Genomic DNA, 55,287 nt, shown 5'->3' with positions numbered 1-55,287 from the left:
GCTTTGTTGGTAGGCAGTTGACCCACCCATAATATTGCTCAGCATAGCAGCACGTTCTCCAAAATTGGGTACAGTTGTGCCTTACAGGTATCTGCCCAAAAGGGCGGAAACCTGTTCAATTCACGGCGAATGCGGCGTCATTTTGCGGCGAGTTTGATTCTTCTTTTCGCATTTCGGGCAAGGTTCTGCCCCAAATCACCGGCTTAAGCGCAGCTCACCGCCGCTGATCTCGATCCGGCCCCAGCGTTGCAGGTATCCCATCCCCAAAAGCGATTGGGACATGACCCCGTCATTCACCACCGCGGGAACATTGCGGTCAACCGCCTCGCCCACCACGACCTCGTCCAGCCGCACGAAAGCGGTGCGCGTCTCGCCATTGGCGGTGCCCGCGCGGCCAAGGTAATCAAGCCCCTCGGGGTCAATGCCAATCCGCGCGGCGTCGGATTTGGTCAAGACGATATCAGACGCGCCGGTGTCGACGACGAAACGCACCGAAGCACCGTTGATCTGGGCCGTCAGGTAGTAATGCCCATCGCGCCCGCGCGGCAGGACGATCTCACCCTCTTGGTTGACGGAGAGCTGTTGGCGGGCGGTGTCGCGGGTGATGTCTTGCCACAGGCCGACCCCGGCCGCCGCGCCGGTAAAGATCAGCCCCCAGACCGCCGCCTGTTGCAGCGTCTTGTTCATATTGGGCCGGCTTTGCAAAAAGAACCAGCCCGCCAGCATCGCCAGCAGAACGATGAGGTAGATCAGATGTGCTGTATCGATTTCGGCCATGAATGCGCCCCCTTACACCTCATATAGGAAGGGGCCGGGCAAATGTCAGCCGGGCGTGGGGCCGGGGCCAAAACCAAAGGCCGCCAGTCCATCGAGCACGAATTGAACCGAGAGGGCCGCCAGCAACATGCCCAGCAGACGGGTGATGATGTTGATGCCGGTCTTGCCCATCGCCCGCTCTAGCGCGCCGCTGACCTGCATCGTCAACGCCATGACCACCAGCGTCAGCGCGGTGATCACGATGATGGTCAGCAGCCCTTCGCCGCCCGGTTTTTCACCCGTCAGCAGGATCACCGAGGCGATGGAGCCGGGGCCAGCGATCAGCGGAATGGCCATAGGGAAAACCGACGGATCGTCGTGGTCATCCTCATCCGCGCGGTCTTCGCGGCGTTTGGTGCGGCGGTCGAACAGCATGTCGAGCGCGGTGATGAACAAAAGAATGCCGCCCGCCACACGGAAGGCGGGCATTGAGATGCCGATAAAGCCCAGCACCGCCTCGCCAAAGGCGGCAAAGATCAACAGCACCAAGCCCGCCACACCCACCGCGCGCCATGCGATCAGGCGGCGTTGTGCATTGCTCATCCCACGGGTCAAGGCAAGGAAGACCGGCGCGATGGCGATGGGGTCGATCACCACGAACATCGTGACGAGGGCGGTGATCATATAGGCGGTGTCGAGGGTCATAGGTCTTCCTTGGCGCGGGGCTTCTTGCCAGAATGCACGAGGGCCGCCCCTTAGGCGACCCCCGCGATGTGATAAATTGGGCCTTGCTGGGTCAGGCTGTGGCTTTCTCCAGCTTTTCTTGCGCGCCGACCCAGAGGCTCTCCGCACGCTCCAGCGCTTCCATCACTTCAGCGTATTTCTTGTTCCAGACCTCAAGCTCGCCGGTCTTGGCATCTTCGTAGAGCGCCGGATCGGCCAGTTTCTTGGCCAGCTTGTCGCGCATCTCGTTGATTTTTTCCATGCGTGCTTCGGCCTTGCGGACTTCGCTGCGCAGGGCCAGCACCTCATCGCGGCTGGCGCGTTTGGGTTTGGGGGCTTCTTTGGGCTGTTTCGATGGGTTCTTGCTGACAGGCTTTTCGGGTGTCAGCAGCATCTTGCGATAGGCTTCGAGGTCTTCCTCATAGGGTTTGACCGTGCCGTTCGATACAAGCCAAAGCCGGTCGGCCACCAGCGACAATAGGTGCATGTCGTGGCTGACAAGGATCACCGCACCCGAGTAGCGCGTCAGCGCCTCGACCAGCGCCTCGCGGCTTTCGATGTCGAGGTGGTTGGTCGGCTCATCGAGGATCAGCAGATGCGGGGCGTGCAGCGTGGCCAGCAGCAGCGAAAGCCGCGCCTTCTGCCCGCCTGACAGTCGGCCCACCTCGGTCTCGGCCTGTTCCGGGCCAAGACCAAAGCCCGCCAATTGCGCGCGCAGTTTCGATTGCATCACACCAGGGCGGGCGGCGATCATATGTTGCAGCGGCGTCTCTTCGACGATCAGCTCGTCCACTTGGTGCTGGGCAAAGAAGCCCACCCGCAGCTTGGAGGAGTTGACCTGCCGCCCGGCCATCAGCGGCAAACGGTCCGACAAAAGCTTGGCCAGCGTTGATTTGCCCTGACCGTTCTTGCCCAAGAGCGCGATACGGTCGTCTTGGTCGATGCGCAGGTTCAGACGGGTCAGCACCGGGTTGTCGTCGCTATAGCCGACCGAGCCGTTCTCGATATTGATAATCGGCGGCGAGAGTTCCTCGGGCTCAGGGAAGGTGAAGACCTTGCGCGCCACATCCTCGGGCGCGGTGATCATATCCATCTTCTCGATCATCTTCAGACGCGATTGCGCCTGTTTCGCCTTGGAGGCTTTGGCCTTGAAACGATCCACGAAGCTTTGCATGTGATCGCGGCGGGCCTGTTGTTTCTTGGCCATCGCCGCCTGCAACGCGCGTTTCTCGGCGCGCTGGCGGGCGAATTGGTCATAGGGACCCTGATAATACGTCAGCTTGCGGTCTTCGAGGTGCAAGATACCGCCCACGGCGCGGTTCAACAGACCGCGGTCGTGGCTGATGATCAGCACCGTATGCGGGTACTTTGCCAGATAGCTTTCCAGCCACAGCGCACCTTCAAGGTCGAGGTAGTTGGTCGGCTCGTCGAGCAGCAGCAGGTCAGGCTGGGCAAAAAGTACGGCGGCCAGCGCCACGCGCATCCGCCAACCGCCGGAAAAGGCAGAGCAGGGCATCTGTTGTTCTTCGTCGTCAAAGCCCAGACCTTTGAGGATCGACGCGGCGCGGCCTTCGGCGGACCAAGCGTCGATATCGGCCAGACGGGTCTGGATGTCGGCGATGCGGGTCGGGTCTTCGGCGGTTTCGGCCTCTAGCATCAGCCGGGCACGCTCCACATCGGCAGCCAGCACCGTGTCGATCAACGAGGTCTCGGATGAGGGCACTTCCTGCGCCACGCCGCCGATCTTGGCGCGGGACGGCAGAGAGATGTCGCCACTGTCGAGCGACAGCTCGCCACGGATGATCTTGAACAGCGTGGTCTTGCCCGCGCCATTGCGCCCGACGATGCCCACCTTGTGGCCCTCGGGGATCACGGCGGAGGCTTCCTCAAACAGAGGGCGGCCTTCGACGGAGTAGTTGATTTCTGAAATGCGTAACATGCACGCCGTTTGGAGCAAGCCGGGCCGAAGGTCAATCACGGCTTTTCATGTGTTAGACCCCATGCTAGGGAGCGCGCAAATCAACACCCGCTATGGAGTACAGCCAATGGCCCTCGAACGCACTTTCTCGATCATCAAGCCCGACGCAACCCGCCGCAACCTGACCGGCGCCATCGTCAAGAAATTCGAAGACGCTGGCCTGCGCGTTGTCGCACAAAAGCGCATCCACCTGACAAAGGCGCAGGCGGGCGAGTTCTACAAGGTGCACGCTGAGCGTCCCTTCTACGACGAACTGTGCGAGTTCATGGCCTCCGCGCCGATCGTTGCTCAGGTTCTCGAAGGTGAAAACGCCATCGCGAAAAACCGCGAAGTCATGGGCGCCACCAACCCTGCGGACGCCGCCGAAGGCACCATCCGCGCAGAATTCGCTGAAAGCGTTGGCGAAAACTCCGTGCACGGTTCCGACGCACCGGAAACCGCAGCGGTTGAGATCGCCTACTTCTTCTCCGGTCTGGAACTGGTCGGCTAAGCCACCATTCTTCGGAAAACGATTGAAAGGGTCGCCTTTGGGCGGCCCTCTTGCGTTTAGGGATCAGTTATTGAGCGTCGGGTGATGCGATGACATACGCCCCTCGACGTCGCCCATCGGCGGCGCTTTGGCGGCTTGGTCTTTTAGATGACGTTCCAGCAGATCGACGTTGCGCAGCTTGGATTTCCAGCCGATGTCAAAGAGGTCACCCACCAACGGGACCGAACCGATAACGTAGTCGATCCCGGTGTTTACCAACATCTTTGCCAGCATTCCCTTTGGCGCGCCCATCCGGTGCGATTCTTTAAGGATATAGGCCGAAGGGAGCAGGGCGAGCGTATCGCCCACCACGGGCACGAAACCCAAAATCGAATCCCATCCCATGCGCACACCGACAATCGGCAATTTGAAGGCGCTGTCCATGCTGACCGCCAGACGGCGCAGACGGGCGAGGTCGGCTTCGTGAGAGGGGGCGTGGGGTTCCATATCTGTCCTTGCGTGTTGCTCTAGGCTGCAAACGCGCGGTCAGGCTGCAAAGTTCCCCCAAAGCACCGGCCCCATCCGGCGCGTCGCGGGGCCTGCTCAAAGGCTGGCGTAATCGGTAATCAACGGTGTGGGACGCTGCGGTGGCTGGGCCGAGGTGCCCTTGGGCGTCTGCTCGGGCTTCGGTTTTTGCGGTTGCGGCGTTCTGTCAAGTCGGGCCATCGGGTAGCTCCTTTGCTGCTCGCTGGGGTTTGATGTCTCTCACCCTCGCAACCAGCTTGGGCGCGGTTCAGGTCCATAAAGGGGCCGAATTGCGCCCAGATTGAGGCATTTGTTGCGATTTTGCGACGGAATCCGCGGTTTTTCCCTATGAGGTAAGGGCGAAATGCGCCTCTGCGTGCAAGACGCCCCGCGGGGCAACGCGGCCCCGGCCTGTCAAATCGACCAAATGCGCCAGCACGTTTCGCGTGGCAGCCCCCAAAAGCGCGGCGGGGGTCTCGGTATAGATCACGCGGGCGAGGTCCTCAGCCGTGGCAGGCCCGGCGTTCAGCGCCTCAAGGATCGACGCCTCCCGCGCGCGGCGGTGCGCCACCAACCAGTCGAGCCGCGTGTTGGGATCGAGGACCGGCGCGCCGTGGCCGGGGTAGAACACACGCCACTGTCGGGCAGCCAGCTTTTCGCAAGAGGTCATGAAATCGGTCAGATCCCCATCGGGCGGCGAGACCAGCGAGGTGGCCCAGCCCATGATGTGATCCGCCGTGAGACAGGCGTCCCCCCAAGCGAGGCAGAGGTGATTGCCGATATGGCCCGGCGTGTGCAGCACCTCCAGCGCCCAGCTTTCCCCCTCCAGTACGTCACCGTCGGCCAAGGTATGATCGGGGATAAACCCGTGATCCACACCTTCACCACCGCCCATCAGCCCCGCCTCGGCCAATCCCTGCATTGCTGGGGACCGGCCCGCCGTGGCGTTGCCAAAAGCCCAGACCTCGGCCCCGGTCCGCGCGGCCAAGGGACGCGCGAGGGGGGAATGGTCGAGATGCGTATGGGTCACAATGATATGGCTGATCCGCTGGCCCGGCTGGAGCGCGGCGAGGATCGCGTCAAGATGCGCGGGGCTGTCGGGGCCGGGGTCGATCACGGCAACCTCGGACTGGCCCAGAAGATAGGTATTTGTGCCGCGATAGGTCATCGGCGAGGGGTTGGGCGCCACGATACGGCGCAGCCCGGGCTCCAAGGTTTCGGCAAGGCCAATCTCGGGGTCGAAGTTGTCGGGCGGCAGCATGGTTTCACCTTTCGCTGGGGCAGGGGACTGGCTAAGGTCTAGCCATGAATTTTGCCTGGCTCAAACGATATGTGCCGCGCGGCATCTACGGACGCGCCGCGCTGATCTTGCTGTTACCGGTGGTGTTTTTGCAGTTGGTCGTTGTGGTGATCTTTGCCCAGCGACATTTCGAAGGCGTCACCGGGCAGATGACCGACACGGTCCTGCGCGAGTTGGAACTGGTCATGCTGGCGGTCGGCACGGCACCCGATGCCCAATCGGTGCCCATGGCGGTAGAGGCGCGGGCGGGCCCGCTTGATTTCGTGGTGACCCGCGCCAATCCTCCGCTGCCGGATGAAGACAGCATGCTGTGGTACGATTATTCGGGCCGGGTGCTGATCCCTCGTCTGCGCAGCAAGATGGACGGTATCGAAGCGGTGGACCTCAGCGATGACGATTTTGTCGTGCTTTATATCGAGAGTGTGCATGGCCCGTTGCGCATCCAGTTTGAACGGCGGCGGATCTCGGCCTCCAACCCCCACCAGCTTTTCGTTTACACGGTGTTTTTCGGCGTGCTTTTAAGCGTTATCGCGTCGATCTATCTGCGCAACCAGCTGCGCCCTATCAAACGCTTGGCCCGCGCGGCCGAGGCTTTTGGCCGGGGGCGGCATGAACCCTATACCCCCACCGGCGCGGTCGAAGTCCGCGCGGCGGGCAATGCCTTCGTTGACATGCGCGCCCGGATTGAGCGGCAGATTGAGCAGCGGACCATGATGCTCTCGGGGGTAAGCCACGATCTGCGCACACCGCTGACCCGTATGCGCCTTGGCCTGTCGATGATCGATGAAGAGGATGCCACCCCGTTGCTGGCCGATGTGGATGACATGCAGCGGATGCTGGATGAGTTTCTCAACTTTGCCAAAGGTGCCGCCGAGGGCGAGCCGGAGAAGGTGGCGCCGCATCGGTTCGTCAGCGCTATTGTTGAAGACGCGCAGCGCACCGGGCGCAAGGTCACGCTGTTGCCGCCTGAAGGTGCGGGCGAGGGTTTTGTGAAACTGCGCAAAGTGGCGATGCGCCGGGCGGTGGACAACCTGATCTCCAACGCCGTGCGCTATGGCACGCAGGCCGAAGTCTCGGTCATGCTGAGCGACCGCACCCTGCGTATCCGTGTCGAAGACGACGGCCCCGGCATCCCGGAAGAGCGGCGCGACGAGGCAACGCGGCCGTTCTCGCGGCTTGATCCTGCGCGCAATCAAGACAAGGGCGGCGGCGTTGGGCTGGGCCTTGCCATCGCCTCCGACATTGCGCGCGCCCATGGCGGGGTGCTGCGGCTGGGGGAATCGGCGCGGCTTGGTGGGCTGCGTGCAGATATTGTCATCGCGCGGTGACCCGGCGGCAGGATTGTGCCGCGCGCGCGGCTTTGCCACAGTGAGCCGACCTTAGAACGGAGCGCAGCCATGACCCCCTACGACATGATCAAAGCCCATCTCGACACCGCCGTGCCTTTTGCCGCCCATGTCGGGGTGAAACTGCTCAAGATCGGCGACGGCACCGCCAGCGCCGAACTGGTGCAGCGGCATGAGACCTCTAACCACATCGGCACGCAGCACGCAGGCGCGATGTTCACCTTGGGCGAAGCGGCCTCGGGTGCTGCCATGGCAGGGGCGATTGCGCCGGTGATTATGGACATGCGCCCCGTCGCGGCCATGGGGCAAATCACCTTTAAAAAGATCGCCGAGGGTACGCTGACCGCCCATGCCGAAACCTCGCGCCCCGGGGCCGAGCTGCTGACCGCGCTGCAAGAAGACGGAAAAGTCGCCTTTGACGTGGCGGTCGACATCCAGAATGAGGCGGGTGAGACGGTCGTTGAGATGCAGGTGAACTGGCATGTCAGCGCCAAACGCTGAGGTTTGGGCGAAAAGCGGGGGCGGAATGGTAGGCCCGGCAGGACTTGAACCCGCAACCAAAGCGTTATGAGCGCTCTGCTCTAACCAATTGAGCTACAGGCCCGCCATGGGCGTTTGGGTATGACGCCGCAGCCCGAGCGTCAAGACATTAGCTGCACCAAATGATTGCAGTGACCCGCACAATACTCTAACTCCGCGCGCAAGGGAAAATGCGCGCCGGGGGCCATGACCATGACGAAATCCGACAACGGAATCACCTATGCCGAAGCAGGCGTGGATATTGACGCAGGCAACGCGCTTGTAGAGCGGATCAAGCCAGCGGCGAAATCCACCGCACGGCCGGGCGTTATGTCTGGCCTTGGCGGCTTTGGCGCGCTGTTTGACCTGAAAGGCGCAGGTTTCACCGACCCGGTGCTGGTTGCGGCGACGGATGGCGTTGGCACCAAGCTGCGCATCGCGATTGATACCGGCAACGTCGACAGCATCGGCATTGATCTGGTGGCCATGTGCGTCAACGATCTGGTCTGCCAAGGCGCCGAGCCGCTTTTCTTCCTCGACTATTTCGCGACCGGCAAGCTGGAACTCGACAGTGCCGCACGGATCATCGAAGGCATCGCCAAAGGCTGCGCCGATTCCGGCTGTGCCCTGATCGGGGGCGAGACCGCTGAAATGCCGGGCATGTATCACGCGGGCGATTTCGACCTCGCCGGTTTTTCCGTCGGCGCGATGGAGCGCGGAACCGAGCTGCCGCGCGATGTGAAAGAGGGCGACGTGCTCTTGGGCCTGCCCAGCGACGGGGTGCATTCCAACGGCTATAGCCTCGTGCGCAAGATCGTTGAGCGCAGCGGTCTGGGCTGGAGCGACGATTGCCCATGGGGCGAAGGTGATCTGGGCAGTGCGCTGCTCACACCGACCAAGCTTTACGTCAAGGGCGCCGTTGCGGCCCTGCGCGCCGATGCCGTGTCGGCGCTGGCGCATATCACGGGCGGTGGCCTGACTGAAAACCTGCCGCGCGTGTTGCCCGTGGGGCTGGCGGCCGAGATTGACCTGAACGCATGGGACCTGCCGCCGGTCTTCAAATGGCTGGCCGCCGAGGGGGGCATGGCCGAGGCCGAGATGCTCAAGACTTTCAACGCTGGCATTGGCATGGTTGCCGTCGTCTCTGCCGATAAGGTCGACGCGGCCAAGGCCGCTTTTGCCGAGGATGGCCACGCTGCCATCGAAATCGGGCGTATCACCACCGGCAATGGCGTCACCTATTCCGGCGCGCTGCTTTGACCAAGCGGGTTGCGATTTTCGTCTCGGGCGGCGGCTCTAACATGCGGGCGCTGGTCGAGGATATGACCGGCGACCATGCAGGCCGCCCCTGTTTGGTGCTGTCCGACAACCCGGACGCGGGCGGAATCGCTTGGGCGCAGGCGCAGGGGATCGCGACCGAAGTGGTCGATCACCGCCCCTACGGCAAAGACCGCCCCGCGTTTGAGGCAGCCTTGAGCGCCGCACTTGAGGCCCATGCGCCGGACATTATTTGCCTTGCCGGCTTTATGCGCAAACTGACCGAAGGCTTCACCGATGCTTGGGCCGGGCGGATGATCAATATCCACCCGTCGCTGCTGCCGAAATACCGCGGGCTGCACACCCATGCCCGCGCGCTTGAGGCGGGCGATACCGAACATGGCTGCACCGTGCATGAAGTCACTGCCGCTTTGGATGATGGTCCGATCCTTGGCCAAGCGCGCATTCCGGTTCTGTCGGGCGACACGGCTGATACATTGGCCGAGCGGGTGCTGGTGCAAGAACACCGCCTTTACCCCGCCGTGCTGCGCCGTTTCGCCGCCGGGGAACGCCAGCCGGTCATGCTCACGGGCTGACGCTGGTCAAAGCTTCCCTTGTGATGTACCTCTTTGACAAAGCCCGATGACCGGGCGTGCAACTTGTCAAAGAGCATTTATGAAAACCATCACCACGACCGCCGACCTCGCGCAATTCTGTGAAGAAGCTGCGCGCCATGATTACGTGACCGTCGACACGGAATTCCTGCGTGAGCGGACCTATTACTCCAAGCTCTGCCTCGTCCAACTTGCCATGCCCGGAACCGACGACAGCAACGCCGTGCTGGTCGATCCCTTGGCCGACGGCATCTCGCTTGAGCCGCTTTACGATCTGTTCCGCGACACATCGGTGGTCAAAGTGTTCCACGCGGCACGGCAGGATCTTGAGATCTTCTACGTCGACGCCAAGGTCTTTCCCGAACCGCTGTTCGACACGCAGGTGGCCGCGATGGTCTGCGGCTTTGGCGAACAGGTGGGCTATGAGACCTTGGTCCGCAAGATCGCGCATGAGTCGCTGGACAAGACCTCGCGCTTTACCGATTGGTCCCGCCGTCCGTTGACCGACGCACAGAAGACCTATGCGCTGGCCGATGTGACCCACCTGCGGCAGATTTACGAGTTTCTGGCGCGCAAGCTTGAACAGACCGGCCGCGCCCGTTGGGTGGCCGAGGAGCTTGAGACGCTGCTCAGCCCCGATACCTATGTGACCCAGCCGCAGGATGCGTGGAAGCGGGTCAAGACCCGGACCAATTCGCCCAAGTTTCTGGCGATCGTCCGCGAATTGGCCGCCTTTCGTGAGGATTACGCCCGCACCCGCAATATCCCGCGCAATCGCGTGTTCAAGGATGACGCACTGGTCGAATTGGCGAGCCTCAAACCCTCTAACGGCGAAGAGCTGAACCGCGCCCGTCTGCTGCTGCGCGAGGCCCGCAAGGGGGAAATCGCCGAGGGCATTTTGAAAGCCGTGGCCGCAGGCGTGGCCTGCAAAGCCGCCGACATGCCGCAACCCGACCGCAAGCGCGACAAGCTGCAGGTGAACCCGGCGCTGGCCGATCTGCTGCGGGTTTTGCTCAAGGCCAAGACCGAAAGCGCAGGCGTCGCGGCCAAGTTGATCGCCTCGGCCAGTGATCTGGATATGTTGTCGGCGGGAGAGCGCGACGTGCCGGCCCTGCGCGGCTGGCGGCATGAGGTCTTTGGCGCCGATGCGCTGCTGCTCTGCGAGGGCAAGATTGCTTTGGCCGCCGATGGGACGGATGTGAAAGCAGTCAAAGTCTGAACTGAAAAGAGCCGCCCGATTGGGGCGGCTCTTTCTTATGGTGCGTGGCTTGGCCGCTTAGCGGCGAGAGACCAGAGCATTCATCTGCCCTTCGACGCGAATCTCGCGCACCCCGGCCAGCATTTGATCTGTCAGACGACGGCCCGCGATGACCTCACGGGTGGGGCGGCTGCCTTGCGGTGTCGCCTTGTCGGGGCGTACCCCTTCCAGACGGTAAGTCAGAACACCGTCGACAGGCGTCTCATCAATCGTCGCAGGAGTTAGCTGCACCGCATAAATGCCCTGCCGCGCGGCAAGGCCCGTGGCGCGTAGGATCGCACCGCCCGGCACCGGCTCGATCGTCAGGTCAGTGATCTGCTCGAAAGGGCGCCCCTCATAAGTGTCGACCTCAACCGCGCGCCGGGCGAACAGCCCGCTGCGCTGTGGAATCAACGGGTTGTTGCTCTCTTCCGGCGCGGACGGTGCCGAACGCGCGGGGCCGAACCAATTCAGCGGGTTGATGCGGCTGTCACGGACCGTGCCACAGGCGGATACCAAAAGGGTCGAGGCCAAAAGAGCGAGGAGTGTCTTGCGCATGGGATCCGCCGTTAAGTTAACTTGTCTTGTGCTACCCCATCACGCCAGCCATGGGAAGGGGGTGGACCTTTGCGCATCGGCATCCTACCTGTCAGGCAATGGAATTCACCCAAAGAGAGTGCACAGATGGCCACGCCTGCCTTTGAAGAACTGGTCGAGGATTTCGAGTTTCTGGACGATTGGGAAGACCGCTACCGCCATGTGATCGACCTTGGTAAAGCGATGGACCCGCTGCCCGAGCCGCTGCGCGTGCCGGCGACCAAGGTCGACGGCTGCGCCTCTCAGGTCTGGCTTCATGCACAGTTTGACGGCGGCAAGCTGCATTTTGACGGCGCAAGCGACGCGATGATCGTCTCGGGGCTGATCGCGGTTTTGCGAAATCTTTACAACGGTTTGACGCCTGCCGAAGTGGGCGCTGTCGATGCCAAAGCGGAACTTGCGCGGCTGGGATTGAATGACCACCTCTCGGCGCAACGCTCCAACGGGTTGCGCGCGATGATTGAGCGCGTGCGCGAGACGGCCGCTCAGGAAGCCTGACGGTTAAAGGTCGCGCAAAGCGGTCTGCAAATCCCCGTAGCCCGTGAAGCGCCGCTCGAACGCAAGGCCGAGCCGCGCGGCGCAGCCTTGCGCCTTTTCGGTTAGCGCCGGGTCGTCCGTCTGCGCCTGATAGACCAGTTTCTCGTAATTGCCGAAATACATATCGCGCAGTTCCGGGTGCCGGTCGAGTCCCATAGGCTTGATGATGAAAGCCTCAAACTGCCGCACCAGAAAATCGGTGAGGTAGAAGGTGGTGATCTCATCTTCCGAGGTTTTGGCGAAACTCTCGTTGCCCTGAAAAAAGCTGTAGCAATGTGGCCCTGCGACCATCTGCACGCCCATCTCTTCGCAGGCCCGCTCCAGCCCGCCGCCCGTCCCGCAATCGGCGTAGACGACAAAGAAATCGTCATAGTCCGCGCCGTGTTTGGCGACCGTGTCGCGCACCGCTTGGGTGATCTTTTCCGGGTAGAGGTGATATTTCGCGGGCAGGCAGGTCAGGTCAAGATGGGTCCAGCCGTTCGCGGCCTTCAAATCCAGTATCTCACGGGCCAGCGCGCCACAGGCGATCAGCAGAATGCGGCCCGCGCGGGTGGGCGCGAGCCCCTCTTGGGTGAGGGTCCGATCATCTGGCAGATTGCTGTCGCTCATGGCGTCACCATCGCATGTCACCGATGCCAAAGCCAAGTGGAGCGGTGCCAGCAGCCTAGGCGTTGGCGGAGTTATGTTTCCGACCCATCCAGTCTTTGGCCGTTTCCACTGCTACGGCGGCATCGCGGCAATAGGCGTCGGCCCCGATGGCCTTGCCGAACTCTTCGTTCAGCGGCGCGCCACCGACCAGCACGATATAGTCGTCGCGCTTGCCCTGTTCGATCAGCGTGTCGATCACAACTTTCATATAGGGCATTGTCGTGGTCAGCAGGGCGGACATGCCGAGGATGTCTGCCTGTTCGGTTTCCAGTGCTTCTAGATAGGCTTCGACCGCGTTGTTGATCCCAAGGTCTACGACCTCGAAACCCGCGCCTTCCATCATCATCCCGACGAGGTTTTTGCCGATGTCGTGAATATCGCCTTTGACGGTGCCGATCACCATTTTGCCCACCCGGGGCGCGCCGGTTTCGGCCAGGAGCGGTTTGAGGATGGCCATGCCGCCCTTCATCGCATTAGCGGCCAGCAGCACTTCGGGCACAAAGAGGATACCGTCGCGGAAATCCGCGCCCACGATGGTCATGCCGCCGACCAGCGCTTTGGTCAGAACCTCATAGGGTTCCCAACCGCGGTCGAGCAGGATTTGCACCCCTTCTTCGATCTCTTCCTTAAGACCGTCATAGAGGTCATCGAACATCTGCTGGACCAGTTCTTCGTCGTCCAACTCGGCCAGGATGATATCGTCTTCTTCTGACATGGTGTTTCCTTCTGCTGGGCGTGCAGGTGCATGACACTTGGGCCCTTGTCTCACGGAATGTTAGCGCCGGGGTCGCGGTTTGCGACATCGGCCGCGCCATGCGCGACGCCTTGGGAGCAAACTACTGCTTTTTGCGGTGTAAGGACAAGGGTTTGCGCAAGTTTACTTGCTGATGTTCGCACAATGTTCTAACCTTCTTTCATGGATAGGGAAGACCAGCGATTCCGCGTGCTTGGCCGCGCGGCAGGCAGCAATGATGCAGGCCGGTTTGAGCGTCATGCCCGCGTGGCGGAAGATGACGGTTGGGCCCGCGAAGACGAGCTTCCGGTGCTGCGAACCCAGACCAGCATTGAGGTGCCGCGCCGGGTAATTACCTACAACCGCTCGCCGGATCTGCCCTTTGATCGGTCGATCAATCCTTATCGCGGCTGCGAACATGGCTGCGTTTACTGTTTCGCGCGGCCCAGCCATGCCTACCTCGGCCTGTCTCCGGGCTTGGATTTTGAGACGCAGCTGATCGCCCGGCCCGAAGCGCCGGGCGTTCTGGCGCGGGAACTGCGGTCGAAGCGTTATCAGGTCGCGCCCATCGCCATCGGCACTAACACCGATCCGTACCAGCCCATCGAAAAGACCCATGGCATCATGCGTGACTGTCTTGAGGTGCTGTCTGAATTCAATCACCCAGTGGCAATTGTCACTAAGGGCAGCCTGATCGAACGCGACATCGACATTCTGGGCGATATGGCCGAGCGCGGATTGGCGGCGGTTGGCATTTCGGTGACTACGCTGGACGCAAAGCTCAGCCGTTTGATGGAACCGCGCGCGCCCGCACCGCAGCGGCGGCTGCAGGTGATCCGAAAGCTGTCGGAGGCTGGCATCCCGGTGCGGATCATGGCGTCCCCAATGGTTCCGGCGCTGACCGACCCGGAGTTGGAGGCGATCCTTGCCGCCGGACGTGACGCCGGGGCGCGGCACGCCAGTTGGATCATGCTGCGCCTGCCGCGTGAGGTATCGCCGCTGGTGCAAGAGTGGCTCGCCACCCATTACCCCGACCGGGCTGAGCGGATCATGGCGCGGCTGCGCGATATGCATGGGGGCAAGGAATACGATGCGGGCTGGCACAAACGCATGCGGGGCGAGGGGCCCTATGCGCAGATGGTGGCGCAGCGGTTTGATCTGGCAGTCAAACGTCTGGGGCTGACCCGCGCGGGCGTGCCGCTGCGCTGCGATCTGTTTCGACCGCCCTCCGAAAAGGGCGATCAATTGAGCTTGTTTTGAAGCTTAGCTCCGGCGGCGGCCACGGCGCGGCGCGCGCACTGGACCTTGCCCGTCGGTGCCGTCGCTTTCGGACGAGAAATCACCGATCTCTTCGCGGATTTGCTCCAACGTCGGGGCGGGACCTTTTTCCGTGCTATCGAGCGCTTCGCGCATCGCGACCAGATGCTCGGGCAGGGTGCCGCAGCAACCGCCGATGACGCTGGCCCCCGCGTCACGCGCCATGGTCGCATAGCGGGCCATCAACTCGGGCGTGCCGTCGTAATGGATGTGGCCTTCGACGTATTTCGGGATGCCCGCGTTGCCCTTGGAGATGATCGGCAGCGTGCCATTCTTGGCGGCGAAACCGAGTACCGTGCGCAGCAGGTCAGACGCGCCCGTGCCGCAGTTGGCACCATATGCCAGCGGTGTGTTGTCCAGCCCGTGCACCATATCGACCATCCCTTCGGAGGTCAGGCCCATCATCGTACGGCCCGCGGTGTCAAAGCTCATCGTGCCGCACCATGGCAGCCCCGCCAGCGCAAAGCCTTCGGCAGCGGCGCGGTATTCTTCGGGGGCGCTGATCGTTTCCAGCCAACCAATATCGGCACCACCAGCTTTGAGGCCGTCGGCAGTCTCATGGAACATCTCAACGGCGAGGGAGTGGGTCAAGGTGCCGACCGGCTCCATGATCTCACCCGTGGGGCCGACAGAGCCTGCGACGATGACTTTGCGCTCGGCGGTATCGGCCACTTCGCGTGCCAGTTCGGCAGAGACGCGGCTCAACTCATGCACCCGCTTTTCGGCGCCGTGCAGCTTGAGCCGCGAGGCATTGGCCCCAAAAGAGTTGGTCAGGAACAGATCACTGCCCGAATCCACCGCGAAACGGTAAAGCTTGATGATCTTCTTCGGCTCATCGGTGTTCCACATCTCAGGCGCGTCGCCCGACATCAGCCCCATGTTAAACAGATTGGTGCCCGTGGCCCCATCCGCGAGCAATGTGCCCTTTTCAGCCAAAAGATCGGTGAATGCGTTGCTCATGGGGGCTCCTGTAGGGTCTGGGAATTTCGCCTGATGTCATGATGCCTTCATGGGGGCAATCTCATAATATTCATCTTCATTATGAGGGCAGGCAGGGCGGGTCACCCCGGCGCGTGGCCGGGGTGGAATGGGTTAGCTGGTCTCGCTCAGCAGTTGCGCTTTGGCTTCGACCATTAGCGCCTGCATCTTGGCGCGGATCGTCGCCTCATCGGCGCGGTCACCCAGATCGCCCGAGACTTTGCGGTAAACATCCTCGTCGCCCGCCTCTTCGAAATCGGATTTCACCACCTCTTTGGCGTAGTCGTCGGCGTCGCTGCCCGATTTGCCTAAAAGTTCAGCAGCCCAGAGGCCCAGAAGTTTGTTGCGGCGCGCTTCGGCGCGGAATTGCATGTCTGCATCATGGGCGAACTTGCTTTCAAAGGCATTTGCACGGTCGTCGAACTTGCTCATAGCGGGTCTCCGATTGCTGGTGTTACCCTATTCATATGCGGTCGCCCCCGCGTTCCCACAAGTGGCGCGTCAAAGGTGACGGGCCATGCTTGCAGCAGCGGGGTGGTTGCACTAAGAGAAGCGCAAGCGGCGGGGATGTTCCCGGCCCCCTGTTGGAAAGGATGCCCATGGCCCGGCGCAACAAGATCTACGAAGGCAAGGCAAAGATCCTCTATGAAGGCCCTGAGCCCGGCACCATCGTGCAATATTTCAAAGACGATGCGACGGCCTTTAACGCCGAGAAGAAAGCCACGATCGAGGGCAAGGGCGTGTTGAACAACCGCCTGTCCGAGTTCTTTATGACCGGGCTGAACAACATCGGCGTGCCGACGCATTTTATCAAACGCCTGAACATGCGCGAACAGCTCGTGCGGCAGGTTGAGATCATTCCGCTCGAAGTGATCGTGCGCAACTATGCGGCGGGCTCCATGTCCAAGCGGTTGGGGATCGAAGAGGGCACGCAACTGCCGCGCCCGATTGTCGAGTATTGCTACAAAGACGACGCGCTTGGTGATCCGCTGGTCACCGAAGAGCATATCGCCGCCTTTGGCTGGGCAACCCAGCAAGACATGGACGATATTCTGAGCCTCGCGCTGCGGGTCAACGACTTTATGTCGGGCGTGATGATGGCCGTCGGCATCAAGCTGGTGGACTTCAAGATTGAGATTGGCCGCGTTTACGATGGTGACTTCCAGCGTCTGATCGTCGCCGATGAGATCAGCCCCGACAGCTGCCGCCTGTGGGACATCGAGACGGGCCAGAAGCTCGACAAAGACGTGTTCCGCCGGGATCTGGGCTCGCTCACCGATGCCTATACCGAAGTGGCCAAACGTCTCGGCGTCATGCCCAAGAACAATGCGCCGGTCTCCAAGCCGACGTTGATCAACTAACGCGGCTTCGCCGTTCAATTTGCAGATGTTACAAAGGGGTGTCGCGCCATGAAAGCACGGGTGCATGTGATGCTGAAGAACGGGGTTCTCGACCCTCAGGGCGAAGCTGTCCGCCACGCGCTCGGAGCCTTGGGCTTTGACGGGGTGAACGGTGTGCGTCAGGGCAAGGTGATCGAGCTTGACCTCGCCGAGGGCACGACCGAGGCCGATGTGACCGCCATGTGCGAAAAGCTCTTGGCCAATACGGTGATCGAATCCTATTCGGTGGAGCTGGCCTGATGCACGCAGCGGTAGTTGTCTTCCCCGGGTCCAATTGCGACCGCGACCTTGCCGTGGCTTTCAAAGCCGCGGGCGCCAAGGTTTCCATGGTCTGGCACAAGGACAGCGAACTGCCGCAAGGCGTTGATATCGTAGGCATTCCCGGCGGGTTCTCATATGGGGATTACCTGCGCTGCGGGGCCATTGCCGCGAATTCGCCGATCTGCCGCTCTGTGGCGGCTCATGCGCAGCGCGGCGGCTATGTGCTGGGCATTTGCAACGGTTTTCAGGTGCTGACCGAAACCGGCCTGCTGCCCGGCGCGCTGCTGCGCAATGCGGGGCTGAAGTACATCTGCAAGACTGTCGGCCTCAAGGTTGAGACCACGGCGAGCGATTATACCTCTGGCTACGACGCCGGTCAGGTCGTCAACATTCCAATCGCTCACCATGACGGCAATTATTTTGCCGATGATGAGACCATCGCGAAACTGCGCGGCGAAGATCGTGTGGCGTTCAGCTATGCCGAGAACCCGAATGGCGCGCGTGATGATATCGCGGGCATCCTTTCGGAAAACCGCCGCGTGTTGGGCATGATGCCGCACCCCGAGCGGGCAGCCGAAGCGGCCCATGGCAACACCGACGGGGCGGCGCTCTTCCGCGCATTGACCGGTGCTTTGCAAACCGCCTGACTTGAGTGCGGCCAGCGTAGCGCGTAGATTGCCGCGATGAGTGATGCATCCGGTTCCGAAGGCAATAGCATGGCCGTATCCTGGCGGGTGCGGTTCGCGATTGCGTCGCTGATGATCCTCGCCGTGGTGACGATCTCGATTACCAACAAGCTGCTGACCGACCGTTTTACTGAAAGCACCCGCAACCGCGCAGAACTGCGCATCGCGCTTTACAGCGGCAACCTGCTGGCTGAATTACGGCAAAACGCCATTGTCCCGCAGCTTTTGGCGCGCGACCCCACGTTGATTGGCGCGCTGCAATCGGCGGATTATTCGCTGTCGACACAGCGGCTTATCTCTTTCGTTGAGGAAATCGGCGCGGCATCCTTGATGCTATATGACATCGATGGGCGCACCGTGGCGGCGACGGACCGGAATCGCCTCGGCTCCGCACATAAATCCGAGCCCTATTTCGTCGATGCCATCCGCTCTAACGCGACGATCTTTTCGACCATTGAGCGTGAGCAGGGCGGCTATCGCTTCCTCTATTCGCGGCGCATGCAGTCTGGCGGGACCACACTTGGGGTGATCGCCGTTGAGGTTGATCTGCAAAAGTTTGAACGGGCTTGGGCCGGGATCTCGGACGCGGTCATCGTGATGGACAGCACGGGCGAGATTATCCTCGCCACCGAGTTGCGTTGGCGCGGGCTGACAGAACCCGAAGCGCTGGCCAACCACACGCCCCAAAGCGCCATTGAACGCGCCATTCAAGCCACCACCGATTGGACCGCCCTGCCGCCCGATGCCTATCTGCAGGGCGAGGCGGTGATGCGGCTGGAAAACCGGATACCGTTCCGCGGCTGGCGGATGAGCAGCTACACAACCTATGCCTCGGTCCGCGAAAAGGTGAACGGCGTGCTGGCGTTGGAGGTCATGGGCTTTGCGATCCTGCTGGCGTTGGCCTTCTATTTCCTGAGCCGCCGCACGGCGGGGCGGCTGGCGATCTTTCAACGGGAATCGGCGAAACTCAGGGCCCTGAACCTTGCCCTCCAACGTGAGATCGCTGAGCGCAAGCGGGTGCAACAGACCCTCGCCGTGGCCGAGCAAACCCTAGAACAGTCATCAAAACTTGCCGCATTGGGTGAAATGTCTGCCGCCGTCAGCCATGAGTTGAACCAACCGCTTGCGGCGATGAAAACCTATCTAGCGGGCGCGCGGCTTTTGCTGAACCGCAACCGGCAGGATGAGGCGCTGTCGTCCTTTGGGCGCATCGACGACCTGATCGAACGAATGGGCGCGATCACCCGGCAGCTTAAATCCTATGCCCGCAAGGGGCAGGAGGCCTTCTCTCCGGTTGATATGGGCGCGGCGCTGGCGTCTTCCCTGTCGATGATGGAGCCGCAGTTGCGCCAGCGACAGGTTCAGATCAGCCGCATCCTGCCCGATAATCCCGTCATGGTGATGGGAGACCGTATGCGGATCGAACAAGTTATGGTAAACCTGTTAAGAAACGCATTAGACGCAACAAAATCGGAACGAAACCCTCAGGTGGACATTATACTATCAGCGGGGGAGACGGCGACATTAACCGTGCGCGACAATGGCCCGGGGATTGAGGACTTGGACGCGCTGTTCGAACCTTTCTACACGACCAAACAGCCCGGCGATGGTGTTGGGCTGGGTCTTGCCATTTCATCGGGGATCGTCAACGACCTCGGGGGACGGCTTATGGCGCGCAACGGACAAAACGGTGGCGCTGTATTTGAGATGCAACTACCTATATTGGCAGATGAAACGAAGATAGAAGCGGCGGAGTGAACGCATGGCTCAGGCAATGAAAATCGCGATTGTAGACGACGAACAGGACATGCGGCAGTCGATCAGCCAGTGGCTGGCCCTTTCGGGGTATGACACGGAAACCTTCGGCAGCGCCGAAGACGCGCTAAAGACTTTGGGGCCGGATTATCCGGGCATCGTCATCTCCGACATCAAAATGCCGGGCATGGACGGGATGCAATTCCTGAAAAAGCTGATGGGCAGCGACTTGGCTTTGCCGGTCATCATGATCACCGGTCATGGTGACGTGCCGATGGCGGTCGAAGCGATGCGCGTCGGCGCTTTCGACTTTCTTGAAAAACCTTTTAACCCCGACCGGATGAGCGAACTGGCCAAAAAGGCCACCAATGCGCGGCGTCTGGTGATGGACAACCGCGCCCTGCGGCGTGAGCTGTCGGACGGCGGCCAGCTGATGAAAAAGCTCATCGGCCAATCGCCCGTCATGGAACGCCTGCGCGAAGATATCCTCGATCTGGGGCAGGCCGATGGGCATGTGCTGATCGACGGAGAAACCGGGACCGGTAAGACCCTCGTGGCCCATGCGCTGCACGCGGTCGGCAGCCGCGCGGGCAAGAAATTTGTCCTCGTCTCCTGTGGTGCTCTGGAGGAAGACGCGCTCGCCAAGCGGCTGTTCGGCCCGATGCAGCCCGAAGACGCGCAACTGCCCGCCATCGAAGAAGCGCGCGGCGGGACATTGGTGTTGGAAGACATCGAAGCCCTGTCCGAAAGCCTGCAGGCGCGGCTGTTAAGCGCCATCAACGAACAAGGCACCCCGGCAGAGACACGAATCGTCGCCATCTCGAACCTGCAAGAAGCCGGGCGCACCTCGGAAGACGCGCTGCGATCGGACCTGTTTTATCGTTTGGCAGCGCTCCGCATCACCGTGCCGCCGCTGCGCCAGCGTGGTGAGGATATCCTGACGCTCTTCACCCGGCTGAGCGATCAGTTCGCGGATGAATACGGCTGCGAGGCGCCTCAGGTCAGTGCACAAGAGGCGGCACAGTTGTTGCAAGCGCCATGGCCCGGCAACGTGCGCCAACTCATTAACGTGGCCGAACGCGCCGTGCTGCAATCGCGCCGCGGCTCGGGCACCATCGCCTCCCTCTTGATGAGCGACCATGACGAGATGCAGCCGGTGATGACCACCGAAGGCAAACCGCTCAAGGAATATGTCGAGGCATTCGAGCGCATGTTGATCGACAACACCATGCGCCGTCACAAGGGCTCTATCGCCAGCGTGATGGACGAGCTTTGCCTGCCACGCCGGACGCTGAACGAGAAGATGGCGAAATACGGGTTGCAGCGGTCAGATTACCTCTGACCACCTCCCTTAAGCAGCGCGGTTTAACCGCTGCGCTGCTCTGCAATCTCGACCGCATTGCCATTCGGATCGGTGATGCAGGACCAACTCGCGCCGCCGGGTACGTCAAGGATATTGCGGTAAAGCTCCACCACAGGGCGTGTTGTATTGACGGCGACACCCGCCGCGCCGGTTTGCTGGGTCACCGCGGCCACACAGCTTTTCTGCCCGCGCAACTCGGCCAGCGCCGCCGGATTATCGGCCACGGCGATCTCATCACAGGCGGCAAGGCCCAAAAGGGTCAGACAAAGCGCGGGGCGCAGGAATATTTGCATGAAGCGGTCCTTTGAAACTCTGGGCCGCGGGGGCGGCAAAGCAATTCTATGGTGCCGCCCAGCGATCCTTGCGGCGACAGTCTGAATGTTTCCAAGCCCATGCGCCTTGTCAACCGACCCGAGATAAACCGCATTTGACTGTTGCTCATTCGATTGACCATTGTGTTTCACCCCTTAAAGCCCTTAACTAGCCGGATAAGTCCTGTAACGCCCGACTGGCGTATGGTGACTTTTGACAGTTTCGCTGCCGTGCCAGCCCGACACCGGGGGGCCAGCAGACCGATTGGGCCGGAAACGGCCGAAGAACCGCTGATATTCGCGAGGGTTAGCCCAACCGAAGCACAGCTAATTAATGGATGGGAGAGGCGCAAAGGCCCTCGCATCGGAGAAGAACCGCGATGACGCGCGCAGATGCTCAGAGCAGACAGATGGGGGCCATTCGTGGCCCTGCTGTTGCCGCGTCCTCCATCGCCCTGACAAGTCACACCTCCCAGCCCGATGCCCCGCCAGGGGCCTTCCGTGCGCGGGTGCTGTGCATAATGGATCTATGTCTAAGAAAATGCTTATCGATGCCACCCACGCCGAGGAAACTCGCGTTGTGGTCGTGGACGGAAACAAGGTCGAAGAATTCGATTTTGAATCAGAAAACAAACGCCAGCTTGCCGGCAATATCTATCTAGCCAAAGTTACACGGGTCGAACCGTCGCTTCAGGCTGCCTTTGTTGACTATGGCGGCAACCGTCATGGCTTCCTCGCGTTCTCGGAAATCCACCCCGATTATTACCAAATTCCCGTGGCCGACCGTCAGGCGCTGCTGGAAGAAGAGCGCGCCTATGCCGAAGCGCAGGCCGCCAAAGACGACGAAGACGAAAAGCCCAAGCGGACCCGCTCGCGGTCGCGCAGCCGATCGAAAAGCCAAGCGGCTGAGACCAACAGCGATGATGCCGTGGTCACAGCAGAGGTAGCTGACGACAACAGCGATCAAATCGCCGGTATGGAAACTGTTGATCTCGACAGCGAAGAGGGCAGCTCGCCCATGGAGCGGGTCGCGGAAACGCCGGTCGAAGAGCCTGAGAACGGCGAAGCCGAGGCCGAGGTTGCTAAGGCAGATGAAACGGCAGCGGCTACGTCCGATGACGCTGACGCCAGCGACGCCCAGGCCGACGACGCCGACAACGAAGACGACAAAGGCAGCGATGCCACGGCGAAAGACGATTCCATCGAATCCGTCGCCGACGAAGATGACAGCGAAGACATTCGCCCCGTGCGCAAACCGCGCCCGCGCCGCTACAAGATTCAAGAGGTCATCAAGGTCCGCCAGATCCTGCTGGTGCAGGTCGTCAAAGAAGAGCGCGGCAACAAGGGCGCGGCGCTGACCACCTACCTCAGCCTTGCGGGTCGCTACTGCGTGCTGATGCCCAACACCGCGCGCGGCGGCGGCATCTCGCGCAAGATCACCAATGCGGCTGACCGTAAGAAACTTAAAGAAATCGCGACTGAGATCGAAGTGCCCAAGGGTGCAGGTCTGATTGTTCGGACTGCCGGCGCGAAACGCACTAAGGCCGAGATCAAGCGCGATTACGAATACCTCCAGCGCCTCTGGGAGCAGATCCGCGAGCTGACGCTGAAGTCCATCGCGCCCGCGAAAATCTATGAGGAAGGCGACCTGATCAAACGCTCGATCCGCGACCTCTATAACCGCGAGATTGACGAGATCCACGTTGAGGGCGAGCGCGGCTACCGCATCGCCAAGGACTTCATGAAAATGATCATGCCGTCCCACGCGAAAAACGTGAAGCTCTACAACGAAAGCCTGCCGCTCTTTGCGCGCTATCAGGTGGAAAGCTACCTTTCGGGCATGTTCAACCCCACGGTGCAACTGCCCTCGGGTGGCTATATCGTGATCGGCGTGACCGAAGCGCTGGTGGCGATTGACGTGAACTCTGGTCGGGCCACCAAGGAAGGTTCGATCGAGCAGACCGCGACCAAGACCAACCTTGAGGCTGCCGCCGAAGTGGCGCGTCAGCTGCGTCTGCGTGACCTCGCGGGCCTCATTGTCATCGACTTTATCGACATGGATGAGCGCAAGAACAACGCCGCCGTCGAAAAGATGATGAAAGACAAGCTCAAGACCGACCGCGCGCGCATCCAAGTGGGCCGCATCTCGGGCTTTGGCCTGATGGAAATGTCGCGCCAGCGTCTGCGTCCCGGCATGATCGAGGCGACGACCCAGCCTTGCCACGCCTGCCACGGCACCGGTCTGGTGCGCTCTGACGACAACCTCGCCCTGTCGATCATCCGCCAGATCGAAGAGGAGGGCACCCGCCGCCGTTCGCGCGAAGTGCTGGTGCGTGCGCCCGTGGGCATCGCCAACTTCCTGATGAACCAAAAGCGTGAGCATATCGCCAATATCGAGATGCGTTACGGCATGTCTGTGCGGATCGAAGGCGACCCAACCTTGGTCAGCCCCGATTTCCACATCGAGAAGTTCAAGACCGCCACCCGCACCGTGCCGCCCGTCTCGGATCACGTCGTTTCGGTCGATACATCGCTGATGGATCAGATCGACGAGGATGAGAGCGCCGCAGAGGTCGAAGTGGAAGAGGCACCCGCCGCACAGGAGGCCCCGCAATCCGAGAACGGAAACGGGAATGGCAACGGCAATGGTGACGACGGCGAGGGCAAATCCAAACGCCGCCGCCGTCGTCGTCGCAGCCGGGGTGGCCGTGGCCGCAATGGCAATGGCGAGCAGCAGAATGGTGCAGACGATCAGAACGGTGGTCAGCAGCAGGAAGAGGCGAAGCCGGACGAAGGCGATAAAGCCCAACCGGTAGAAGCGGAGGCAGCGCAGGCCGACACCGACGCCGCGCCCGCCGCCGAGGAAAAGCCCAAGCCCAAAAGCCGCAGCCGGTCGCGCAAGCCCAAGGCCGAACTGGCCCCCGAAGCGGAACCCGCGCCCGAAGCGCTTGCCGCCGCAGAAGGCGAAACGCCGCAGGTCAGTGCCGAAGCCGAAGGAGAAGAGACGCCCAAGCCCAAGGCCAAGCGCAGCCGCCGGACCAAAAAGCCCGTGGTGGAAGCGGCAGAAGAGACGGTGACAACAGACGCCGTGGCGACCGAGGAAGAGGCCGCACCCGCGCCAAAACCCAAGCGCCGGAGCCGGGCCAAAGCCAAGCCGGTCGAGCCGGTTGCCGAAGCCACGCCCGAGGCGATGGCCGAAGCACTGCCGACCGAAGCGCCGATCGCGGCCCCGTCGCCGGAAACTGCCACACCTGTCGCGGAAGCACCGCAGCCTGAGCCGCAGCCCGAACCCACGGCCCAGCCGGTGGAAGCCGAAGCGCCCGCTGCCGAAACGGCTCCTGAGCCGGTGGCCGAAAAGGTGGAAGAGCAACCCGCCGAAAAGCCCAAGCCCAAACGGCGCGGCTGGTGGTCACTGGGCAGCTAAGCCACGACATATAAAAGGAAACGGCGGGCTTTCAGGCCCGCCGTTTTCGTTTCTGTCGTAGGGTTGAAGCGCGCGTTCCGGCCGGGTCCGGCTCAGCCACCTTTGGTGATGATATAAAGCTCTGCCGCGCCCTCGGTCCGGGTTTCGGTCAGCGCATGACCGGCTTCCACGCAGAAATGTGGCACGTCGATCACCGCGGCCGGATCATCGGCCGTCATATGAAGCTGATCGCCCGGCGCGAGGGCCGCCAGTCGTTTGCGTGCTTTCAGCACGGGCAGGGGGCACAGAAGCCCCGTGGCATCCAGTTTTTCGATCTTCATAAGACCAGTTAATCCAAGCCAATCCCGAGGTCCACGATCTTGTGACAATATGACAGGTGACGCCGGGGCGTTGTCGGTCTAGGAGTTGGTCATGTTTGATATAAGCCTCATCGACGCCGGGATCCTGCCGGCCATGATCATCGCTCTGGTTGCCGGGATTTTCAGTTTCCTGTCGCCCTGCGTGCTGCCCATCGTGCCACCCTATCTGGCCTATATGGGGGGCGTGTCGATCAATGACATGTCCAGCCAATCCAGCGCACGGCGGCGGGCGGTCGTGGCGGCGTTGTTCTTTGTGCTGGGGCTGAGCACTGTGTTCATCCTACTGGGCTTCACCGCCTCGGCCTTTGGGATGTTCTTTTTACAGAATCAGGCGCTTCTCGCTAAAATTTCCGGTGTGGTGATTATTGTCTTCGGCCTGCATTTCATCGGGCTCTTTCGCATTCCGTTTCTCGATCAAGAGGCTCGGATGGACGCGGGCGACAAGGGCGGGTCGAGTTTCGGCGCCTATGTCTTGGGGCTGGCCTTTGCCTTTGGCTGGACCCCCTGCATCGGGCCACAGCTGGGCGCGATCTTGTCACTGGCAGCAAGCGAGGCCTCCGTCTCCCGCGGGACGCTTTTGCTGGGCGTCTATGCGGCGGGGCTTGGCATTCCCTTCCTGCTGGCCGCGATGTTCATCACCCGCGCGATGACGCTGATGAACCGGATCAAACCGCATATGAAGCTGATCGAGCGGATCATGGGGGGCCTGCTGGTGATTGTTGGTCTGGCGCTGCTGACCGGCGCATTCACCGCCTTTTCCTTCTGGCTGCTTGAGACCTTTCCGATCCTCGCAACCGTAGGTTAAGCCTTAATCTTGCCCCGAATTGCGGCTAGACTATGCCGAAGAAGAGGGCGGGCATGGTGAGCACAGGGCAGGCAAAGACGGTGAAAACGCGGCGGGTGTTCTACATCCCCGGCTACGATCCGATTCACCCGCGCCGCTACCGTGAGCTTTACCGCAAGGAGGGCGCGGCGCAGGCCGCGATTTCGGGCTATGAGATTGCGCTGAAACCAAAAGCGGGCAAGGGCAATTACGGCTGGCGCGTTAACGCTGGGATCGACGGTCATCAGGTGACCTCGCAAGTCGAAGTGCTGGTCTGGTCCGACATCGTGCGCGAAAGCATGAGCAATTCGATCCCCGCGACCTATTGGCAGTTGCTGCGCACCGCATGGGTCTACATCGGCTCCGGCGCGCTTTGGCGGCTGATGCGCCTGCGCAAGGGGCCGGTTATTGCGGCGCTTTATCCGGTGGGGATGTTGATTGTGCAGGCGCTGCTGGCTGTGGCGCTTGGCCTGCTGACCTATCGCGCCCTTGGAATGGTGACGGACCATTGGGCGGCGCGGCTCGCCTTCGCGGCAGTGGGCACTGGGCTGGGCATCGCGCTGCTGCGCTGGTTTAAAAAGAAAGACGGCAAGTTTTTCGCCTATTACCTGATGCATGACTACGCCTATTCCGCCGCCACGCGGGGCGCGAACCCGCCGGAGTTGGAAGCCCGCATGGCGCAGTTTGGCAATGACATCGCCGCTGCTCTGACCGAGGATGTCGACGAGGTACTGGTTGTCGGCCACTCATCCGGCGCGCATCTGGGCGTCTCGGTACTGGCCGATCTGATCCGTGCGGGCAGGGTGCCCGAGCGCGGGCCTGCCTTGGGTTTTCTCTCGCTCGGGCAGGTGGTGCCGATGGTGTCCTTCTTGCCACGGGCCGAGCGTTTGCGAGGCGACCTGCGCTATCTCTCAACCCGCGAGGAACTGGCATGGGTCGACGTGACGGCCCCCGGCGATGGCTGCGCCTTTGCGCTTTGCGATCCGGTCTCGGTCTCCGGCGTGGCGCCTGAGGGGAAACGCTGGCCGCTGGTCTTTTCGGCTGCCTTCACCCAAACGCTTAGCCCCACCCGCTGGAAGGCGCTGCGCTGGCGGTTCTTTCGGCTGCATTTCCAGTATCTCTGCGCCTTTGACCACCCGCGCGACTATGACTATTTCCAAATCACCGCCGGGCCACAGACCTTGGCCGCGCGCTATGACGGGCGGCCCGCGTCGAAATCCCGGATCGACCACGCGGTCAGCAAATACACCTCTGTCGCCGCATGACCCAACCGCCCAAGCCCCCCGCGCGGCCCGACCGTGTGTCGCTCTGGCGCTATGCCAAGCTGTTTCGCGCCGATATCCTCTCGGCCCAGCCCGCCCGGCTTTATCGCGCGTGGATGGCGGAATTCAAAACGCCGTTCTTCCGCAGCTATTTGATGAACCAGCCCGCACTGGTGAAGACCGTTTTGAAAGACCGCCCCGAGGATTTTCCGAAATCCGACCGGATCGGCGAGGGGCTGCGCCCGCTCTTGGGCAACTCTGTCTTTCTGACCAACGGCGAGACATGGAAACGCCAGCGCCGCATCATCGACCCCGCCTTTGAAGGCGGCCGGCTGCGCGAGACCTTTCCAGCGATGTGGGACGCAGCAGAGGCCGCTGCCACACGGCTGGGAGGCAAGGCGGGGCAGGTGGTCGAGATCGAAGCCGAGACCAGCCACGCCGCAGCCGATGTGATCTTTCGCACGCTTTTTTCTCTGCCGATCGAACATGAGGTTGCCCGGGCGGTCTTTGATGAGTTTCGCAATTACCAGCGCAGCCAGCCGATCCTGAACCTTGGGGCACTTCTGCCGCTACCGCGCTGGATGCCGCGCCTGTTTCGGCGCGACACGCGGGCAAGCGCCGCGCGGATCAGGGCGCTGATCACGGACCTGACCCAAGAGCGGATGGCGCAGATCAAAGCGGGCACCGCGCCCGACGACCTAGCCACCAAGATCATGACCCAAGCCGACCCCGAAACAGGTGAGATCTTCGACACCGAGGAGATGGTCGATCAGGTAGCGATCTTCTTCCTCGCGGGGCATGAAACCAGCGCCTCGGCTCTGGCTTGGGCGCTCTATCTGATGGCCACCCATCCCGAATGGCAGGAGCGGCTGGCGGAAGAGGCACAGGCGCTTGAGACCTGTGATTTCGCGGTGATGTCAAAACTCAAACTTAGCCGGGATGTGTTTCGTGAGACGCTGCGGCTTTATCCACCCGTGCCGATGATGGTGCGCGAGAACCGCTGCCCCGAAGCGTTTCGCGACCGAAAGGTGAAACAGGGGGCGCAACTGGTGCTCAGCCCGTGGCATCTGCACCGGCATGAACGGCTTTGGGACAATCCTGATGGTTTTGACCCAACCCGCTGGCAGACCGAAAACGGAAAGCAATGCCAGCGCGACGCCTTCATCCCATTCTCTGCCGGGCCACGGGTCTGCACTGGCGCGGGTTTTGCCATGGTCGAAGGGCCCCTGATCCTGTCGCGTATCCTGCGAGACTTTCGCGTGACCGCCCAGCCTGATCGCGTGCCGGTGCCAGTCGCACATTTGACCGTCCGTTCAGATAAGGGCATTTGGTTAGCGCTATCAAGGCGCTAGCTTCTATCATCGGCTTTGCGTTTCAATTAGAAACGCAGCGAACGGAATCAAAATAGGACGTGGGTGACATGGGCTACGACAAGGCGCAACTTGAGCAAATGAACAGCGGCAAAGGCTTCATCGCGGCGCTCGATCAATCGGGCGGCTCCACCCCCAAGGCGCTGAGCCTCTATGGCGTGGAACCGTCGGATTACAACGGCGACGCAGAAATGTTCAAAGCCGTCCACGACATGCGGGCGCGGATCATTCTGGCCGACGATTTCACCTCCGAGAAAGTGATCGGTGCGATCCTTTTTGAGCGCACGATGGATGACAGCATCAACGGCAAACCCGTCGCCCAGCTCCTGTGGGAAGACCGGGGCGTGGTGCCTTTCCTGAAAATCGACAAGGGGTTGGAGGAAACCAACAACGGCGTGCAGATGATGAAACCGATCATGGAGATCGACGACCTGCTGGCCCGCGCAGTGAAACATGGCATCTTTGGCACCAAGGAACGCTCGGTCATTCACGAGGCCAACGAGAACGGCATCGCCGCCGTGGTGGCGCAACAGTTCGAACTGGCCAAACAGGTCTGCGCCGCCGGTCTGGTGCCGATCATTGAGCCGGAGGTGAACATCAACTCCGACACGAAGGCAGAGGCCGAAGAGATCCTGCGCGGAGAGATTGAAAAGAACCTGAACGCGCTGCCCGAGGGCGAGATGGTGATGTTGAAACTGACGATTCCTGAAAAAGCTGGTCTATATGACGAACTGGCCGGCCACGCCAACGTGCTGCGCGTCGTTGCGCTATCGGGCGGCTACTCCACGGCGGAAGCCTGCGAACGGCTGGGCAAGAACCGCACCATGATCGCCAGCTTCTCGCGCGCTTTGACTGAAGGGCTGAACGTCAAGATGACAGATGCGGAGTTCAACGAGGCGCTTGGTCAGAACATCGAGAAGATTTACCAAGCGTCGATCTGCTAAATCGGAATTTTTTGAAAATTCCGGATCCGTTTTCTTTAAAAGAAAACGGCTAGGCAATCCGCCGGATGGGTTCTCTATTGCAAAATATGATGACCTGTCCGGCGTTCTCAGCCGCTTGGAAACCACGACGTTTCAATTCGTCTTCAAATTCTTGGCGTCCGACAAACTTCTCAATATCGCGCGCTTTACGTCGAATGACCTGTCCGCGAATAGCCGCCTTAGAGGCGAAAATATCATCCAGCCAAGCGGCGGGTGTGAGAGGGGATCCGAGGGCCATGGCCCGACGCTAATCTGTCTTTGGTAAACGTTCTTTTAACGCGCGCAACACGAACAACCGGATTGCCCCGGCAAGCCCGATGTCCAGCCCGCGCGCCGCGTCGATCTCAGTCACCAACGCATTGATCGGCAGCCCCCGCGCGGCAGCAATGGCCCGGAACTCATCCCAGAATTCATCTTCGAGAGAGATTGATGTCCGGTGACCCCGTAGGGTCACCGAATGTTTGCGGGGCCGCGCGTTCATGTCTCGCGCTTATGCGCTTCCAGGTTGCGGGCGATCTGCTCGGCGCGGGCTTTCAGCGCGTCTTTCTGCGCTTTGGTCTGGCCAAAACCCACGGCGTTTTCGTTCGCGCGTGCTTTGCGAGACGAACGGTCCCGCTCTTTCTTCACCTTGTTAAGGTTGATGGGCGCACTCATTTTGGTCCGATCATATTTTCGGGCCGCACGACCCGTTCAAAGGTTTCGGCATCCACGAAGCCCAGTGCGATGGCCTCTTCTTTCAACGTGGTGCCGTTCTTATGCGCGGTCTTGGCGACCTTGGTGGCATTGTCATAGCCGATCTCGGGGGCCAGCGCGGTCACCAGCATCAGCGACTCGCGCATCAGCTTTTCGATGCGGTCCGCGTCGGCCTTGAGGTCAACCACCAGATTATCAGTGAAGGCCGAGGCCGCGTCACCCAAAAGCTGCATGGATTGCAGAACGTTATAGGCCATCATAGGCTTGTAGACGTTCAGCTCAAAATGTCCCTGAGACCCGGCAAAGCCAACCGCCGCGTCGTTGCCCATCACATGAATGCAGACTTGCGTCAGCGCCTCGCACTGGGTCGGGTTGACCTTGCCCGGCATGATCGACGAGCCGGGTTCGTTCTCGGGCAGGATCAACTCGCCCAGACCACAACGCGGGCCGGACCCCAGCAGGCGGATGTCATTGGCGATTTTGAACAGGCTGGCGGAGACGGTTTTCAGCGCACCAGAAATCTCGACCATCGCGTCATGGGCGGCGAGCGCCTCGAACTTGTTCGGCGCGGTGACGAAGGGCAGGCCCGTGATCTCGGCCATATTATGCGCCACGGTTTCGGCCCAGCCCTTTTGGGTGTTCAGCCCGGTGCCAACGGCGGTGCCGCCTTGGGCCAGTTCATAGATGCGGCCAAGCGCGTCGCGCACGCGCGCGATGCTCATGGCGACCTGATGGGTGTAGCCTGAGAATTCTTGGCTCAGCGTCAGAGGCGTCGCATCCTGCGTGTGGGTGCGGCCGATCTTGATGATGCCGTCGAATTCCTCGACTTTCTTTTGCAGCGCGCCGTGCAGCTTCTCCAGCCCCGGCAGCAGCACGTCCCGCGCCGTCATCGCGGTGGCGATATGCATGGCGGTTGGGAAAGTGTCGTTTGACGACTGGCCCATGTTGCAGTGATCGTTGGGGTGCACTGGGTCTTTGGACCCGATGGTGCCCCCCATAAGCTCAATCGCGCGGTTGGCGATAACCTCGTTGGCGTTCATGTTCGACTGGGTGCCCGAGCCGGTCTGCCAGACAACCAGCGGGAAGTTGTCGTCGAACTTGCCCTCAAAAACTTCGCCAGCGGCCTGAACGATCGCCTTGCCGCGGTCCTCATCAAGCGAACCCTGTGCCACATTGGCCTGCGCGCAGGCCTTCTTGATCACGCCAAGCGCGCGCACGATGGCGATGGGCTGCTTTTCCCAGCCGATTGGGAAGTTGATGATCGAGCGCTGCGTCTGCGCGCCCCAATATTTATCGGAAGGAACTTCGAGCGGACCAAAGCTGTCGGTTTCGGTGCGGGTATCGGCCATTTTGTGGCTCCTGCTGTGACTTATCGTTGCCCAGCGGTGTACCTGCGCCTTACGGTCTGCGCAATGCAGGGATGGCGCTAACGGCCAATCCTGCGCTACTTCCGAAAGGAATCGAGCGAGACGATCTCGGCGTCCTTGGCGGGCTCTTCCGCGACTTCCAGCTCTTCCTCATCGGTTTGGTCAAGCGTGGCCTCATCGCGATCTTCGTCTTCTTCTTCGGTTTCTTGCTGTTCGAACCGCAGGCCGAACTCAACCGAAGGGTCCACAAAGGTGCGGATCGCGTCGTAGGGAATATAAAGCGGCTCGGGCGCATCGCCGAAGTTCAGCGTGATGGCAAATCCGTCTGCGCCAACATCAAGCCCATCGTACCAGTGCTGCATCACCACGGTCATCTCATCGGGATAACGGTCTGAGAGCCAATCGGCCAATTCCGCATCCGGGTGCGAGGTATCGAAGGTGATGAAAAAGTGGTGATTCCCCGGTAGCCCTTGGTCCGATACATCCTGCAAGACCCTGCGGATCAAACCCCGCATGGCTTCGTGCATCAGGTTGCCGTAATCAATGCTGCGGCTCATTCTTCTCTCCGGTCCGGGCGATGGGCAGGGGTCAGCATACCCCATTCACAGGCGAGTGAAAGGGGGCGCGGCGCTAAATCGCGCGAAGGAGCAGAGCAAGCACCGCGAGCAGGATCATCGTGACGACAAAACCACGCTTGAGCGCCAGCATCAGCACAGCGGCCAATAGGGTGAGCACGGCGGCCAGCGGATTGAAGCTTGCCCAAACCGGCGCGGGCAGGGCGAGGGTGACCCCAGGGGCGACCCGATCAAACAGCACATGCAGCGCAAACCAGACCGAGAGATTGGCGATCACCCCCACCACTGCCGCCGTGATGGCCCGCAGCGCCCCCGCGATGCGCGGCTGTTCAGAAAGTGCCTCAAGATACGGGCCGGCAAAGAATATCCACAAAAAGCACGGCGTGAAAGTCACCCAAAGCGCCAGCAGCCCGGCAGCGAGCGCGCCCGACGGGCCGCTTTGGGCAAAGCCTGCCAACATCCCGACAAATTGCGTAACGAGGATCAGCGGGCCGGGCGTCGTCTCGGCCAAGCCGAGTGCGTCAATCATTTGGTCCGTGTTAATCCAACCGAAATCCTGAACCACTGTCTGGGTCATATAGGCCAGCACGGCATAGGCACCGCCGAAGGTCACCACAGCGAGCTTGGAGAAGAACAGGCCGAGTTGCAGCAGAAAATCCTTACCCAGCAGCGCCAAAAGCACAAGCGGCGCGGCCCAAAGCCCGCCCCAGATCAGCAGGGTGCGCAGACTGCGCGCAGGTGGCAGATTTGCCGGCTCGGCCACCGCAGTGGGGCTTTTGGTCAACATCCCGATGGCACCGGCCAGCAGAATGATCAGTGGAAATGGCAAGCCCAGAACAAAAATGCCGATGAACGACCCAAAGGCCAGCGCCCAGCCAAGACGCCCATGCAACGCCTTTGAAGAAACCTTTAGAAGCGCTTGGAATACCACGATAATGACGGCGGCCTTGATGCCGAGAAAAGCCGTCTGCACAAGGGGCAACTGCCCATACCACGCATATAGCAAAGCCAGCACAGCGATGAATGCCGCCCCCGGCACCACGAAAAGCAACCCCCCGAGCAGCCCGCCAGCCACACCGCGCAGACGCCAGCCCGCATAGGTCGCCAGTTGCATCGCTTCCGGTCCGGGCAACAGCATACAGAGTGAGAGCGCCCGCAGGTAGGTCTGCTCGCTTAGCCACGGGCGGTCCTCGACCAACTCACGGTGCATCACGGCGATCTGCGCTGCGGGGCCGCCGATTGACATCAGCCCGATGCGTCCGAAGACGCGAAACATTTCGGGCCAGCTGGGCGGGGTCATGCGAACTTCCTGCGCGAAAGAAGCCACAGCGGCTTCGTTTTATAACGGATAGGGGCACGGAAGCGCAGGGTCAAGAACACCGCTCAAGCAATTGAATTCGCCGAGATATGGAGGGGAAAAGTGCAGGTTTCTGTTGCCAGGTACCTGCGAACCCCGCCTTAAGCTGCAAAGCCTAAGGACTTAGATTTCAGTCGCTGAAACCGCTTACGCGGCCATCGCAACTGGAGCACGATTGTCATTTGCAATTGTACAGTTTGAACCGATAACGGTGGTATCTCACCGAAACAAAGCAACCCCTTTAGACGTTCGTCGATCCTATTTCGGCCCCATGATCCCCAAATGAAGGATGTTTGGTGGAGCCGCCGGGTACCGCCCCCGGGTCCGAACCGCTTATTACGAGCGCGTTTATGTCCATAGTCCCGAAGGACAAGATTAAAGTAGGGCCGTCATGGGTGAATTGCAAGGGGTGCGACGGCGGGAAATAATGACATCAAGGTTCACGCGCACCCGATTGATTTATAAGTGAAGTCGCAACTCCTCAGCCAGCCTTTCCGGCGTTCCGCGCAGCACGCGCGGCGAAAACGCTCTGGGCAAGGTCTTGGGTCTCCGCTTCCAGCGCCGTCAATCCTGCCGTTACCGCTTTGCCGTTCTGCGCTTCTGCGGCATTGGCGATCTCTTGGTGCAGGGCAATGATCCGCGCCCGATCTCTTGCAGTGAAGGTGATCATATTCATCAAAGGCTGCATGGCTTCGACCGCACCGGCGAGTTGATAGCTCAGCACCGGGTTGCCCGCGCCGTCAACCAGCGCCCGGTGGAAGGCGACATCGGACGCGCAGAACGCTTCATCGGTCAGCCCCGCCTGCGCCTGCCGGTGGATTTCAGCGCGCATCGTGGCAAGGTGATCCGCCGTGCGCCGCTCTGCCGAGAGGGGCGCGCATGCGCGCTCTAGGGCGAAGCGGGCTTCGCAAGCCGTTTCGAAACTCACCGCGTTCATCGACAATAGCAACGTAGATGTGGTGATCTGCTGCGCGTAAGCATCTAGAAAGCTGAGGCGATTCACGAAAGCGCCCCCCGTGGCCCCGCGCTGCGTGCGGATCAGCGATTGCGCGGCAAGGCGCTTCAACGCTTCGCGCACCGTGGGGCGAGAGACCTCGAACTGCTCGGCCAATTCCGCCTCAGATGGCAGGCGTTGGTCGACGATCAGACGCCCGCCGATGATGGCGTCGCGAATGGCCGTGGCGATTTGAGCCGATAGATCGGCGGGGCTGCTTGGATCGATTTTCATATGTCTTACAATTAGTGTTTGCGAGTAGTTTAATTGTCTGACATTAAATCTACAAGAGCACGCAGGGGAGGGCGGCGATGACGGGCATAGTACGGTCAACACTTTGGCTGGGGTTTTTCGCCCTGATTCTAGCGGCTTGGTGGATGATGTACAGCATGGCGATGCAGATGGATGTCGATCTGCTGGGTCGTCCGGGCACGATGGGTGAACGGATGCGGCAGATGGATCCGGGCATGGATATGTATATGCCCATGGCGCGCTTCTTTCCGCTTTTCACGATGTGGGGGGCGATGATGGCTGCGATGATGGTCCCGACCATGGTCCCGACGCTGCGCGCTTACGAAGACCTCATGACCTCGGCCAACGGCACCCGCGCGGGCTGGCTGGCGGTGCTTGCAGGCTACTTCGCGGTCTGGCTTGCCTTTGCGGCGGGGATCGCAGGGCTGCAATTGCTTCTCTTGCACGGCGGGGCCATCGACATGCTGGGCATCGCCAAATCGCGCTGGACTGCGGCGGCGCTGCTACTGGGCGTCGGCCTGTTCCAATTCACCCGCGCCAAGGAGGTCTGCCACGGCGTCTGCCACTCTCCGATGATGTATTTCATGGGCCATTGGCGCCCCGGTGTCGCAGGCGGTTTCCGCATGGGATTGGGCCTTGGCGCCTTTTGTGCGGGCTGCTGCTGGGGCTTTATGTTGCTGGGCTTTGCTGGTGGGGTGATGAACCTTGCTTGGATGGGGCTGGCGACGCTTTTCATGGTCATCGAAAAGCTACCGCAAATCGGACATTACGTAACAAAACCAATGGGTTCAACCCTGATCCTCGGCGCGTTCGTCGTGGCGGGTTGGCCCGTGTTCACAGGAGGATAATATGCCAAACAGAGAGATGACACCCGCGAATTGGGCCGTAAAAGGCGAGCTTTTCCTCAACTGCTCTTGCGACGTCTTCTGCCCCTGCGTGGTCAGCCTTGGCGCGCATCTGCCGACCGAAGGCCACTGCCATGCGTGGATGGGCATCGTGATCGACGAAGGCCATTTCGAAGGGGAGGATTTGGCAGGGCTGAACGTGGGCCTGTTGGTCGACATCCCTGGCCGTATGGGCGAGGGGAACTGGAAGGTCGCCGCCTATGTGGACGACCGCGCGAGCGAGGCGGCCTATGACGGGCTGTTGAAAATCTTCAGCGGCGCGGCGGGCGGCACGACGGGGCTGTTTACCATGCTGGTGAGTGAGATCATCGGCGCCGAACGTGCCCCCGTTGAGATTATTCGCGACGGCAACCGCCGTGTCATTAACATCGGCCGGAAGATCAACGGCGAGATCGAACTGCTCGCCGGGGCCGAACCGGGCGAACCGGTGAAGATCACCAACTCCAAATATTGGATGGGACCGAATATCGTGGCGGCGCGTGGGGTGAAATCTAAGGTCCGCGACTATGGGCGGGTTTGGGATTTCGGCGGCAAATCGGCTGAGGTCTGCGCGATCGATTGGCAGGGTGCTGCGTGATCACCCCCGGTTATGCTCAGGAAATGGCGCGATATAACGCTTGGCAAAACAGTCAGTTGGCAAGCGTTATTGAGGTGATGGACGAGGATGCGTTAACGCAAGATCGCAAGGCGTTTTTCGGCTCGATCTTGGGCACCCTCAACCATCTTCTTTGGTGTGATCAAATCTGGTTGTCCCGTTTTGATCCCGCCTTGCCCAGGCCAGAGGGTCCGGACACCGAACTTTGCCCCACCGGCATGGCTTGGCACACCACGCGGCGCGAGTGCGACGCGTCGATAAAGGATTGGGCCCAAGGCCTTCGACAGGAGACTTTGGACGCCGATTTATCATGGTATTCCGGCATCATGCAGCGCGAGCTTACCACTCCCTTGGCGCAAACCGTCGTGCATTTCTTTAACCACCAGACCCATCATCGGGGCCAAGTGCATGCCATGCTGACCAGCGCCGGGTACGATGCGCCAGTGACCGATCTTATCCTAATGCCGGAGGACGTGTGATGGCTGAACTCTCCCCCTCACGCCGGATACGGCGCACGCCCTTTTCTGCCGGGGTAGAGGCGGCAGGCGTGAAGGCCTACACCGTCTATAACCGAATGCTGCTGCCCACCGTCTTTGAAAGCACCGAGGCCGATTACCATCACTTGAAGAAAGCCGTCCAAGTCTGGGACGTGGCTTGCGAAAGACAGGTTGAGCTGCGGGGGCCGGATGCGTCGCGGTTGATGCAAATGCTGACACCGCGCGATCTGCGTGAAGTGGCGCCGGGGCGCTGCGTCTATGTGCCGATCGTCGATGAGACGGGCGGTATGCTTAATGATCCGGTGGCGGTGAAACTGGCCGAGGATCGCTGGTGGATCTCCATCGCTGACAGTGATTTATTGTTCTGGGCCAAGGGGATATGCAACGGTTATCACCTAGATGTGCTGGTGGACGAGCCGGATGTGAACCTGCTGGCAGTGCAGGGGCCAAAGGCCGAAGACCTGATGGAACGCCTCTTTGGTGCGGCGGTGCGGGAGGTAAAGTTTTTCCGCTTCGGTGAATTCCACTTCCAAGGGCGCGCCATGAATATCGCGCGGTCTGGCTACTCCAAACAGGGCGGCTTTGAGATCTACGCAGAGGGCGCGGATATCGCCATGCCGCTGTGGGATGCTCTGTTCGAGGCGGGGCGCGATTTGGACGTCCGCGCGGGCTGTCCAAATCTAATAGAGCGGATCGAAGGCGGAATGTTGAGCTATGGCAATGACATGACCGACGATAACACCCCGCATGAATGCGGCCTTGGCAAGCTTTGCGACACCCATGCCGCGATGGGCTGTATCGGCAGAGATGCGCTGCTACGGGTGGCCAAGGAAGGCCCGGTGCAACAGATACGCCCCCTAGAGATTGCGGGCGATCCGGTGCCGCTTTGTGACCGAGCTTGGCCGCTGATGGCAGGTGACAAGCGCGTGGGGCAGGTGACCTCGACCATTTGGTCGCCCGATTTTGGGGTGAATGTCGCCATTGGAATGGTGCGGATGACCCATTGGGATCCGGGCACACGGTTGCAGGTTGAGACACCGGAGGGCCTGCGGGATGTGACCGTGCGTGAGAGTTTCTGGGCCTGAGGCCCGGCAAATTGAAACCTGAAAAGGAGATGAAAGATGAGCTTTAATGCGTTGATCGTGAACAAAGATGACGATGGCAAGACCCATGCTGAGGTGACCCAGATCACCGAGGATCAACTGCCCGAAGCCGAGGTGACGGTCGCGGTGGAATATTCGACTGTGAACTACAAAGACGGGCTCTGCATTGGGCCCGGCGGTGGTCTGGTCCGCAACTATCCCCATGTGCCGGGGATCGACTTTGCCGGGACGGTCGAGACGTCGAGTGACGAGCGGTACAAACCCGGCGACAAGGTCGTGCTGACCGGCTGGCGCGTAGGCGAGGCGCATTGGGGTGGCTATGCGCAAAAGGCGCGGGTCAAGGCCGACTGGCTGGTGCCGCTGCCCAAGGGTTTGGATACGCGCAAAGCGATGGCCGTGGGCACGGCGGGCTTCACCGCGATGCTGGCGGTGATGGCGTTAGAAGACCACGGGATCAAGAAAGGGCCGGTGCTGGTCACGGGGGCCGCGGGTGGCGTGGGCTCGGTCGCGACTGCGATCCTTGCCAACCTCGGCTATGAGGTGGCAGCCGTCACCGGGCGACCCGAGACCGAGGACTACCTCAAAAGCCTCGGGGCCAGCCGGATTGTCGCGCGCGATGAGATTAATGAGACGGTCAAACGCCCGCTCGAGGGCGAGACATGGGGCGGCTGTGTTGACGCCGTTGGCGGCGCGATGCTGGCCCGTGTTTTGGGGCAGATGGAATATGGCGCGAGCGTCGCTGCAGTGGGCCTTGCGGGCGGCGCGGCACTGCCCGCCACGGTGATCCCCTTCTTGCTGCGCGGCGTTAACCTGTTGGGCATCGACAGCGTCATGCAGCCCTATGAAAACCGTCTGCGCGCATGGGAGCGGGTGGCGAAAGACCTGCCGATGGAGAAGCTGGAGGCGATGGTTCAACCCGCGGGTCTCAGCGATTTGCCCCAACTCGGTGCGGACATCCTCAAAGGGCAGGTCAAGGGCCGGGTGGTTGTCGACGTAAACGCTTGATATTGCCTCGGCGCGGGGCGGTGTGGTTAATGGTCCACGCCGCCCCGACCGCCAGAAGGAGAGCATGATGGCCACCTATGACGACGACAATATCTTTGCCAAGATCCTGCGCAAGGAAATCCCCAGCTTCAAGGTCTATGAAGACGACAAGACCTATTGCTTTATGGACATCATGCCCCGCGCCGAGGGGCATTGCTTGGTGATCCCCAAGTCGCCTTGCCGCAATATGCTCGACGCCAGCCAAACGCAGTTGGCCGATTGTCTGGCGACGGTTCAAAAGGTCGGCAATGCCTGCCTGCGGGCCTTTGGTGCTGATGGCATCACGGTGCAGCAATTTAATGAAGCCGCGGGCGGGCAAGAGGTCTTTCACCTGCACTACCATATCTTGCCCCGCCATGAGGGCGACAAGCTGCGCCCGCCCGGCGTCCAAGGGGACATGGACCGGATTCGCGAACAGGCCGATGCGATTGCAGCGGCGCTCGGGACAGGGTAACCCCCCAAACTTACGTCGCAGCGGATAACGAAAAGGTCGTTTTAGCCAAGTTTCCAAGGGAGCTTGGCCGCAAGAGCTTGCCCAATGGTCGCAAGCCTCTATCCTTTGCGCACGGATGAGAAAAACAGAAGCCGCGTCCTGCGTGGTGATCTGTCATCAAAGAGGGAACAGATTATGAGCGATACAAATTCGCACGGCATCCCCGAGCCTGAGGGCAAGGCGGATGTCATCAATACCGATTATGAAATCGGTCAAGACAATATCGAGCGGCAGATCGGGCCGTTCGGGCTGGATATTCACAACCCGGTCTTTCTGATTTCGGGGATCGCTGTGGTGATCTTCGTCTTTTACACCATTGCATTGCCAGAGCAGGCCGCCGCGATCTTCTCGGCCATGTTCAACTTTACGACCAAGAACTTTGATTGGTTCCTGATCGGCGCTGCCGATTTGGTGGTGATCTTTGCGCTTTTGCTGATTGTCACGCCTTTCGGCAATGTCCGTCTTGGCGGTAATGAGGCGGTTGCGGATTATACCTATCTGGGCTGGTTCGCGATGCTTTTCGCCGCGGGCATGGGCATCGGGCTGATGTTCTACGGCGTGTCCGAGCCGCTGACGCATTTCTCGACCTCCATGGGCGAAATCACGACAGAGAACGGGTTGCGCACCGACTGGGCCCCTCTGGGCGCGGCAACAGGTGATGAGGCCGGTTCGCTCCGCCTTGGCATGGCGGCGACGATCTATCACTGGGGTCTGCACCCTTGGGCGATCTACGCGGTCGTTGCGCTGGCGCTGGCGTTGTTCACCTATAACAAAGGTCTGCCGCTGACGATCCGCTCGGCCTTTTACCCGGTTCTGGGCGAACGTGTTTGGGGCTGGCCCGGGCATATCATCGACATCATCGCGGTCTTTGCCACGCTCTTTGGTCTGGCCACCTCACTGGGGCTGGGCGCGACGCAGGCGAACGCGGGTTTGAACGAGCTGTTCGGGATCCCGATTGGCACCACTTCCGAGGTCGTTCTGATCTCGCTCATCACTGCCGTGGCGCTGATTTCGGTGCTGCGCGGCCTTGATGGCGGCGTGAAGGTGCTGAGTGAGATCAACATGGGGCTGGCCGCCTTGCTGGCGCTGTTCACCTTGATCGTTGGTCCGACAGTGTTCCTGCTGACCTTCTTCTGGGACTCGCTGGTGGCTTACATTGAGTATCTGCCCGCGCTGGCAAATCCCTTTGGCCGCGAAGACGTGAACTTCTCCCAAGGTTGGACGGCGTTCTACTGGGCGTGGTGGATCAGCTGGTCACCTTTCGTCGGCATGTTTATCGCCCGCGTCAGCCGGGGCCGCACCGTGCGCGAATTCATCGTTTGCGTTCTGTTGATCCCGTCGCTCGTCTGTGTGCTGTGGATGTCGATCTTTGGCGGCACCGCGATCCATCAGGTGCTGAACGATGGCTACACCGCAGCCCAAGATGCGGGCCTGCCGCTGCAGCTGTTCAAGATGCTGGACGCGCTTCCGCTGGCCTCGATCACCTCTTTCATCGGCATCGTGCTGGTGGTGGTGTTCTTCGTCACCTCGTCGGACTCCGGCTCGCTGGTCATCGACACGATCACCGCAGGCGGCAAGGTCGACGCGCCGGTGCCGCAGCGGGTGTTCTGGTGCATCTTTGAAGGTGCCGTGGCCATCGCTCTGCTGATCGGCGGCGGGTTGGCGGCGCTGCAATCCATGGTGATCTCTACCGGGTTGTTGTTCACGCTGCTGCTGCTGTTCATGTGCTTCTGCATTTTCCGCGGCCTGCAGGACGAGCGTAAAATTCGCTAGGCCCCACAGGCAGTGCGACACCAACAACGGCGGCTCCTTGGGGCCGCCGTTTTCTTTGGGCGCTTGACCTTGGCCGCGCAGCGGTGGACCTTCGCGCCATGCATATTGATTCCGACTGGGTCCGCGCCCAATTCCCCGCCTTTGCCGAGCCGAGCCTTCAGGGGCAGGCCTTTTTCGAGAACGCCGGTGGGTCTTACACCTGCCGCCAAGTGATCGACCGGTTGCATCGCTTTTACACCCAGCGAAAGGTGCAGCCCTACGCCCCCTACGAGGCCAGCCGCCTTGGCGGAGAGGAGATGGACGAGGCCCGCACCCGCATGGCTGCAATCCTCGGCGTGACACCGGCAGAGCTGAGCTTTGGCCCCTCGACCACGCAAAACACCTATGTGCTGGCACAGGCCTTCGGCCAGATGCTGCAGCCCGGTGAGGCGATCGTCGTGACCAACCAAGACCATGAGGCCAACACCGGCCCATGGCGGCGGCTGGCCGAGCGGGGGATCGAAATCCGCGAATGGCAGATCGATCCAGAGACGGGGCATCTGGATCCAGCCAAGCTTGAAGATCTGTTGGACGAGAAGGTCAGGCTGGTCTGCTTTCCGCATTGCTCCAACGTGGTGGGGGAAATCAACCCGGTGACCGAGATCACGGCGCTGGCCCATGCCGCTGGCGCCTTCGTCTGCGTTGACGGCGTGTCTTATGCGCCCCACGGCTTTGCCGATGTCGGGGGGCTGGGGCCGGATATCTACCTCTTTTCCGCCTACAAGACCTTTGGGCCGCATCAGGGCGTCATGGTTATCCGCCGGGCGCTGGCGGAACTGCTGCCGAACCAAGCGCATCACTTCAACGGCGATGTGCTTTATAAACGGTTCACCCCGGCGGGCCCGGATCATGCACAGATCGCGGCCAGCGCAGGCATGGCGGATTATATCGACGCTTTCCACGCCCACCACATCGGCGGCAGCGCCGATGCGACGGCGCGCGGTGTCGCCGTGCATGATGCGATGCGGGCCCATGAGACGGCTTTGCTGCAACCGCTGCTGGACGCCATGGCGGCGCGGAATTCCGTGCGGCTGATCGGCCCGAGCGATGCGGAAAAACGTGCGCCGACGGTGGCACTGGCGCTTGACCGGCCCGGTTTTGACGTGGCGCAGGCGCTGGCCGAGCGGGGCATCATGGCGGGCGGCGGGACCTTCTACGCGGGCCGTGCGCTTGGCGCGATGGGGGTGGAGGACAGCAAGGGCGTGCTAAGGCTAAGCTTCACCCATTACACCACCAAGGACGAGATGGATAAACTGCTGAACGCACTGGATGATCTGCTCTGAGCCTTGACCCCGGCGCGGGGGCGCTATGTTTCGGGGTCAGGCCAGGAGCAAGACACCGAACGTGAACGAAAATTCCCCGATTATCATGTGGTTCCGCCGCGATCTGCGGCTGAGCGATCAGCCCGCTTTGGCGGCGGCCTGCAAGTCGGGCCGCCCGGTGATCCCGCTTTTCATTCATGACGACCAGTCAGAGGCTCTGGGGTCCGCACCGAAGTTTCGGCTGGGGCTGGCGCTGGCCTGTCTGGGGGAGACGCTTGCAGAAAAGGGCAGCCGTCTGACCCTGCGGCGCGGGGATGCGCTGGACGTTCTGCGCGATGTGATCAAGCAGACCGGGGCTGGGGCGGTGTATTGGAGCCGCCTCTATGATCCCGCCGCGATCGACCGCGACACCAAGGTCAAAGATGCGCTGAAAGAGGGGGGCATTGAGGCCAGCAGCTTTGCCGGACACCTGATGTTCGAGCCTTGGACGGTCGAGACCAAGACCGGCGGTTTTTACAAGGTCTTCACCCCCTATTGGAAATCCGTCCGTGGCCGCGATGTGGCGGCACCCGTGGCGACCCCGAGCGAAATTGCAGCACCCCAAGACTGGCCCGAGAGAGACGCCTTGGACGATTGGCAGATGGACGCCGAGATGCAGCGCGGGCGTGATATCGTGCGCCCCTTTGTCCGTCTGGGCGAGGCCGCAGCACAGGCGCGGCTGGGGTCCTTCATCGCGCATATCGTCGAAGGCTATGATGAAAGCCGCGACATGCCGGGCGAAGACGGCACCTCTGCACTGTCCGAAAACCTCTCTTTGGGCGAAATCAGCCCGGCGCAATGCTGGCATGCCGGTCAGCGTGCGATGCAAGAAGGCAAGCGGGGGGCAGAGACCTTTCTGAAAGAACTCGCTTGGCGCGAGTTTGCTTATCATCTGATGTACCACACGCCGCGCATCCTTGACCAAAACTGGCGCGAGGAATGGCAGGCTTTCCCGTGGAACGAGGATGAGCGCCGCGCCGAGGTCTTAGCGTGGAAACAGGGGCGCACCGGCGTGCCATTCGTCGATGCCGCCATGCGCGAATTGCAGGTGACCGGGCGGATGCACAACCGGGGCCGCATGATCGTGGCGAGCTATCTGACCAAACACCTCATGTGTCACTGGCGCATCGGCCAAAAGTGGTTCGAAGAGCACCTGATCGATTGGGATCCGGCCAATAACGCGATGGGCTGGCAGTGGGCCGCAGGCTCTGGCCCCGATGCAACGCCGTTCTTCCGCATCTTCAATCCTGAGACCCAGCTTGATCGGTTCGACAAGGGCCGAGACTATACCCGCCGCTGGATCGCCGAGGGCCGCGCGAAGCCAAGCAAGGATGCGCTGGCCTATTTCGACGCAGTCCCGCGCCGCTGGGGCCTCAGCCCGGATGACGACTATCCCGACCCGATCGTCGATCTTTCGGAAGGGCGCGAACGGGCGCTTGATGCCTACCGCAATCGTGAATTTTAAATTTTTGCGAAACAGCAGCCTGCGGTTACAGTAGGCGCCAAGAACAAGAACGGAACCGAGGTATGAAGCTGACGACAACAGAGGGGCAGAAGGGTCTGCCGCGCTATTTCCCGCAGGTCTTTGCCATGGCGCAGGCGATGCAGCATGGGCGGGTGGATTTCGTCTTGCCCGATGGCCGCGCGTTCCGGGCCGAAGGGGCCAAACCCGGCCCGGTGGCCGAGGTGCACATCCACAACGATGACCTCTTTGCCCGCCTGATCCGCGAGGGCGATTTGGGTTTCTGCGACGCATATCTGGATGAATGGTGGTCCACCCCAGACCTCCAAGCTTTCATGGATTTGGTGCATGCGGGGAACGAGACGGTTTACGACGGCTTTCCGGGCCAAGGGTTGCTGCGCCAGTTCGAAAAGTTCCGCTTTTGGCTGCAACGCAACAACCGCAAGCAGGCCAAACGCAACATCAGCAAGCACTATGATCTTGGCAATGAGTTCTACGGGCTTTGGCTGGATGAGACGATGACCTATTCCTCGGCCATGTTCGAGGACGGCGCGCAGATGTCGCTAGAGGCCGCGCAGACCGCCAAATACAAATCCATGGTCGATCAGATGGGGGTTCAACCGGGCGATCACGTGTTGGAAATCGGCTGCGGCTGGGGCGGTTTCGCTGAATATGCCGCTGCCGAACGGGGCTTGCACGTCACCGCGCTGACGATCAGTGCCGAGCAATATAAATACGCCGTGGACCGGATCAAAAAAGCCGGGCTGTCAGACCGAGTGACCTTTAAATTGCAGGACTACCGCGATGAACGCGGGCTCTATGACGGGATCGCCAGTATCGAGATGTTCGAGGCGGTAGGCGAGCAATATTGGCCGATCTATTTCGAGACCGTCCGCCAGAGGCTGAAGCCCGGACGCGCAGCCACGCTACAGATCATCACCGTCGATCACGCCCGCTGGGATGTTTACAAACGCGGCGTGGATTTCATTCAGAAATACATCTTTCCGGGTGGCATGTTGCCCAGCCCAAAGGTGCTGCGCGAGCAGGTAGAACGCGCCGGTCTGGTGGTCGACCGCTCGGTCGAGTTCGGCAAGAGCTATGACATCACGCTGCGCCGCTGGCATGAGACCTTTAACGCAAAATGGGATCAGATCACCGCGCTTGGCTTTGACGAACGCTTTCGCCGGATGTGGAATTTTTACCTCACTTCCTGTGCCGCGACATTTGACAGTGGCAATTGCGACGTGACGCAGATTACGGTACGGCGACCTGTGTGACCGCCCCTGCGGTCCATCCCCGCAAGGAGCCGGAAAATGCCGACTGGTGCACGACTTATGGCAGCGATCTCACTCGCGGTGCTGGCCTTTGTTTTGTCGGGCATGGTGGTGCCCCTGATGCCGGAAAGCACGGATTTCGGGTATTTCCTCCCGCTGAACGTCCTTCTTGGCCTTGTGGTGGGCTGGCGAGTGATGGGCAAGCGCGCCGGGCGCGGCATAGTGGCCGCGATCAATAACGGGTTGGCCGGGGTCTTTGTGCTGATGCTCTGGGCGATTTTCTTGCAGGCGGCGAATGAGATGGTCCGTCTGGCCCTGCGCAACCGCTATGACGACCCATTCGAAGCCATCGTTGCCGTGTTCCAGATCGGCGCGGAGTTCGGGGTGATGATCGCCACACTTCCCATCGGTATGGCGCTCGTTGTCGGGGCTGTGATCGCAGGTCTTTTGACCGAATTTGCTTATAACCGTTGGTCCTGATCCCCATGCGACATCTTTTTATTTACGGCACCCTGCGGCATTTGCCGCTTTTGGAAATTGTGCTTGGCCGTTCCGCCGGAGCGATTGACCTGCGGCCTGCGACCTTGCCGGGCTACCGCGTCTCAGCCGCCGCCGAGGGGCCGTTTCCCACGATTGAGACATGCGAGGCCGCGCAGGCCGAAGGCTTGCTGGTGCAGGGGCTCAGCGCGGATGATTTCGCCCGGCTCGATTTCTATGAAGGCGCCTTTGACTATGATCTGGTGCCGGTGACGCTGGCAGACGGGAAGGCGGCAGAGGTCTATCTGCCGCAACCGGGGCGCTGGACGGGTGAGGGGCCATGGTCGCTTGAGGCATGGGAGGCCGATTGGGCTGCGCTGTCGTGCCACGCGGCGCGCGAGGTGATGAGCTATATGGGCAAACGCCCCCGCGCCGAGGTCGACGCGATGTTCCCGATGATCCGCCGCCGCGCCCATCAACAGGTGCTGGCTGAAACGGGCGCGCATGATCCGCTGGCCCTCGACGGAAAGATTGAGATTACCGGCCGAGATCGCGTTTACGCAAAGTTCTTTGCCCTTGATGAAATTTCCCTCCGCCATGAGACCTTCGACGGTGCCATCTCCGAAGAGATCGACCGCGCGGTCTTTGTCAGCGCGGATGCGGCGTTGGTGCTGCCTTATGACCCCGCACGCGACCGCGTGCTGTTGGTTGAGCAGATCCGCATGGGCCCTTTGGCGCGGGGCGATCACACTTGCTGGCAGTTGGAACCCATCGCGGGCCATATTGATCCCGGTGAGACACCGCAGGCCGCCGCACGGCGCGAGGCGCTCGAAGAGGCGGGGATCACATTAGGCGCCTTGGAACCCGTAGGAAACGTCTACGCCTCTCCCGGCAATGCCACGGAATTCTTTCACATTTTCGTGGGATTGGCGGATTTGCCGGATCATATCATCGGCACGGGCGGTTTGGCCTCGGAGGGCGAGGATATACGGTCGCATTTGATGTCCTTTGACGATCTGATGGCCTTGGCCGATGCGCAGGCGCTTGCCAATGCGCCACTGGTGGCAAGCGCCTATTGGCTGGCCCGCCACCGCGAACGCTTGAGGTCCGCGAGCGCGACAGCTAAACCGGACGGAACATGAACTGGGGGCAAACATGCAGGTTGCAAAAGATCTGGCCGAGGCCATTGGAAACACACCGCTGATCCGGCTGCGCGGCGCAAGCGAAGAGACCGGCTGCGAAATCTTGGGCAAGGCGGAATTCATGAACCCCGGTCAGTCGGTCAAAGACCGCGCGGCGCTGTTCATCATCCGCGACGCCATTGCGCGGGGCGAGTTGAAGCCCGGCGGCACCATTGTCGAAGGCACGGCGGGCAACACCGGCATCGGGCTTGCGCTTGTGGGCGCGTCGATGGGGTTCAAAACCGTTATCGTTATTCCTGAGACCCAGTCGCAGGAAAAGAAAGACATGCTGCGGCTTGCCGGTGCCGAACTGGTGCAGGTGCCTGCGGCTCCTTACAAAAACCCCAACAACTTCGTCCGCTATTCCGAGCGTTTGGCCAAGGAACTGGCCAAGACCACGCCCGAAGGGGTGATCTGGGCCAACCAGTTCGACAATACCGCCAACCGTCAGGCGCATATTGAGACGACAGGCCCCGAGATCTGGGAACAGACAGGCGGCAAAGTGGATGGTTTCTGCTGTGCGGTCGGCTCTGGCGGCACGCTGGTTGGCGTGGCCATGGCGCTGCAGCCCAAGGGCGTGAAAATCGCACTGGCCGACCCCGATGGCGCGGCACTGCACAACTACTACACCCAAGGCGAGTTGAAGGCCGAGGGCAGTTCCATCGCCGAAGGCATCGGTCAGGGACGGATTACCGCGAACCTCGAAGGGTTCAAACCGGACTACTCCTACAACATCTCAGACGAAGAAGCCCTGCCGGTGGTCTTTGACCTGCTGGAGAACGAAGGGCTTTGCCTTGGTGCGTCTTCGGGCGTGAATGTCGCGGGGGCCGTCCGCATGGCGAAAGAGATGGGGCCGGGGCATACGATTGTCACCGTGCTTTGCGATTTCGGCACGCGCTATCAGTCCAAGCTCTTCAACCCGGAGTTCCTCCGCGAGAAGGGGCTGCCAACGCCCAACTGGCTTGATGCCGCACCACAATCCATCCCAGGTGTTTTCGAGGATACATGACCCAAATGCTCCGCTTCGCCCTCGGCCTCACCGTCTTGCTGGTCTGGCTGACCGGTGCGGCTGTCGCTCAAGAACCGGTTCTGCCGGACTTTGACCAATGGGAATCCGTCGCCTCGACCGCTGAAGAAGCCATCGACGCGCCGGATACCACCGAAACCATGCTTGAGGTGCAGCGCGCCCGGCTGGTGGACTATCGCGCGAAATTTGACGCGGCGCGAAACCTGAACGCGGCGCGGATCAACACGCTGCGGGAACAATTGGCCGCGCTCGGCACCCCGCCAGAAGGTGAAGGGGCCGAACCGGAATCGCCCGAGGTTGCCGCCAACCGCGAAGAGTTGAACCGACAGCTCAACACCCTGCTGACGCCGGTTCAGCGGGCCGAAGCGGCGTACCTGCGCGCCGATGCGCTGATCGGCCAAATCGACGTGGCACTGCGCGAACGTCAGACCGAACAGTTAATGGAGGTCGTGCCCACGCCGCTCAACCCGGTTCACTGGCGCACGGCAATCGACGATTTAGCCACCGCAGCGGGTGAAATCGCCGCCGAAGCGCCGGATGATGCCGATACCGCACGTCGCAACCTGAGATCATCGCTCCCTGCGGTTCTGGGGCTCACCGTACTCGGCCTGGTGCTGATTTTCCGCGGTCACCACTGGTCGACGACAATCGTCGGGCGACTCCAACAGTTTGGCGCGCGCGGTTTCGGCATCTGGCGCTTCGTCGTTTCGCTATTGCGGATCATCCTGCCCACGGTCGGTCTGGTCCTGCTGGCCATGGCCGTACTGGCGACCGATTGGCTGGGGCCTCGCGGCTCTGCCTTGGTGCAGCTTCTCCCTGTAATTGGCGGCGCGATGCTCGGCGTTCGCTGGGTGGCCGAGCGGGTGTTTTCGCGCGACGAAGACGAGGCGCTGATCCTGCTTCCGCGCCCCGAGCGGAAAGCCGTGCGCTTTTACGTCAGCATCATCACAGTGACCGTCATTCTGGGCGCGATTATCCGTGCGATTTTCGACGGGCAGCAACCGGCTGAGACCACCGAAGCAGTGCTCCGCCTGCCTGTCATGTTGCTCAGCGCCTTTGCCCTGTTCCGCATTGGTCGCATTCTGCACGGTCACAGCGAGCCGGTGCCGGAGGATACACCTGCCTCTGAAGAGCCGCGCGTATCGACCCTGAGCCGCGTGGTGCGCGGCCTAGGCTTGGGCGCGATGATTGTGGCCGTGGTGGCACCGCTCTTGCTGATCAGTGGCTATTACAACGCCGCCGTGTCGCTGCTGCCTCCCTATGTCACCACATTGGTCCTTTTGGGGCTGGTGATGACGCTGCAACGCTTCTTGGCGGATGTCTACGGCGCAATGACCGGGCAGGGCGTTCAGGCACGCGATGCGCTGATGCCCGTGTTCTTTGGCCTGATCCTGCTGCTGCTCTCGCTGCCGGTGATGGCTTTGGCATGGGGCGCGCGGGTCACCGACCTGACCGAGCTTTGGGCACTGTTCAGCCGAGGCTTCGCCTTTGGCGAGACGCGGATCCGTCCGACGGACTTCCTCTCTTTCGCGGTGATTTTCGTGATCGGCTATGCCGCCACCCGTCTTATTCAAGGTGCGCTGCGCAGCAACGTCTTGCCAAAGACGCGGATGGACATCGGCGGACAGAACGCCATCGTCTCGGGGATTGGCTATGTCGGTATTTTCCTCGCCGCGCTGCTGGCCATTACCGGGGCCGGGATCGACCTATCCGCGCTTGCCTATGTCGCCGGTGCGCTGTCGGTCGGTATCGGTTTCGGTCTGCAAAACGTGGTGTCGAACTTCGTGTCCGGGATCATCCTGTTGATCGAACGCCCGATCTCCGAAGGCGATTGGATCGAGGTGGGCGGCCAGATGGGCTATGTGCGCGACATCTCGGTGCGTTCGACAAGGATCGAGACCTTTGACCGTACCGATGTCATCGTGCCCAATGCCGATCTGATCAGCGGCACGGTCACCAATTACACTCGCGGCAATACCGTGGGCCGCCTGATCGTGCCCGTGGGCGTGGCCTATGGCACCGATACCAAACGGGTGGAAGGCATCTTGCAAGAGATCGCCCAAGCGCAGCCCATCGTGCTGACCAACCCGCCGCCTGCGGTGCTGTTCCTGAACTTCGGTGCCGACGCGCTGGAATTCGAGGTCCGCTGCTACCTGCGGGATGTCAATTGGATGATGAAGGTCAAGAACGACATCAACCACGCCATCGCCGCGCGTTTCAACGAAGAAGGGATCGAAATTCCCTTTGCCCAGCGTGATCTCTGGCTGCGCAATCCTGAAGCTTTGAAAAGCGATGCCGCGCCCGCGCAGGACGAGGGCAGCGAAAAGGCGGAGCCGCAGGCATGACAGGCGAACTGTTTCGAGAGGAAACCTATCTGCGCGACGCGCCGGCCCGCGTGGCGGCCCATACGCCAGAGGGCGGGGTGATCTTGGACAATTCCCTGTTCTACCCCACTGGGGGCGGCCAGCCGGGCGACAGCGGCTGGCTGACATGGGACAAACAGGAACTCTCCATCGCCACCACCGTGCGCGACCGTGACAGTGGCCGTATCGCGCTGGTTCCGGCCGAGCCGCGTGCCCTGCCGCCCGTCGGGGCCTATGTGACCCAAGAGCTCGACTGGGACCGGCGCCACAAACATATGCGCGTGCATACGGCGCTGCATCTGTTGTCGGTCGTGATCCCGCATCCGGTGACGGGGGGGCAAATCTCGGCCAGCCACGGACGGCTTGATTTCAACATGCCCGATGCGCCCCAAGACCGGGCGGAGCTGGAAGAGGCCCTGAACCACTTCGTCTCCCTCGACGCGCGGGTGAGCGAGGATTGGATCACCGAAGCCGAACTTGATGCGGCCCCGGAACTGGTCAAAACCATGTCCGTCGCGCCGCCGCGCGGGCGGGGTGACATTCGTCTGATCCGCATTGGTGACGCGCAAGACCCCATCGACTTGCAGCCCTGTGGCGGCACCCATGTGGCCCGAACCGGCGAAATCGGCGCGCTTCGCCTTGGAAAGATTGAGAAAAAGGGCCGGTTGAACCGCCGGGTCTATGTCCATCTGGGCGGTTAGGCAAATTTATCTGTCTTGGGGGGATTTCGCTCTTGCAACTCACTGTCCCCCCAAGCTAAACCGCGCATCAACGGAGCGGTGGCCGAGTGGTCGAAGGCGCACGCCTGGAAAGTGTGTAGGCGGGAGACCGTCTCCAGGGTTCGAATCCCTGTCGCTCCGCCATTTTCCCCTTTTTTTGAGAATATAGTTTTTCAGCCCGTCTGGGCCGTTCGCTGGTGCATGCAAGAAAGCCCGGCACCTCTCGGTCCGGGCCTTCTCAGTCCTATTCACGTCGGCTCAGCGGGAGTCGTTACCCGCCCCAAAACCGCCATAGGCAAAACCTTCGCCCAAGCTGCTCTGCAAGCCGTTGGTTGAGAAGGTGGCGACAGGCGCGCGATCATCCGAGAATGTTTCTAACCGAAGGTCTGCGGCGCGTTCGTTGGGACGGGTGGCACCGGCCTGCTCAGCGTAGACGACGCCAGAGGTCACGGAGGTATCGAGCCGCAGGTCTTCGTAGCGGGTCGACTGACCGGCAAGGCTGGCAGTGGCGATCAAAGTGGCGGCGGCAGTTACAATAAAGAGTTTCATTTTCAGGTCCTTTCAGGTTTTGGAAAGGGCGGCGGCTTACTCGCTCTGGGGAGAGGCGGGGAGGTCGGGAGGCCCGTTCGATACATTGATATTAAAGGGTGACAGTGCGCTGTTACAAAGCAACTCGGCTCACCGCGCCGTGTCAAAGCGAGACGCCCCGCGATTGAACCGTAACAATTGGCGGTCACTGTCCAACGGACTGGTTAGTATAGGTTTTTATCACTCTCAAACGCTTAATGCGCACTGCAAATAGGGGCCAGATGCCCCCTTCAAGCCCTGTTGCAGACCCGTCGCAGGAACGTGTCCCACGCCGCTGCGCGGCCTGCTCCTCAGCCCGTGTAGAATGTTTCAATCTTTGCGTTTGGTTTGGCGGCAAAAAGATGCCCAAAGCGGATATTCTCCGCTCCGGGCACTCTGTTTGTACTGCGGGATCACTTAGCCCAGCGGCTCGTAAAGCACCACACGGGTGTTCATCGGCACCCGGTCATAAAGCTCGGCCATCTGGTCGTTCACCAGACGGGCGCAGCCGTTGGAGACGCGCTTCCCCAGCGTGCTGGGATCGTTGGTGCCATGGATCCGCAGAAAGGTGTCGCCGCGCTCTTCGGTAAAGAGGTAGAGGCCGCGAGACCCAAGCGGGTTGTCCAGACCGCCATCCATACCATCGGCGTATTTCTCGTATTTCTCCGGCTCACGGTCGATCATATCCGGCGTCGGGGTCCAGCTTGGCCATTCTTTCTTGGCGCCCACGTAGAACTCACCGGATTCGTAGAGACCGGGGCGACCGACGCCCACGGTGTAGCGCCATGCCATATTGTCGGGCAGCGTCCAGTAGAGCGCGAAGTTATCGGGATCGACGTGGATCTCATAGGGCGGCGCGCCTGCCGCGATCGGCACTTTGCGCGGCATCATCTCTGGCGGCACATCATAGTTCGGCATTTCCTTGGGCGGATGCGCCAATGCGGGCGTGGCGAGGCCGCCGCTGAATGCTGCGCCGCTGGCTGCTATACCGGTGATAAAATGTCGTCTTCTCATTGCGTCTTTCCCCTATTCTTCAATCTCGTGTTGAAGGGGAAACCGTTTCAGGGCCGGGCTGTTCCATCATTATAACGGGATCACAAACTGTTGTAGCTTTTCAACAGCGCTTTAGGCCGACAGTCTCTCAATCACGCCCTGCGCCCAACGGTCGGCGGATTGGCCAAAGCAATCATGCAGCGAATCCACCGCCGTCACGCTGCCAAGCGCCAAACGGCCCAATAGGCACAGGCCGGGAACGGGGTGTCCGCCTTGGTCACATAGGGTGCCGTCGGGCGCAATCGCCGCGGCCAGATCGGTTGAAACCGGCGCGAGAAAACCCCGCGTGATAAGGTCGGGCAGGGGCGGGCCCTTGATGTTGGAGAGATCCGGCGCGGGAAGCACCGCGTCGATAATAACTGAGACTTTCGCCTCCCGCCCTTGTGAGCGGAGGGTCCAACCTTGCTCTGTCTCCGCGATTTCGGGGTTCATGGTGAGCGCCAGATCAACCAATCCCGCGTCAATCAGGGCCAGCAGTTCTCGCGCCGACGACAGGGGCGGCCCGTAAGAATACCGCTTCAGCCCCTCGTCGAAGTCTATCAACCGCTTTGCCGTCTCCGGGGTTGCGTGGCCCGGATTAAAGGCGGCGCGCCATTGATCCTGCCATTTGCGCCAAACCTGCCCTAGCGCGTAGCCGGGGCTTGGTGCGACCTCTCCGGCGGCTAGGTCTATCCCATAGCGCAGGGCGTCCATCGGGGGCAGACGGTCCTGCGCGCCGGGGTCTGACCATTCCGTTTCCAGCCAGTCCAAGACCTCCGCCTCGCTCACATTTTGCGGCCCAAGGATGCGGGCCACCACGGGCACCAAGACCCCAGAGATAAGCGAGGGTGCCACCTCAGGCCCCGCGCTGACCGCTGCCGTGGCGGCTTGGGTGAAACGGGCGGTCTCCTCCGGTGATGGCTCGAAAAACGCGTCGAGGGCGGCATTCCCCGGTTTGGGGAAGGGCGGCTGACCGTTGAGCGAGAAGGGCAGAATGCGCCTCGGCTCCCGGCCCGAGGCGTGATAGCCCGCCGCATCGAAACCGCCGCCCTGCGCCGTGGTCAGGCTGCGCAACACGTCATAGGTCGACAGACCCAAGCCCCGGATGGCGACTTGCTTGCCCTGCCAGCCCGCCGCCTGTTCACCGAGCGCTGCCGCAGGATAGGCCTGCGCGACCTCCGCCTTGGTCTGCGCCGCGTGATCTTGCCAACCGGCCCATTGCGCGTCCGCCTCTACGGGCGGCTGGCCGAGGGTGAGAAGGACCTCGTTATAGACTGCCTCCGCGCCGGACTTCGATTTCACACGCCAGCCTGAGTCTTTCCGCGAGATCCGCGAGACTTGGGCCGGGATTAGCCTGAGCATCGCGCCGGTTTTCTTAAAACCCTGTGCAAAAAGATCGTCCCAACGCGCGTTAAGGTAGCGGCCCATATCGGCGCGGGATGGGAAACTGTCGGGATCGATGGGCTTGTCTTGCCACTCCGCAAAGCGCCCCACGGTCGTTCCTTGCGGCGGCCGGATGGCGATATCGCGGTATGGGATGTTGAGCAGACAATAGGCCGGCTCTGATGGGGCGAAGTTTGGTCCGGCGCCGGGGTAGGGGCCGGGCTCGTAAATATCGATCTGCACGCGGCGGTCGGTGGTCTTGAGGCGCTGTGACAGGGCCTCCAACGCGCCAAGGCCCCGTGGCCCGAATCCGATCACCGCAATTCGCGCTGTACCCTTTGGCTGCATGTCGCTCCCCGGTCTTATTCCAGCGCGACCGTAGAGCCGCACCATCGCAGGGGAAAGCCCGCGCGCAACAAAAGCGCGCTAAAAAAAAGGCACCCGAAGGCGCCCTTAACAAACCACTCATTTCACCGGAGAGGCTGCGATCAGCCGCCCCAGCTGCGCACCGAGCCGCAGTCCATATGGGTGAAGTTGGAGCCGGAATAGCGCCCAACACCGCCGCCGCCGCAGGCCATCGCCGCACGGGCCACCTGATGCACCGAGCGCGATGCGAGGCGCAGGTCAGCGGCCTGACCTTTGAGGTGCAGCGAGTTCTTGGCCACACCGCTAGAGCGGGAGCGCAACATCGCGTTGGTCTTTGGGCTGCGGTAGCCGGACAGGAGCATATAGGGCTCATTCACATCCAGCAGGTTATGCGACGCGGCCATGATGTCGACGGTACGCAGGTCCATGTTGGTGACCTCATCCGTCCGCCAATCGCGCATAAAGTGGTTGATCTCGGCAAAGGCGTCTTTGATATAGTGACCTTCGATCCAATAGATCATGTCCAGCCGTTCGCCTGTGCGGCCGGAGAACATGCGGATGCGGCGAATATCGCCAGCGCCACGCAGAAAACCTGCCGCGTTAGAGAAGGTGGGAGCTGCTGCAACGGTGGTTGCTGCGAATGCACCCAGAAGGGCGCGTCGGGTCATACCCGAGGAGCTTGTGCCTGTCATGTGTCTCTGTCCCGTCGTCTGCCTAAGTTACCCAAGATGTTACATGGGCCATTCATCTCATCCCCAGATGCAACATTGTTATTGCATAGCGGGAAAATCTGACCAAGGGCTGAATCGGAAAGGTTCCCGAGAGGTACAAATTTAGGCAAGTTTTTGCGCAATGTGGTTAAAAAACCCAATGTTTACAGGGAAAACCGATGCCCGATGCGCACAGACCAAAACCAG

General features: G+C 61.3%; 58 protein-coding genes, 2 tRNA genes and 1 other RNA gene (1 of these 61 running past the window's edge). 34 read left to right on the top strand and 27 right to left on the bottom strand.

The annotated features are described in order from the left end of the window. From R1T45_RS14055 to R1T45_RS14040, 4 genes are all read right to left on the bottom strand, one after another. Window positions 1-45 carry the 5' portion of a hypothetical protein gene (locus tag R1T45_RS14055; RefSeq protein WP_317389366.1) on the bottom strand. 432 nt of this gene lie to the left of the window's left edge, so the window shows 45 of its 477 coding nt (coding positions 1-45); the start codon lies at window positions 43-45; the stop codon falls past the left edge of the window. 150 nt (window positions 46-195) lie between these two features. Beyond that, entirely contained in the window at window positions 196-777 is a 582-nt protein-coding gene (locus tag R1T45_RS14050) for a TIGR02281 family clan AA aspartic protease (protein WP_132443432.1), read from the bottom strand. Window positions 778-822: 45 nt separating this feature from the next. Next, the gene (locus R1T45_RS14045; protein WP_067629053.1) at window positions 823-1,461 is read right to left on the bottom strand and encodes a MarC family protein; all 639 of its coding nucleotides are present in this window, start codon (window positions 1,459-1,461) and stop codon (window positions 823-825) included. A gap of 91 nt (window positions 1,462-1,552) precedes the next feature. Beyond that, on the bottom strand, window positions 1,553-3,418 hold the full coding sequence (locus R1T45_RS14040) for an ABC-F family ATP-binding cassette domain-containing protein (RefSeq protein ID WP_067629091.1): 1,866 nt from the start codon (window positions 3,416-3,418) through the stop codon (window positions 1,553-1,555). A 106-nt stretch (window positions 3,419-3,524) separates the two neighbouring features. Between R1T45_RS14040 and ndk the strand changes: the two genes are divergently transcribed. After that, a complete protein-coding gene (gene ndk / locus R1T45_RS14035; protein WP_067266630.1) occupies window positions 3,525-3,947 on the top strand; it encodes a nucleoside-diphosphate kinase in 423 nt (140 codons plus the stop codon). 63 nt (window positions 3,948-4,010) lie between these two features. Here the strand turns inward: ndk and R1T45_RS14030 are convergent, their stop codons facing one another. From R1T45_RS14030 to R1T45_RS14020, 3 genes are all read right to left on the bottom strand, one after another. Further along, the gene (locus R1T45_RS14030) at window positions 4,011-4,433 is read right to left on the bottom strand and encodes a DUF4112 domain-containing protein (protein ID WP_317389365.1); all 423 of its coding nucleotides are present in this window, start codon (window positions 4,431-4,433) and stop codon (window positions 4,011-4,013) included. Between the two features lie 96 nt (window positions 4,434-4,529). Continuing rightward, window positions 4,530-4,652 carry a hypothetical protein gene (locus R1T45_RS14025; RefSeq protein WP_259980958.1) on the bottom strand — a complete coding sequence of 41 codons (123 nt, stop codon included), beginning with the start codon at window positions 4,650-4,652 and terminating at the stop codon, window positions 4,530-4,532. Between the two features lie 145 nt (window positions 4,653-4,797). Continuing rightward, the gene (locus R1T45_RS14020; RefSeq protein ID WP_317389364.1) at window positions 4,798-5,712 is read right to left on the bottom strand and encodes an MBL fold metallo-hydrolase; all 915 of its coding nucleotides are present in this window, start codon (window positions 5,710-5,712) and stop codon (window positions 4,798-4,800) included. Between the two features lie 44 nt (window positions 5,713-5,756). On the opposite strand from R1T45_RS14020, the gene R1T45_RS14015 reads away from it, so the two are divergent. Together R1T45_RS14015 and R1T45_RS14010 are read left to right on the top strand one after the other, a co-directional pair. After that, window positions 5,757-7,079, top strand: a complete 1,323-nt coding sequence (locus R1T45_RS14015; RefSeq protein ID WP_317389363.1) for an ATP-binding protein — start codon at window positions 5,757-5,759, stop codon at window positions 7,077-7,079. Between the two features lie 69 nt (window positions 7,080-7,148). Next, window positions 7,149-7,598 carry a DUF4442 domain-containing protein gene (locus tag R1T45_RS14010; RefSeq protein ID WP_067629061.1) on the top strand — a complete coding sequence of 150 codons (450 nt, stop codon included), beginning with the start codon at window positions 7,149-7,151 and terminating at the stop codon, window positions 7,596-7,598. A gap of 26 nt (window positions 7,599-7,624) precedes the next feature. Here R1T45_RS14010 and R1T45_RS14005 read toward each other — a convergent pair. Further along, window positions 7,625-7,701, bottom strand: a tRNA-Ile gene (locus R1T45_RS14005). A gap of 128 nt (window positions 7,702-7,829) precedes the next feature. Here R1T45_RS14005 and purM point away from each other — a divergent pair. From purM to rnd, 3 genes are all read left to right on the top strand, one after another. After that, a complete protein-coding gene (gene purM, locus R1T45_RS14000) occupies window positions 7,830-8,876 on the top strand; it encodes a phosphoribosylformylglycinamidine cyclo-ligase (RefSeq protein ID WP_120352199.1) in 1,047 nt (348 codons plus the stop codon). Next, complete coding sequence (gene purN, locus R1T45_RS13995; protein WP_317389362.1) at window positions 8,873-9,469, top strand: phosphoribosylglycinamide formyltransferase; 597 nt, start codon at window positions 8,873-8,875, stop codon at window positions 9,467-9,469. Before purM ends, purN begins: the two co-directional genes overlap by 4 nt. Before the next feature lie 79 nt (window positions 9,470-9,548). Continuing rightward, window positions 9,549-10,706, top strand: coding sequence for a ribonuclease D (gene rnd, locus R1T45_RS13990; RefSeq protein WP_120351035.1), 1,158 nt, complete (start codon window positions 9,549-9,551; stop codon window positions 10,704-10,706). 57 nt (window positions 10,707-10,763) lie between these two features. On the opposite strand, the gene R1T45_RS13985 is transcribed toward rnd, so the two are convergent. After that, complete coding sequence (locus R1T45_RS13985; protein ID WP_120351036.1) at window positions 10,764-11,282, bottom strand: hypothetical protein; 519 nt, start codon at window positions 11,280-11,282, stop codon at window positions 10,764-10,766. Window positions 11,283-11,408: 126 nt separating this feature from the next. Here R1T45_RS13985 and R1T45_RS13980 point away from each other — a divergent pair, with 126 nt between their 5' ends. Further along, entirely contained in the window at window positions 11,409-11,819 is a 411-nt protein-coding gene (locus R1T45_RS13980; RefSeq protein ID WP_120351037.1) for a SufE family protein, read from the top strand. Between the two features lie 3 nt (window positions 11,820-11,822). Here R1T45_RS13980 and R1T45_RS13975 read toward each other — a convergent pair whose 3' ends face one another. Together R1T45_RS13975 and R1T45_RS13970 are read right to left on the bottom strand one after the other, a co-directional pair. Continuing rightward, window positions 11,823-12,467: a DUF1638 domain-containing protein gene (locus R1T45_RS13975; protein WP_317389361.1), complete on the bottom strand. Its 645-nt coding sequence runs from the start codon at window positions 12,465-12,467 to the stop codon at window positions 11,823-11,825. Between the two features lie 55 nt (window positions 12,468-12,522). Continuing rightward, window positions 12,523-13,221: a corrinoid protein gene (locus R1T45_RS13970; RefSeq protein ID WP_067629073.1), complete on the bottom strand. Its 699-nt coding sequence runs from the start codon at window positions 13,219-13,221 to the stop codon at window positions 12,523-12,525. A 201-nt stretch (window positions 13,222-13,422) separates the two neighbouring features. Here R1T45_RS13970 and R1T45_RS13965 point away from each other — a divergent pair, with 201 nt between their 5' ends. Next, complete coding sequence (locus tag R1T45_RS13965; RefSeq protein ID WP_317389360.1) at window positions 13,423-14,499, top strand: PA0069 family radical SAM protein; 1,077 nt, start codon at window positions 13,423-13,425, stop codon at window positions 14,497-14,499. A gap of 3 nt (window positions 14,500-14,502) precedes the next feature. On the opposite strand, the gene bmt is transcribed toward R1T45_RS13965, so the two are convergent. Next, complete coding sequence (gene bmt / locus R1T45_RS13960; RefSeq protein WP_132443426.1) at window positions 14,503-15,516, bottom strand: betaine--homocysteine S-methyltransferase; 1,014 nt, start codon at window positions 15,514-15,516, stop codon at window positions 14,503-14,505. Between the two features lie 132 nt (window positions 15,517-15,648). Next, window positions 15,649-15,966, bottom strand: coding sequence for a DUF1476 domain-containing protein (locus tag R1T45_RS13955; RefSeq protein ID WP_120351041.1), 318 nt, complete (start codon window positions 15,964-15,966; stop codon window positions 15,649-15,651). A gap of 167 nt (window positions 15,967-16,133) precedes the next feature. Here R1T45_RS13955 and purC point away from each other — a divergent pair, with 167 nt between their 5' ends. The 5 genes from purC to R1T45_RS13930 all read left to right on the top strand — a co-directional run bounded on the left by purC (window position 16,134) and on the right by R1T45_RS13930 (window position 20,978). Further along, complete coding sequence (purC, locus tag R1T45_RS13950; protein WP_067629081.1) at window positions 16,134-16,895, top strand: phosphoribosylaminoimidazolesuccinocarboxamide synthase; 762 nt, start codon at window positions 16,134-16,136, stop codon at window positions 16,893-16,895. 48 nt (window positions 16,896-16,943) lie between these two features. Further along, window positions 16,944-17,174, top strand: a complete 231-nt coding sequence (purS, locus tag R1T45_RS13945) for a phosphoribosylformylglycinamidine synthase subunit PurS (protein WP_067629083.1) — start codon at window positions 16,944-16,946, stop codon at window positions 17,172-17,174. Continuing rightward, entirely contained in the window at window positions 17,174-17,842 is a 669-nt protein-coding gene (gene purQ / locus R1T45_RS13940; protein ID WP_259944210.1) for a phosphoribosylformylglycinamidine synthase subunit PurQ, read from the top strand. The genes purS and purQ overlap by 1 nt, the downstream gene beginning before the upstream one ends. A 69-nt stretch (window positions 17,843-17,911) precedes the next feature. Then, the gene (locus R1T45_RS13935; RefSeq protein WP_317389359.1) at window positions 17,912-19,639 is read left to right on the top strand and encodes an ATP-binding protein; all 1,728 of its coding nucleotides are present in this window, start codon (window positions 17,912-17,914) and stop codon (window positions 19,637-19,639) included. 4 nt (window positions 19,640-19,643) lie between these two features. Next, the gene (locus tag R1T45_RS13930) at window positions 19,644-20,978 is read left to right on the top strand and encodes a sigma-54 dependent transcriptional regulator (RefSeq protein ID WP_317389358.1); all 1,335 of its coding nucleotides are present in this window, start codon (window positions 19,644-19,646) and stop codon (window positions 20,976-20,978) included. A gap of 23 nt (window positions 20,979-21,001) precedes the next feature. On the opposite strand, the gene R1T45_RS13925 is transcribed toward R1T45_RS13930, so the two are convergent. After that, window positions 21,002-21,292 carry a hypothetical protein gene (locus R1T45_RS13925; RefSeq protein ID WP_317389357.1) on the bottom strand — a complete coding sequence of 97 codons (291 nt, stop codon included), beginning with the start codon at window positions 21,290-21,292 and terminating at the stop codon, window positions 21,002-21,004. A 547-nt stretch (window positions 21,293-21,839) separates the two neighbouring features. On the opposite strand from R1T45_RS13925, the gene R1T45_RS13920 reads away from it, so the two are divergent. Continuing rightward, entirely contained in the window at window positions 21,840-24,734 is a 2,895-nt protein-coding gene (locus R1T45_RS13920) for an Rne/Rng family ribonuclease (protein WP_317389356.1), read from the top strand. Window positions 24,735-24,826: 92 nt separating this feature from the next. On the opposite strand, the gene R1T45_RS13915 is transcribed toward R1T45_RS13920, so the two are convergent. After that, entirely contained in the window at window positions 24,827-25,054 is a 228-nt protein-coding gene (locus R1T45_RS13915) for a sulfurtransferase TusA family protein (RefSeq protein ID WP_067624663.1), read from the bottom strand. 91 nt (window positions 25,055-25,145) lie between these two features. On the opposite strand from R1T45_RS13915, the gene R1T45_RS13910 reads away from it, so the two are divergent. The 4 genes from R1T45_RS13910 to R1T45_RS13895 all read left to right on the top strand — a co-directional run bounded on the left by R1T45_RS13910 (window position 25,146) and on the right by R1T45_RS13895 (window position 29,492). After that, window positions 25,146-25,898, top strand: a complete 753-nt coding sequence (locus R1T45_RS13910) for a cytochrome c biogenesis CcdA family protein (protein ID WP_067624666.1) — start codon at window positions 25,146-25,148, stop codon at window positions 25,896-25,898. A gap of 53 nt (window positions 25,899-25,951) precedes the next feature. Beyond that, window positions 25,952-27,181 (top strand): hypothetical protein, encoded by a 1,230-nt coding sequence (locus tag R1T45_RS13905; protein WP_317389355.1) that lies wholly within the window; start codon window positions 25,952-25,954, stop codon window positions 27,179-27,181. Further along, the gene (locus tag R1T45_RS13900; RefSeq protein ID WP_317389354.1) at window positions 27,178-28,530 is read left to right on the top strand and encodes a cytochrome P450; all 1,353 of its coding nucleotides are present in this window, start codon (window positions 27,178-27,180) and stop codon (window positions 28,528-28,530) included. Before R1T45_RS13905 ends, R1T45_RS13900 begins: the two co-directional genes overlap by 4 nt. A 68-nt stretch (window positions 28,531-28,598) precedes the next feature. Further along, entirely contained in the window at window positions 28,599-29,492 is an 894-nt protein-coding gene (locus R1T45_RS13895) for a fructose bisphosphate aldolase (protein ID WP_067624675.1), read from the top strand. Between the two features lie 49 nt (window positions 29,493-29,541). Here R1T45_RS13895 and R1T45_RS13890 read toward each other — a convergent pair whose 3' ends face one another. The 8 genes from R1T45_RS13890 to R1T45_RS13855 all read right to left on the bottom strand — a co-directional run bounded on the left by R1T45_RS13890 (window position 29,542) and on the right by R1T45_RS13855 (window position 34,751). Next, complete coding sequence (locus R1T45_RS13890) at window positions 29,542-29,769, bottom strand: N-(5'-phosphoribosyl)anthranilate isomerase (RefSeq protein WP_317389353.1); 228 nt, start codon at window positions 29,767-29,769, stop codon at window positions 29,542-29,544. 9 nt (window positions 29,770-29,778) lie between these two features. Further along, window positions 29,779-30,012 carry a ribbon-helix-helix domain-containing protein gene (locus tag R1T45_RS13885; RefSeq protein WP_067940808.1) on the bottom strand — a complete coding sequence of 78 codons (234 nt, stop codon included), beginning with the start codon at window positions 30,010-30,012 and terminating at the stop codon, window positions 29,779-29,781. Next, window positions 30,009-30,185 (bottom strand): DUF4169 family protein, encoded by a 177-nt coding sequence (locus tag R1T45_RS13880; RefSeq protein WP_067936542.1) that lies wholly within the window; start codon window positions 30,183-30,185, stop codon window positions 30,009-30,011. The genes R1T45_RS13885 and R1T45_RS13880 overlap by 4 nt, the downstream gene beginning before the upstream one ends. Continuing rightward, window positions 30,182-31,573, bottom strand: a complete 1,392-nt coding sequence (fumC, locus tag R1T45_RS13875; protein ID WP_067624687.1) for a class II fumarate hydratase — start codon at window positions 31,571-31,573, stop codon at window positions 30,182-30,184. Before fumC ends, R1T45_RS13880 begins: the two co-directional genes overlap by 4 nt. 95 nt (window positions 31,574-31,668) lie before the next feature. Continuing rightward, window positions 31,669-32,148 (bottom strand): SspB family protein, encoded by a 480-nt coding sequence (locus R1T45_RS13870; protein WP_067624690.1) that lies wholly within the window; start codon window positions 32,146-32,148, stop codon window positions 31,669-31,671. Between the two features lie 73 nt (window positions 32,149-32,221). After that, a complete protein-coding gene (gene chrA, locus R1T45_RS13865) occupies window positions 32,222-33,466 on the bottom strand; it encodes a chromate efflux transporter (RefSeq protein WP_317389352.1) in 1,245 nt (414 codons plus the stop codon). A 119-nt stretch (window positions 33,467-33,585) separates the two neighbouring features. Further along, window positions 33,586-33,933: a transfer-messenger RNA gene (gene ssrA, locus R1T45_RS13860) on the bottom strand. A 71-nt stretch (window positions 33,934-34,004) separates the two neighbouring features. Continuing rightward, on the bottom strand, window positions 34,005-34,751 hold the full coding sequence (locus tag R1T45_RS13855) for a FadR/GntR family transcriptional regulator (protein ID WP_317389351.1): 747 nt from the start codon (window positions 34,749-34,751) through the stop codon (window positions 34,005-34,007). A gap of 77 nt (window positions 34,752-34,828) precedes the next feature. On the opposite strand from R1T45_RS13855, the gene R1T45_RS13850 reads away from it, so the two are divergent. The 16 genes from R1T45_RS13850 (at window position 34,829) to R1T45_RS13775 (ending at window position 51,166) form a co-directional block, all read left to right on the top strand. Next, the gene (locus R1T45_RS13850) at window positions 34,829-35,617 is read left to right on the top strand and encodes a DUF2182 domain-containing protein (RefSeq protein WP_317389350.1); all 789 of its coding nucleotides are present in this window, start codon (window positions 34,829-34,831) and stop codon (window positions 35,615-35,617) included. Window position 35,618: 1 nt separating this feature from the next. Next, on the top strand, window positions 35,619-36,251 hold the full coding sequence (locus R1T45_RS13845; RefSeq protein WP_317389349.1) for a DUF1326 domain-containing protein: 633 nt from the start codon (window positions 35,619-35,621) through the stop codon (window positions 36,249-36,251). Then, window positions 36,248-36,748 carry a DinB family protein gene (locus R1T45_RS13840; protein ID WP_317389348.1) on the top strand — a complete coding sequence of 167 codons (501 nt, stop codon included), beginning with the start codon at window positions 36,248-36,250 and terminating at the stop codon, window positions 36,746-36,748. Before R1T45_RS13845 ends, R1T45_RS13840 begins: the two co-directional genes overlap by 4 nt. Continuing rightward, complete coding sequence (locus R1T45_RS13835; protein ID WP_317389347.1) at window positions 36,748-37,851, top strand: dimethylsulfoniopropionate demethylase; 1,104 nt, start codon at window positions 36,748-36,750, stop codon at window positions 37,849-37,851. Before R1T45_RS13840 ends, R1T45_RS13835 begins: the two co-directional genes overlap by 1 nt. A 36-nt stretch (window positions 37,852-37,887) precedes the next feature. Beyond that, on the top strand, window positions 37,888-38,874 hold the full coding sequence (acuI, locus tag R1T45_RS13830; RefSeq protein WP_317389346.1) for an acryloyl-CoA reductase: 987 nt from the start codon (window positions 37,888-37,890) through the stop codon (window positions 38,872-38,874). A 67-nt stretch (window positions 38,875-38,941) separates the two neighbouring features. Further along, window positions 38,942-39,367: an HIT family protein gene (locus R1T45_RS13825; RefSeq protein WP_120351056.1), complete on the top strand. Its 426-nt coding sequence runs from the start codon at window positions 38,942-38,944 to the stop codon at window positions 39,365-39,367. A gap of 174 nt (window positions 39,368-39,541) precedes the next feature. Continuing rightward, on the top strand, window positions 39,542-41,179 hold the full coding sequence (locus R1T45_RS13820; protein ID WP_206054257.1) for a BCCT family transporter: 1,638 nt from the start codon (window positions 39,542-39,544) through the stop codon (window positions 41,177-41,179). A 98-nt stretch (window positions 41,180-41,277) separates the two neighbouring features. Beyond that, complete coding sequence (locus tag R1T45_RS13815; RefSeq protein WP_317389345.1) at window positions 41,278-42,501, top strand: aminotransferase class V-fold PLP-dependent enzyme; 1,224 nt, start codon at window positions 41,278-41,280, stop codon at window positions 42,499-42,501. A 61-nt stretch (window positions 42,502-42,562) separates the two neighbouring features. Beyond that, a complete protein-coding gene (locus tag R1T45_RS13810) occupies window positions 42,563-43,984 on the top strand; it encodes a deoxyribodipyrimidine photo-lyase (RefSeq protein WP_317389344.1) in 1,422 nt (473 codons plus the stop codon). Between the two features lie 62 nt (window positions 43,985-44,046). Then, on the top strand, window positions 44,047-45,258 hold the full coding sequence (locus tag R1T45_RS13805) for an SAM-dependent methyltransferase (protein ID WP_120351059.1): 1,212 nt from the start codon (window positions 44,047-44,049) through the stop codon (window positions 45,256-45,258). A gap of 36 nt (window positions 45,259-45,294) precedes the next feature. Continuing rightward, window positions 45,295-45,735 (top strand): TrgA family protein, encoded by a 441-nt coding sequence (locus R1T45_RS13800; protein ID WP_317389343.1) that lies wholly within the window; start codon window positions 45,295-45,297, stop codon window positions 45,733-45,735. A gap of 5 nt (window positions 45,736-45,740) precedes the next feature. Beyond that, window positions 45,741-46,874 (top strand): NUDIX domain-containing protein, encoded by a 1,134-nt coding sequence (locus R1T45_RS13795; protein ID WP_317389342.1) that lies wholly within the window; start codon window positions 45,741-45,743, stop codon window positions 46,872-46,874. A gap of 13 nt (window positions 46,875-46,887) precedes the next feature. Then, window positions 46,888-47,922 carry a cysteine synthase A gene (locus tag R1T45_RS13790; RefSeq protein ID WP_317389341.1) on the top strand — a complete coding sequence of 345 codons (1,035 nt, stop codon included), beginning with the start codon at window positions 46,888-46,890 and terminating at the stop codon, window positions 47,920-47,922. Further along, a complete protein-coding gene (locus R1T45_RS13785; RefSeq protein WP_317389340.1) occupies window positions 47,919-50,285 on the top strand; it encodes a DUF3772 domain-containing protein in 2,367 nt (788 codons plus the stop codon). Before R1T45_RS13790 ends, R1T45_RS13785 begins: the two co-directional genes overlap by 4 nt. Next, entirely contained in the window at window positions 50,282-51,004 is a 723-nt protein-coding gene (locus tag R1T45_RS13780; RefSeq protein ID WP_067936316.1) for an alanyl-tRNA editing protein, read from the top strand. Before R1T45_RS13785 ends, R1T45_RS13780 begins: the two co-directional genes overlap by 4 nt. Before the next feature lie 72 nt (window positions 51,005-51,076). Beyond that, window positions 51,077-51,166: transfer RNA gene (locus R1T45_RS13775), tRNA-Ser, on the top strand. Window positions 51,167-51,280: 114 nt separating this feature from the next. On the opposite strand, the gene R1T45_RS13770 is transcribed toward R1T45_RS13775, so the two are convergent. The 4 genes from R1T45_RS13770 to R1T45_RS13755 all read right to left on the bottom strand — a co-directional run bounded on the left by R1T45_RS13770 (window position 51,281) and on the right by R1T45_RS13755 (window position 55,062). Beyond that, entirely contained in the window at window positions 51,281-51,571 is a 291-nt protein-coding gene (locus R1T45_RS13770; protein WP_132443405.1) for a hypothetical protein, read from the bottom strand. Between the two features lie 435 nt (window positions 51,572-52,006). Next, window positions 52,007-52,603, bottom strand: a complete 597-nt coding sequence (locus R1T45_RS13765; protein WP_386283378.1) for a L,D-transpeptidase — start codon at window positions 52,601-52,603, stop codon at window positions 52,007-52,009. A gap of 111 nt (window positions 52,604-52,714) precedes the next feature. Then, window positions 52,715-54,352: an FAD/NAD(P)-binding protein gene (locus tag R1T45_RS13760; RefSeq protein ID WP_317389339.1), complete on the bottom strand. Its 1,638-nt coding sequence runs from the start codon at window positions 54,350-54,352 to the stop codon at window positions 52,715-52,717. Between the two features lie 140 nt (window positions 54,353-54,492). Then, on the bottom strand, window positions 54,493-55,062 hold the full coding sequence (locus R1T45_RS13755) for a YcbK family protein (RefSeq protein WP_120351067.1): 570 nt from the start codon (window positions 55,060-55,062) through the stop codon (window positions 54,493-54,495). Between the last annotated feature and the right edge of the window lie 225 nt (window positions 55,063-55,287).

The sequence above is a fragment of the Sulfitobacter sp. LC.270.F.C4 genome (assembly GCF_032922545.1).
GTDB lineage: Bacteria > Pseudomonadota > Alphaproteobacteria > Rhodobacterales > Rhodobacteraceae > Sulfitobacter > Sulfitobacter profundi.
The sequence above is the reverse complement of the archived record's forward strand: the minus strand, read 5'-3'. Positions and strand labels throughout refer to the sequence as shown.

Coding starts and splice junctions, on each gene's coding strand:
- R1T45_RS14050 (WP_132443432.1), bottom strand. CDS start 777: ATGGCCGAAATCGATACAGCACATCTGATCTACCTCATCGTTCTGCTG.
- R1T45_RS14045 (WP_067629053.1), bottom strand. CDS start 1,461: ATGACCCTCGACACCGCCTATATGATCACCGCCCTCGTCACGATGTTC.
- R1T45_RS14040 (WP_067629091.1), bottom strand. CDS start 3,418: ATGTTACGCATTTCAGAAATCAACTACTCCGTCGAAGGCCGCCCTCTG.
- ndk (WP_067266630.1), top strand. CDS start 3,525: ATGGCCCTCGAACGCACTTTCTCGATCATCAAGCCCGACGCAACCCGC.
- R1T45_RS14030 (WP_317389365.1), bottom strand. CDS start 4,433: ATGGAACCCCACGCCCCCTCTCACGAAGCCGACCTCGCCCGTCTGCGC.
- R1T45_RS14025 (WP_259980958.1), bottom strand. CDS start 4,652: ATGGCCCGACTTGACAGAACGCCGCAACCGCAAAAACCGAAGCCCGAG.
- R1T45_RS14020 (WP_317389364.1), bottom strand. CDS start 5,712: ATGCTGCCGCCCGACAACTTCGACCCCGAGATTGGCCTTGCCGAAACC.
- R1T45_RS14015 (WP_317389363.1), top strand. CDS start 5,757: ATGAATTTTGCCTGGCTCAAACGATATGTGCCGCGCGGCATCTACGGA.
- R1T45_RS14010 (WP_067629061.1), top strand. CDS start 7,149: ATGACCCCCTACGACATGATCAAAGCCCATCTCGACACCGCCGTGCCT.
- purM (WP_120352199.1), top strand. CDS start 7,830: ATGACGAAATCCGACAACGGAATCACCTATGCCGAAGCAGGCGTGGAT.
- rnd (WP_120351035.1), top strand. CDS start 9,549: ATGAAAACCATCACCACGACCGCCGACCTCGCGCAATTCTGTGAAGAA.
- R1T45_RS13985 (WP_120351036.1), bottom strand. CDS start 11,282: ATGCGCAAGACACTCCTCGCTCTTTTGGCCTCGACCCTTTTGGTATCC.
- R1T45_RS13980 (WP_120351037.1), top strand. CDS start 11,409: ATGGCCACGCCTGCCTTTGAAGAACTGGTCGAGGATTTCGAGTTTCTG.
- R1T45_RS13975 (WP_317389361.1), bottom strand. CDS start 12,467: ATGAGCGACAGCAATCTGCCAGATGATCGGACCCTCACCCAAGAGGGG.
- R1T45_RS13970 (WP_067629073.1), bottom strand. CDS start 13,221: ATGTCAGAAGAAGACGATATCATCCTGGCCGAGTTGGACGACGAAGAA.
- R1T45_RS13965 (WP_317389360.1), top strand. CDS start 13,423: ATGGATAGGGAAGACCAGCGATTCCGCGTGCTTGGCCGCGCGGCAGGC.
- bmt (WP_132443426.1), bottom strand. CDS start 15,516: ATGAGCAACGCATTCACCGATCTTTTGGCTGAAAAGGGCACATTGCTC.
- R1T45_RS13955 (WP_120351041.1), bottom strand. CDS start 15,966: ATGAGCAAGTTCGACGACCGTGCAAATGCCTTTGAAAGCAAGTTCGCC.
- purC (WP_067629081.1), top strand. CDS start 16,134: ATGGCCCGGCGCAACAAGATCTACGAAGGCAAGGCAAAGATCCTCTAT.
- purS (WP_067629083.1), top strand. CDS start 16,944: ATGAAAGCACGGGTGCATGTGATGCTGAAGAACGGGGTTCTCGACCCT.
- purQ (WP_259944210.1), top strand. CDS start 17,174: ATGCACGCAGCGGTAGTTGTCTTCCCCGGGTCCAATTGCGACCGCGAC.
- R1T45_RS13935 (WP_317389359.1), top strand. CDS start 17,912: ATGGCCGTATCCTGGCGGGTGCGGTTCGCGATTGCGTCGCTGATGATC.
- R1T45_RS13930 (WP_317389358.1), top strand. CDS start 19,644: ATGGCTCAGGCAATGAAAATCGCGATTGTAGACGACGAACAGGACATG.
- R1T45_RS13925 (WP_317389357.1), bottom strand. CDS start 21,292: ATGCAAATATTCCTGCGCCCCGCGCTTTGTCTGACCCTTTTGGGCCTT.
- R1T45_RS13920 (WP_317389356.1), top strand. CDS start 21,840: ATGTCTAAGAAAATGCTTATCGATGCCACCCACGCCGAGGAAACTCGC.
- R1T45_RS13915 (WP_067624663.1), bottom strand. CDS start 25,054: ATGAAGATCGAAAAACTGGATGCCACGGGGCTTCTGTGCCCCCTGCCC.
- R1T45_RS13910 (WP_067624666.1), top strand. CDS start 25,146: ATGTTTGATATAAGCCTCATCGACGCCGGGATCCTGCCGGCCATGATC.
- R1T45_RS13905 (WP_317389355.1), top strand. CDS start 25,952: ATGGTGAGCACAGGGCAGGCAAAGACGGTGAAAACGCGGCGGGTGTTC.
- R1T45_RS13900 (WP_317389354.1), top strand. CDS start 27,178: ATGACCCAACCGCCCAAGCCCCCCGCGCGGCCCGACCGTGTGTCGCTC.
- R1T45_RS13895 (WP_067624675.1), top strand. CDS start 28,599: ATGGGCTACGACAAGGCGCAACTTGAGCAAATGAACAGCGGCAAAGGC.
- R1T45_RS13890 (WP_317389353.1), bottom strand. CDS start 29,769: ATGGCCCTCGGATCCCCTCTCACACCCGCCGCTTGGCTGGATGATATT.
- R1T45_RS13885 (WP_067940808.1), bottom strand. CDS start 30,012: ATGAACGCGCGGCCCCGCAAACATTCGGTGACCCTACGGGGTCACCGG.
- R1T45_RS13880 (WP_067936542.1), bottom strand. CDS start 30,185: ATGAGTGCGCCCATCAACCTTAACAAGGTGAAGAAAGAGCGGGACCGT.
- fumC (WP_067624687.1), bottom strand. CDS start 31,573: ATGGCCGATACCCGCACCGAAACCGACAGCTTTGGTCCGCTCGAAGTT.
- R1T45_RS13870 (WP_067624690.1), bottom strand. CDS start 32,148: ATGAGCCGCAGCATTGATTACGGCAACCTGATGCACGAAGCCATGCGG.
- chrA (WP_317389352.1), bottom strand. CDS start 33,466: ATGACCCCGCCCAGCTGGCCCGAAATGTTTCGCGTCTTCGGACGCATC.
- R1T45_RS13855 (WP_317389351.1), bottom strand. CDS start 34,751: ATGAAAATCGATCCAAGCAGCCCCGCCGATCTATCGGCTCAAATCGCC.
- R1T45_RS13850 (WP_317389350.1), top strand. CDS start 34,829: ATGACGGGCATAGTACGGTCAACACTTTGGCTGGGGTTTTTCGCCCTG.
- R1T45_RS13845 (WP_317389349.1), top strand. CDS start 35,619: ATGCCAAACAGAGAGATGACACCCGCGAATTGGGCCGTAAAAGGCGAG.
- R1T45_RS13835 (WP_317389347.1), top strand. CDS start 36,748: ATGGCTGAACTCTCCCCCTCACGCCGGATACGGCGCACGCCCTTTTCT.
- acuI (WP_317389346.1), top strand. CDS start 37,888: ATGAGCTTTAATGCGTTGATCGTGAACAAAGATGACGATGGCAAGACC.
- R1T45_RS13825 (WP_120351056.1), top strand. CDS start 38,942: ATGGCCACCTATGACGACGACAATATCTTTGCCAAGATCCTGCGCAAG.
- R1T45_RS13820 (WP_206054257.1), top strand. CDS start 39,542: ATGAGCGATACAAATTCGCACGGCATCCCCGAGCCTGAGGGCAAGGCG.
- R1T45_RS13815 (WP_317389345.1), top strand. CDS start 41,278: ATGCATATTGATTCCGACTGGGTCCGCGCCCAATTCCCCGCCTTTGCC.
- R1T45_RS13805 (WP_120351059.1), top strand. CDS start 44,047: ATGAAGCTGACGACAACAGAGGGGCAGAAGGGTCTGCCGCGCTATTTC.
- R1T45_RS13800 (WP_317389343.1), top strand. CDS start 45,295: ATGCCGACTGGTGCACGACTTATGGCAGCGATCTCACTCGCGGTGCTG.
- R1T45_RS13795 (WP_317389342.1), top strand. CDS start 45,741: ATGCGACATCTTTTTATTTACGGCACCCTGCGGCATTTGCCGCTTTTG.
- R1T45_RS13790 (WP_317389341.1), top strand. CDS start 46,888: ATGCAGGTTGCAAAAGATCTGGCCGAGGCCATTGGAAACACACCGCTG.
- R1T45_RS13785 (WP_317389340.1), top strand. CDS start 47,919: ATGACCCAAATGCTCCGCTTCGCCCTCGGCCTCACCGTCTTGCTGGTC.
- R1T45_RS13780 (WP_067936316.1), top strand. CDS start 50,282: ATGACAGGCGAACTGTTTCGAGAGGAAACCTATCTGCGCGACGCGCCG.
- R1T45_RS13770 (WP_132443405.1), bottom strand. CDS start 51,571: ATGAAACTCTTTATTGTAACTGCCGCCGCCACTTTGATCGCCACTGCC.
- R1T45_RS13765 (WP_386283378.1), bottom strand. CDS start 52,603: ATGAGAAGACGACATTTTATCACCGGTATAGCAGCCAGCGGCGCAGCA.
- R1T45_RS13760 (WP_317389339.1), bottom strand. CDS start 54,352: ATGCAGCCAAAGGGTACAGCGCGAATTGCGGTGATCGGATTCGGGCCA.
- R1T45_RS13755 (WP_120351067.1), bottom strand. CDS start 55,062: ATGACAGGCACAAGCTCCTCGGGTATGACCCGACGCGCCCTTCTGGGT.